The following is a 41,087-nucleotide window of genomic DNA, read 5'->3' on the forward strand; positions in this document are numbered from 1 at the left end:
CCGCCCACGTTCGGTACATGCAGGATTTCGCCGCCAAGTTGGAGGGCACCGGTGAGTTCGTGGACGGTCAGGCGCTGTCTCCGGAGGGGACGTGGGTTCGTTCCGATGGGGAGGGGCGTCCGCCGGTGACCGATGGCCCGTTCGCGGAGACGAAGGATCTGATCGCGGGGTGGATGGTGATCGACGTCGAGTCCTATGAGCGGGCGGTGGAGTTGGCCGGTGAGTTGTCGGCGGCTCCGGGTGCCGGTGGTGAGCCGATCCATGAGTGGCTGGAGGTGCGTCCGTTCCTGTCGGAGGCGCCTACGGTGACCGAGTGAACGAGTCTGTGCTGCGGGACTTGGTGCCCGCGGTGATCGGCATCCTCGTCCGTCGCGGTGTTGATTTCGCGGCGGCCGAGGATGCCGTGCAGGATGCGCTGGTCGAGGCGGTGCGGGTGTGGCCGGGTGAGCCGCCGCGGGATCCGCGGGGCTGGCTGGTCACGGTGGCGTGGCGCAAGTTTCTCGATGCGGTGCGTGCGGATGTGTCGCGGCGGCGGCGTGAGGAGCGTGTCGAGGGTGAGCCCGAGCCGGGTCCGGCTGTGGTTTCCGATGACACGCTGGCGCTGTATTTCCTGTGTGCGCATCCGTCGTTGACGCCGGCGTCGGCGGTGGCGTTGACGTTGCGGGCGGTGGGTGGTCTGACGACGCGGCAGATCGCGCAGGCTTATCTGGTGCCGGAGGCGACGATGGCGCAGCGGATCAGCCGGGCCAAGCGGACGGTGTCGGGGGTGCGGCTGGATCGGGCCGGTGATGTCGGCACGGTGCTGCGGGTGCTGTATCTGGTGTTCAACGAGGGCTATTCCGGTGATGTGGATCTGGCGGCGGAGGCGATTCGGCTGACCCGGCAGTTGGCGGCGGGGGTGCGGGAGCCGGAGGTGGGGGGTCTGCTGGCGCTGATGCTGTTGCACCATGCGCGGCGGGCGGCGCGGATCGGGCCGGACGGTCGTCTGGTGCCGCTGGCGGAGCAGGATCGCCGCCGGTGGGACACCGCTTTGATCGCCGAGGGGGTGGTGGTGTTGCAGGCGGCGTTGTCGCGGGATCGGCTGGGTGAGTTCCAGGCGCAGGCGGCGATCGCGGCGTTGCACGCCGATGCGCGTAGTACCGGGGAGACCGATTGGGTGCAGATCGTCGAGTGGTACGACGAGGTGGTGCGGCTCACCGGCAGTCCGGTGGCCGAGTTGAACCGGGCGGTGGCGGTCGGTGAGGCGGACGGGCCGCGGGCGGGGCTGGCCGCGCTGGCGCGGTTGGATGCGGGGTTGCCGCGGTATGCGGCGGTGGCGGCGTATCTGCATGAGCGTGACGGTGATCTGGTGGCGGCGGCGCGGCTTTATGCGGAGGCGGCGCGGGTGGCGTCGAATCTGTTGGAGCGGGAGCATTTGACGCGGCAGGCGGCGCGGCTGCATGCGCGCTGATATTCCGGCGACATCGCATGGATGGGTGGGCATACTTGCGCGGTGACTGAGGACCTTTCGCGGCCGGCGACGCCGGAGCAGCAGCCGGATGAGCCTGGGCAGCAGCAGCCGGCGGCCGGGGCGCTGGAGCGGGAGCAGGCGATGCCGCACACGGCGGTGTCGTTGGCCGCCGATCTGCGGGCGCTGGGGCTGGCGGCGGGTGACACGGTGCTGGTGCATGCGGCGTTGCGGTCGCTCGGTTTCGTGGCCGGGAGCGCGCACGCGGTGGTGCTGGCGCTGCTGGACGTGCTGGGTCCGGAGGGCACGCTGGTGGTGCCGACGCACACGTCGTACAACTCCGATCCGGCCGGGTGGAGCAATCCGCCGGTGCCGGAGTCCTGGTGGCCGGTGATCCGGCGGGAGAACCCGGGGTTCGACCCGGTGTTGTCGTTGAGCCGGTGGATGGGTGTGCTGGCGGAGACGGTGCGGACGTGGCCGGGCGCGATGCGCAGTTCGCATCCGCAGGTGTCGTTCGCGGCGCTGGGTGCGCGGGCGGCGGAGATCGTGGGGACGCATCCGGTCGAGGACGAGCTGGGTGATGGTTCGCCGTTGGGTGCGGTGTACCGGCTGGGTGGCAAGGTGCTGTTGCTCGGGTGTGGGCATGCCAACAACACGTCGCTGCATCTGTCGGAGTGCCGGCAGGAGCAGCCGAAGATGGACGCCAACGGTGCGGCGGTGCGTGATGTCGACGGTGTGGTGCGGTGGGTGACGTGGACGGCGCCGGCCACGGATTCCGGTGATTTCGCGGAGCTCGGTGCGGCGTTCGACGTGGTGGGGCCGGTGGCGATGGGGAAGGTCGGTAATGCGACGGCCCGGTTGATGCCGCAGCGGGATCTGGTGGATTTCGGTGTCGGGTGGATCCGGGAGCACCGGCGCTGAGCGAGGTGTTGCGACGACGACCAGGGCCGGGCCGCTGAGAAAGGCGGCCCGGCCCTGGTCGTGTGTGGCTCAGGCGAGGTTGATCTGGACCTCGACGTTGCCGCGGGTGGCGTTGGAGTAGGGGCAGAGCTGGTGGGCGGCGTCGAGGACGGCCTTGGCGGTGGTCTCGTCGAGGCCGGGCAGTTCGGCTTCGATGGTGACGCTGAGGCCGAAGCCGCCGGTGGGCAGGGGGCCGATGCCGACGTCGACGGTGATGGCGGTGTCGACGAGGGTGACCTTCTGGTGGCTGGCGACGCGCTTGAGGGCGCTGTGGAAGCAGGCGGCGTAGCCGGCGGCGAACAGCTGTTCGGGGTTGGTGAGGGCGCCGCCGGGGCCGCCCATCTCCTTGGGGATGGCCAGGTCGAAGTCGAGGACGCCGTCGCTGGAACGGACGTGGCCGCTGCGGCCCTCGCCGGTGGCGGTGGCGGATGCGGTGTAGAGGGTGCTCATGGTTGTCCTTCGCGGGGGGTGTCGGCTGTGCCGCGGGCGCGGTGCAGCAGGGTGTGCAGTTGGGTGAGTTCGTCGGTGGTGAGGCCGGTGGCGCAGGCGAGGGCGTGGCTGAGGTCGCCGATGTCGGTCTGCAGGCGGGTGCCGGTCTCGGTGGGGTGGATCCAGACGGTGCGTTCGTCGTGGGTGCCGCGCTGGCGGCGCAGGTGTCCCTGGGTCTCGAGGCGTTTCAGCAGAGGGCTGAGGGTGCCGCTGTCGAGGCGCAGGGCGCGGCCGAGGTCACGGATGGTGGTGGGGCCGTCGTGCCAGAGGACGCGCATGACGAGGTATTGCGGGTAGGTCAGGCCGTGGGGGTCGAGGTGGGGCCGGTAGAGCGCGGTCATCGCGCGGCTGGCCGCATAGAGCTGGAAGCAGATCATCCGGTCCAGGGCGGTGCTCTCACGCATGCCAGAACAGTAGCGCCCAATCTAGTTGTGCACAACTGATCGGTGCCGGGAGTCACCACCGTGTGTGATCATGCGGCCATGGCGTTCATCCGCTTCCTCAAGCTCTCCCCCGCCGCGCTGGCCGCCCTCGTCGCCGGAGATCTCGACACCGCGAGCGCCGCGGCCGGGCACCCGCTGAGCCCGTTCCTGGTCGACGAGAAGTGGCTGTGGGAGATACGGCTCGCCGACATCGCGGTCAACCCGCAAGCCGGGGACTGGATCGCGCGAGCGGTCATCGCCGAACCCGAAGGGGTGGTCGTCGGTCACGGCGGCTTCCACGGGCCACCGGACGCCGACGGGGTGGTCGAGGTCGCCTACACGGTGGCGCCGGAGCACCGGCTGCGCGGGTACGCCACGGCGATGCTGGCCGAACTGCTGCGGCGCGCCGACGCCGACCCCCGCGTCAGCGCGGTGCGGGCCAGCATCCGGCCGGACAACATCGGCTCGAAGAAGGTGATCGCGGGCTTCGGATTCCGCAAGATCGGTGAGCAGTGGGACGCGACCGACGGGCTGGAGGACGTCTACCTGCGCCCGGCCACCGGCGAACCACCGGCGGCCGGCTGACGAACCAGGCCGGCGGGGCCGCCGCGACAGCCCCGCCGGCGCCGCGTGTCACGCGGCGGCGGCCCACCGCTGGCCGTGCACGTCGGTGGCCGACAGCCGGCTGCTCATGGTGCTGCGCGCGGCGATCTGCGCCGTGTAGGCGGCCCGGCGGCGTGCCACACAACCGTCCTTGGCGGCCGGGCCGTTCTGCTGCTCCATGTGGGTGTTGAGACCGTCACGCAGCAGTGCCAGGGCCTCGGTGCGCAACTGCGACACCCGCGACTCGGTCACGTTCAGCTCGGCGGCGACCTCCGACAACGGCCGCTCCTGCAGGAACGACGCCTCGACGACGAACCGCAGCCGCTCCGGCAGCACGGTGACCGCGTCGTGCAGGTAACCCAGGCGCTCCCGATGCAGCAGCATCTCCTCCGGGTTCATCGAGTTCTCGGTGACCATGTCCTCGGCCGAGCCGGCGGTGAACCCCTGCAACGACAGCACCGCGGCGCGCTGCACGTCGTCGTCGACGCTGGACAGCTCGTTGACCGCGACACCGAGCAGCTCGGCCAGCTCCTCGGCGGTCGGGGTGCGGCCCAGCTGGCGGGTCAGCTCCTCGCGGGCCACGTCGGCACGCCGAGCCCGGGCCCGCACCGAGCGGCTGGCCCAGTCCATGCTGCGCAGCTCGTCGAGCAGGGCGCCGCGGACCCGGACGGCGGCGAACCGGCCGAACGGGATGCCGCGCTGCGGATCATAGGCCTGCGCGGCCGTCACCAGCGCGGCATAGCCGGCCGAGGCGAGATCGTCGCGGTGCACATGCGGGGGCACCCGGAACAGCATCTCGCGGACCATGTGACCGACCAGCGCCATGTTGTCGCGGATGAGCTGCTCCTGCTCCCCGGTTACGACCCGGTCGGCCGCGCCCGGGCCGGTGGCGTCGGCGGGCGGGGCGGCAGCGTCGCGGGTGACGGACTGAAGCTGGGCGGTAGCGGTCATTTCGATTCCCCCTGTGTCGGCTGACCGGCGTTCAGGAGGAACTTTTCGCGGCTACGGGTGCAACAGGCAGGCACTCTCGGTTGCCGCTTGGTTGCACTGCTTTTTTCTTCTCAAGTCGGCGTCACACCGCTCGCCCACCACCGGCCGCGGACGGGCCACCACCCGCGGCCGGCGCGGTCTCAGCCGTGGAGCCTGCGGCCGCGTTTACCCAGCGGCACCTCCGACAGGTCCACGGTCTGCGAGGTGATCCGCTTGAAGCCGTACCCGCGCTCGGTCATCCAGGCCGCCGCCTTCGCCTCGGCCCGCTCGGTCACCCGCGGCACCTCACGCTCGTCATCGACGCGCTCCCCGAACCGGAAGCAGAAGAACGGCCGCGCCGCCAGGTCGTAGGTGAGGTGACCCTCGGCGGTGTAGTCGACCGCGAGGATGTCGCGGTGCTGGTCACCGGCGGCGATCAGCTCCGCCTTCTGGGCGTCGGACAGGTTGTCGAAGGACCCGCGGACGGTGACGCGGATCGTGCGGCTGGCGCTCATCGCGTCAGTATCGTGAACTACCCCGCGGCGCTGCCAACGAATTCCGCCGCCCCGCGCAGCCGCACCCGCAGCAGCCTCGCCGCCCGGTCGGTGACCAGCCGCAGATCGGCCGGCCGCGACAGGCCCAGCGCCGCCAGGCTGGCCGCCGGAACGGCCGCCGGGTCCAGGCCGTCCCGGCGGGCCACCAGCACCCCCAGGTCGTAGCGGCTGACCGCGTCGGCGCCGGCCACGTTCAGCACCCCGGCATAGTCGTTGCCGGCCAGTTCCAGCAGAGCGTCGGCCAGGTCGTCGACGTGCACCGGCTTACGGATCTCGTCGGTGAACAGGCCACCCGCCACCCGCCCGGCGATCAGATCATGGGTCAGCCGCTCGTGAGCGCCGCCGCCGTCGCCCAGGATCAGCGACGTGCGCACGACGGCCGCGGCCGGGACGATCGCCCGGACCGCGGTCTCGGCCGCCGCCTTCGCCGCCCCGTAGGCGTAGACCGGGTCGGGCCGGGCGTCCTCGTCGTACACGCCGAGCCGGCCGCTGAAGATCGCGTCGCTGGAGACGTGCACCAGCCGGACCCCGGCCGCGGCCAGCGCCACATGGGCGGCGCCGTCAGCGGTCGACGGCCAGTCGTCCCGGTCACGGCCGGCGGCCGCGTGGATGACCGCGTCCGGCGCCACCTCGGCGATCACCCGGCGCACCTGCGCCGGGTCCCGGATGTCCAGCCGCACGGTCGCGGTCGCCGCCGGCGCGGACACCCAGGTGCCGACCGCGTCCCAGCCCGCGGCCGCCGCGCGGCGCATGACACGGCGGCCCAGGCAGCCGTTTCCTCCGGTGACCAGCAGGCGTCTCACGCGACGACCCTAGTACGCAGCGGCAGGTCCCGGGCGGCCGCCCACAGCAGCACCCAGCCGACCGCGACCGCGCCGGCCGTGAGCGCGACCAGCGTGACGGCGCCGTCCGGGCCGAACCAGCATGTACCAGCTGGCCAGGAAGATCATCGGGTAGTCGCCGGCCTCGAACACCCGGTGGTCCTGCAGGGCGCGGGCCCAGCCGGCGGCCCGGTAGAGGACCGCCTCCGCGGCGTAGACGCCGGTGAGCAGCGCCGCCAGGACGCCGGCGGTGACGACCTGGAAGACCGGGTGCTGAATCAGGAACTCGCGGCGGGTACGGCCGTGCACGACCATCCTGGCCAGCACCCCGGTCGCGCTGTAGCCGTAACCGACGGCGAGCCAGTGCAGCACCTGCCCGGCGACGTCGACCGCGCTGATCGTGGCCGGCCCCCGGGTCACGGCGGCCGCCAGGATCACACCGACCAGCACGTACACGGCGCCGAGGAACATCACCAGGAAGACGGTGTGCGCACAGAACAGGTAGCGGGCGATCGGCCAGCGGCTCACGGGGCACCTCCGGTCAGATGGATGAACAGGTCCTGCACGGCGACCGGGCCGAGTTCCAGGCCGTACGCGCGGGCCAGGCCCCGCCGCTCGTCGCCGAGACCGCCGTAGAGGGTGACCTCCTTGGTCGGGCCCAGCCGCCGCTCGCCGAGCACGGTCAGCCCGTACACGAAGTCGTCGACCACCGACGCTGGGCCGGTCACCGACACCCCGCGCGAACGCAGGTCGTCGAGGTCCTCCCGCACCAGCAGCCGGCCCTCGTGCAGGATCAGCACCTGCTCGAACAGCGGGCTCTGCTCCTCGATCAGATGCGTGGACAGGATGAACGTGCGCGGATGCGCCAGGTAGTCGCGCAGCAGCTCATGGTGAAACAGCTACCGGGCGGCCGCGTCCATGCCCAGGTGCGCCTCGTCGAACATGGTCAGCGGCGCCCGCGACGCCAGGCCGACGACGATGCCGAACGCCGAGCGCTGGCCACGCGAGAGCCGCCCCAGCCGGCGCCGGCCGGACAGCCGAAACGGCCGAGCAGGTCGGTGGCGTACGCCCGGTCGAAAGGTGGGCCGCAGCATCGCGGCCATGCCGAGGATCTCGGCCAGCTGATCGGTGGGATCACCGAGGCCGCCGTCGTCCCGGATCAGGCAGATCCGGGTGGTGGACCGGGCGTTCTCGAACACCGGCTCACCGTCGAAGGTGACCGTGCCGCCGGACGGTTTCCGGAAACCGGCGAGCGTGGACAGCAGGGTGGTCTTGCCGGCGCCGTTGCGGCCCAACAAGCCGTAGACCCGACCGGCCGGCAGATCGAGGTCGAGGGGATGCAGGGCCGTCGTCTCACCGAAACGGACCTGCAGGGCGGTGGTAGTGATCATCGGCCGTCTCCCGGGATGAGCGCGGATATGCGGGCCACGATGTCGGCGACCGGAATACCCAGGGTGCGGGCCTCGGCCGCCATCGGTTCGAGCACCTCGGCGAAGAACCGCTCACGCCGTTGCCGGCGCAGCCGCTCCTGCGCGCCGGCGCTGACGAACATGCCGACCCCGCGCCGCTTGTAGATGACGTTCTCGTCGACGAGCTGCTGGAACGCCTTGGCGGCGGTGGCCGGATTGATGCGGAAGTAGGCGGCGTACTGATTGGTGGACATCACCTGCTCGTCGGCACCCAGCGCCCCGCGGAGCACGTCGTCCTTGATCTGGTCGGCGATCTGCCGGTAGATCGGACTGCGCTCGTCGAACATCGCCCGCCTCCACACGTCGAGACATCCAGGTTCCGGGGTTCGTTACTCCAGTAACTAACCATAGAACATCGATGCCCGGAACGCAGAGCGGCGCGGCGAGGAAGCCGGCCGGCACCGTGTTAGCGTCGAGCCGGACGCCTCCTGACGGCCGGCCCGACGGAGCCTTCATGACCCGCTGGAACACCCGCCCCGAAACCCCCGCCGACATCACGGCCGTGCACGCGATCATCGCCGCCGCCTTCCCGACCGAAGCCGAAGCCGACCTCGTCGACGCGTTACGCGCCGACCCGGCGGCCTGGATCGACGGCCTGTCCATGCTCGCCACCGGCACCGACGGCACACCCGCCGGGCACGCGCTGCTCACCCGCTGCCACGTCGGCGGGCAGCCGGCCCTCGCGCTGGCGCCCTGCGCGGTCCTGCCGGCGGCGCAGCGCACCGGCGCCGGGTCGGCGGCGATCCGGGCCGTCCTCGACGCGGCCCGCGACCGGGGCGAGAACCTGGTGGTGGTGCTCGGCCACGCCGGCTACTACCCGCGGTTCGGGTTCACCCGGGCCTCCGGATTCGGTATCAGCGCGCCCTTCCCGGCCCCGGACGAGGCGCTGATGGCGCTGGCCCTGGACCGGACCCGCCCGGTGCCGGCCGGCACCATCGCCTACGCCGCGGCGTTCGGCGTGTGACCCCCCAGCTCCGCTGATCCCGGTGACGGCGAGCCCGCGCCCCGCAAGCCGCGGCAGGTCCGGCCCGCCGGCGCGGACCTGCCGCCCCCCCCCCCCCCCGCGGGGGGGGGGGGGCCCGCCGCGCGGCCCCCCCCCCCCCCCCCCCGGCGGGGATCGGTAGCCCTACCGGCGGCTCAGGGCTTGACGATGTGGTGGATCGTGTCGAGCGCCTTGAGCCGGTCAGCGCCCGTACCGAGCAGGAAGTCCGGGATGATCAGCTCGTCGACGCCGACCTCGCGGTAGGCGTCGACCGTGCGGGCCACCTCGTCGGCCGAGCCGCCGTAGAACGGCGCCGTCACCCCGTCCGGCGGGCCGCCGTCGACCGACACCAGCGCCTGCGCGGTCCGGCCGATGGCCTTCGGGTCCCGGCCCACCTCGGCGCAGAACCCGTCGAGGACCCGCGACTTGTGGCCGATGACGTCGGGCAGCCCCCAGGTGTTCCACAGATCGGCGTACTCGGCGACGACCCGCAGCATCCGCTTCTCCCCCTTGGCCCCGATCATGATCGGGAGCGGGTCCTGCACCGGCTTCGGCTCGCAGACGGCGTCGGTGAGCCGGTAGTACTCGCCGTCGAACGTGGTCGTCGGGGTCCGCAGCAGCCCGTGCAGCACCTGCAGCGCCTCGACGAACCGGTCCAGCAGCCGCTTCACCGGCAGCAGCTCGATGCCGTACTGCCGATGCTCGTTGACCTGCCAGCCGGCGCCGACCCCGAGCACGAACCGGCCGCCGGTGATCTGGTCGACGGTCGCGGCCATGTTCGCCACCACCGCCGGATGACGGTAGGTGTTGCCGTAGACGAGCGTGCCGACTCGCACCCGCGGCAGCACCGCGCCGAGCGCGGCGACCAGCGAACCGGCCTCCAGCACCGGATGATCGGGGCGCACGTCCGGCGGGGTGTTCGGCATGAAGTGATCGGCGATCCACACGCCGTCCCAGCCGGTGTCGGCCGCGTGCCGGGCCACCTCCACCACGTCAGCGTAGGGCTGGGCCGCGCCCGGCCAGATCGAGAGTCGCATGGGCGCCACCTTGCCAGACCGCCCGCAGGGCCGTGCGCCGCGTTGACCTAGGATGCCCGCCATGCGGGTGGACGGGGAGACGGGGATCGTTCCCCTGCGGGCGATGACCGCGGGAGAGGTCCTGGACGCGGCGGTGGCGCTGCTGCGCCAGCGTGCCCTGCCGCTGCTCACCCTGTCGCTGGTGCTGGCCGCCGCCGAACAGCTGCTGCTGGGCCGGCTGCGCGACGCCGCCGGGCTGCGGCCGCCGTTCTACTACTGGGGCGTCGGCCCGGAAAACGTCTCCTGGGTGCCGGTGCTGGCCACCGGCTTCGCCACCGAGGCGTTCATCATCGCCGTCCTCGGCGGCTACGCGGGCGCCGCCGCCGGCCCCGCCCTGCTCGGCCGGCACGTCCGGCACCGCGAGCTGTGGCAGCGCTCCCGGCCCGCGGCGACGCTGCTGATCGCGCTGACGATGGCCGCGCTGACGTTCGGCGCCGCCATCGCCGGATTCGTCGGCGTCATCTTCGTCTACGGGCTGGCCGGCCTCGCCACCGTGATCCTGACCATCGACCGCACCGCCAACCCGTTCACCGCGCTGGGCCGCTCCGTCGGCCGGTCCGCCCGCCACGGCATGCGCGGCCTCCTCGTGCGGCTGATGGGCTACCTGACCTGGCTGGCGATCCGGCTCGCCCTGGGCAGCGGCTGGGTGTTCGCCGCCGAGAGGCTGACCCCGGTCTCCGGCACCGAGTGGTGGCTGTACTGGGCGGTGCCGATCGCCTGGGGACTGGCCAACGCCGTCGCCTACGCGGCCCTGGCCTGCATGGACGCGGTCCTGCTACTGGACATCCGGATCCGCACCGAAGGCCTGGACATCTCGGTGGGCCGGGCCCGCAGCCTGGGCCGGGACACCGAGGCCGTGCTGGTGGCTCGCTGATGAGAGGCTACGACGAGTTCCTCGGCGTGATCTTCGCGACCTTCCCGGCCGGCAAGGTGCTGCTGATCCTGCTCGCTCTCACCGCCCTGGTGGCCGCCGGCTGGTACTGGTTCCCGGCCTGGGTGCCGGACCGGCTGCCCCGCATCCGCCTGCCGAAACGGCGACGCCGCCAGCGCAAACCCCAACACGGCCAGAAACCCACCCGCCGCGCCCGCCCCCGGCGCGGCGAACCGAGCCGGGAACCGGCAGCGGCGGCCGGGTCGCTGGCCGACCGGCTCGCCGCCGAGGGCCGCTACGCCGAAGCGATCCGCGAACGCCTCCGCGACACCGTCACCGCCCTCACCCGCGCCGGCCTGATCACCCCCGAACCCGGCACCACCGCCGCCGAGCTGACCGCCGAGGCCGCCACCGGCCGGCCGGTCGTCGGACCCGCCCTGACCGGCGCCACCAGCCTGTTCTCCGAGGTCTGGTACGGCTACCGGCCCGCCGGCCCACCCGAGGACGAGCGGATGCGCCACCTCGCCGCCGAGGTGCGCACCGCGCTCGACGAGGGAGCCGCCCGATGAAACGCTGGATGCGCGCCGCCATCCCGTTCGCCGTCCTGACCACCCTGGTCAGCGGCACCCTGATCGTCCACGCGATCGAACAACCCGACCCCGACGACCCGGAATACCTCGCCCCCGACCAGGTGCGCGAGATCAGCGGCGGCACCCTCGCCGAACGGCTGCGCGCCCGCGGCGTCACCGTCGAACGGGCCACCAGCACCGAGGCCGCCGTCCAGGCCGCCACCGCCGCCGACGCCGCCGTCACCCTGTTCGTGACCACGCCCGACCTCGCCGACCTCACCGCGGTCCGCCGCCTGCCGGCCGGCAGCACGATCGTCGCGGTCGACCCGTCCCCGTCGGCGCTGCGCCGCAGCGGCTGGCCGGCCGAGGTGAGCCGCACCCACTGGACCACAGCGGTCACCGCACCCTTCTGTGGCGAGAAGCTCGCGAACGAGGCCGGGCCGGCCGCCGTCCGCAAGACCGAGTACCGCACCCCCGCCGCCGGCACCACCTGCTACCAGGGCGCCCTGGTGACCTTCCCGGTCAACCGGCACTCCGTCACCCTGGTCGGCTCACCCGACCCGTTCCGCGACGACCGGATCACCGAACACGGCAACGCCACCCTCGCCGTCGGCCTGCTCGCCCAGCACGAGCGGCTCGTCTGGCTCGACGTGCACACCCCCGACCGGCCGCCGCGCACCACCCCGCCGACCACCCCGCCGACCTGGACCCCCCCGCCGGGCTACGACGAGACCCCGCAACCGTGGCAGACCGGCGGCATCCCCGGCGACGGTGACGGCCGCGGCGAACCGGGCGACGGCGACCCGGGAGCACCGGCGACCCCGGCGACACCACCACCCGGCGACGGCGAGGACGAGGGCCTCGGGTCCGGGCCGATGGACCCCCCGCTGCTGCAGTCCCTGCCACCGGCGCTGTGGGCCACCCTGCTGCTGATCGTGCTGGTCATGCTCGCCCTGGCCGCCGCGGCCGCCCGCCGCCTCGGCGCCCCGGTCGCCGAACCCCTGCCGTCGCGGGTCCCGGCCAACGAGACGATGCTCGGCCACGCCCGCCTCTACCAGCGCGCTCGGGCCCGCGCCGCCTCCCACGACATCCTGCGGACGGCCGCCCGGCGCCGGCTGGCCGCCCACCTCGGCCTGCCCGCCGACGCCGACAGCGAAGCGATCGCCGCCCAGGCCGGGCTGCCCGTCCGATACGTGCGCGACATCCTCGACCGCCACCCGCCCGAGAGCAACAGCGACCTCGTCGAGGCCGCGACCCTGCTGCACCGCCTGGTCCGGGACGTCACCGAACCACACCGCCACGAAGGAGAGCAGTCGTGACAACCGATTCCCACCAGGCCCGCGAGGCGCTGAGCCGGCTGCGCGCCGAGGTCGGCAAGGCCGTCGTCGGTCAGGACGCGGTCGTCGGCGGGGTGCTGGTCGCACTGCTCTGCGGCGGCCACGTGCTGCTCGAAGGCGTCCCCGGCGTCGCCAAGACCCTGCTGGTGCGGACCCTGGCCGCCGCCCTCGACCTGGACACCAAACGCGTCCAGTTCACTCCCGACCTGATGCCCGGCGACGTCACCGGCTCCCTGATCTACGACGCGCACAGCGCCGCCTTCAACTTCCGCGCCGGCCCCGTCTTCACCAACCTGCTGCTCGCCGACGAGATCAACCGAACCCCGCCGAAGACCCAGGCCGCCCTGCTGGAGGCGATGGAGGAACGGCAGGTCACCGTCGACGGCGCCGCCCGCCCGCTGCCGCAGCCGTTCCTGGTCGCCGCCACCCAGAACCCGATCGAGTACGAAGGCACCTACCCGCTGCCCGAAGCCCAGCTGGACCGGTTCCTGCTCAAGCTGTCGGTGCCGCTGCCGCAGCGCGACGAGGAACTCAACATCCTGCGCGCCCACCACCACGGCTTCGACCCGCGCGACCTGAAAGCCGCCGGCGTCCACCCGGTCGCCGGGCCCGCCGACCTGATCGCCGGCCGGTACGCCGTCCAGCGCGTCGCCGTCGCCGACCCCGTGCTGGCCTACATCGTCGACCTGTGCCGGGCCACCCGGACCGCGCCCGCGTTCGAACTCGGCGCCTCACCGCGCGGCGCCACCGCGCTGCTGGCGGTGTCGAAGGCCAACGCGTGGCTGCACGGCCGCGACTACGTCGTCCCCGACGACGTGAAGGCGTTCACCGTGCCCACCCTGCGCCACCGGGTCCGGCTGCGCGCCGACGCCGAACTCGACGGCGCCACCGTCGAAGGCGTCCTCGCCGCGGTCCTGGCCGCCGTGCCGGCGCCCCGCTGATGATCACCCGGCGCTTCGCGCTACTGCTCGCCGCCGGACTGCCGCTGGTGCTGCTGCTGCCGGACCCGTGGCTCGCGGTCGCGGCGGTGACCGCGACAGCCGTGCTGCTGGCCCTGCTCGACGTGGCGATCGCCGGACCACTGACCGGACTGCGGCTGCACCGCGACGGCGACCGCACGGTGTGGCTCGGCACCACCGCCCGCGTGGTGCTGACCGTCACCAACACCGGCGACCGCGCCGTGCGCCTTCACCTACGCGACAGCTGGGTGCCGTCGGCCGGCGCCGGCCCGCTGTCCCACACCGCCGTGCTGCACCCGGACAGCGAACAGCCGTTCACCACCACCCTCACCCCGACGCGGCACGGCGACCGCCCCGCCGTCCGGGTCACCCTGCGCTCGATGGGACCGCTCGGACTGGCCTACCGGCAGCGCCGCCACCGGTGGAACACCGCGAAGACACCGGCCTGGACCCTGCGGGTGCTGCCCCGGTTCCCGTCCCGGCGGATCCTGCCGGAGAAACTGGCCCGGCTGCGCATCGTCGACGGCTCGGTGGTCACCCGCGGGCGCGGCCACGGCACCGAGTTCGACGCGCTGCGCGAATACGTGATCGGCGACGACGTCCGCTCGATCGACTGGCGGGCCAGCGCCCGCGCCCACGACGTGGTGGTCCGCACCTGGCGCCCGGAACGCGACCGGCGCGTGTTCTGCATCCTCGACACCGGGCGCACCTCGGCCGTACGCATCGGCGACGCGCCCCGGCTCGACGCCTCCATCGACGCGGCCCTGCTGCTGTCGGTGCTGGCCACCCGCGCCGACGACCGGGTGGACCTGCTGGCGCTGGACGCGGCCGTGCGGACCCGGGTGGAAGGCGGCGGCCAGCGCTCCAAACTGGGCCGCCTCATCGACGGCATGGCGTCGCTGCAGCCGCACCTCGCCGAGACCGACTTCACCCTGCTCGGCCAGGAGATGCTGCGCCGCGACCGCAAACGCGCCCTGCTGGTCGTCTTCACCGCGCTGGACACCGCACCGATGATCGCCGGGCTGCTGCCGCTGCTGCCGAAACTCACCGCCCGGCACAAGGTGATCGTCGCCGGCGTCCGCGACCCGCTGGTCAGCCGCCTGGCCCACCTGCCCGACGACGCGACCGCCGCCGACGTGCACCGGGCCGCGGCCGCGCACCGGGTGCTCGCCGAACGCGACCGGGTCCGTGACGTGCTGGCCCACGCCGGCGCGACCGTGGTCGACGCCGACGCCGACGCGTTCGCCGGCAAGGTCGCCGACGTCTACCTGCTGCTCAAAGCCTCCGGGCGGCTCTGAACCTCCTCGCCGCGCAGCGCCACCGCCCGGCCCCACACCAGCGCGTACACCAGGAACAGCCCCCACAGCCCGGCGCCGATGCCGATCCGCACCGCCGGCGGCAGTGCCGACGGCGTCACCCAGGCCTCCAGCAGCCCGGCGACCAGCAGCACGAACACCAGCCCCACCGCGACGGTCATGCCCTCGCGCGCCCAGTGCACCAGCGACGTGCGGCGGCTCATCAGCGGGCCCGGCGCGATCCACGACCAGCCGATCCGCAGGCCCACCCCGCCGCCGACGAAGATGGCGGTCAGCTCCAGGAAACCGTGCGGGGCGATGTAGGTGAGGTAGACGTCGCCGGCGCCGGCGTCGAACATCGCCGCACCCATCATCCCGATCTTGAGCAGGTTGTCGCCGAGCAGGTAGAACACCGGCACGATCAGCACCCCGGAGGCCAGGCACTGGGCGGTCAGCATCGCGTTGTTGACCCACACCGACGCGAAGAACGTCTCCGCCCGGTACTCGCTGTAGTAGCCGACGAAGTTGTCCACCAGGATCTGCTCGTCCGGATGCCGCCCGAACCAGTCGGTCAGCACTTGCGGGTGCTGCTGCACGTACGCGATCAGGCCCCACGCCGCGCCGACCAGCACCACCATCACGGTGATCCACCACCAGCGGGTCCGGTACAACGCCGCCGGCAGCCGGGCCGCGAAGAACCCGGCGACCGGCCGCCACGACATCCGGTCGCTGCGGTTGATCGCCGCCCGCCCGGCCAGCACCAGCCGCGACAGGTCGGCCAGCACCACCGCGTCCGGGGTCCGGCTGCGCACGATCGACAGATGGGTGGCCGCCCGCTGATACAGCAGGACCATTTCGTCCACTTCTGCCGGGTCTAGCCGGCGCTGGGTGACCAGCACCTCCAGCCGCCGCCACTCGCCGCCGTGCTCGGCAACGTACGCATCGAGATCCACCCTCGCAGCCTAGAGGTCGCATCGTGTTGACTGTGCGGGTGCTCACCACCGCCGAAGCCGTCGAGATCGACGTGCGCCCCGCCCGCCTGGGGTCCCGCGCCATCGCCCTGATGTTCGACATCATGATGCAGGCGGTCGTCTTCGGCCTGCTGGCGGCGGTGTTCATCATCGTCTGGACGTTTCTGCCCTATCCGTACATCCTCCCCAACACCGCCTTCCTGATCGGCATCGCGATCGTCGCGGTCGGCTACCCCACCGTGATCGAGACCGTCACCAACGGCCGCAGCCTCGGCAAAGCCGTCATGGGCCTGCGCGTCATCCGCGAGGACGGCGGCCCGATCCGCGCCCGCCACGCCTTCACCCGCGCCCTCATCGGCCTCGCCGTCGAATGGCCCGGCGTGCTCATGCCCCTGGTCACCTGGGCCGGCAGCCTCACCACCATGCTCGCCTCCCGGCGTGGCCGGCGCCTCGGCGACCTCGCCGCCGGCACCCTGGTCGTCCACGAACGCCGCCCCGTCCCGTGGAACCTGGTCCCCGGCATGCCCGCCGGGCTGTCCGACTGGGCCCTCAACGCCGACCTGTCCGCCGTCGACGACGACCTCGCCGAAGCCATCCGCCAGTTCGCGGCCCGCTCCCACCAGTTCGCCGAGCCGTACCGGTCGGTCCTCGGCCAGAGCCTGCACGCCGAAGTCAAAGCGAGAGTCTCCCCGCCGCCACCGGCCGGCACCGCCCCCTGGTTCTTCCTCGTCGCCGTGCTCGCCGAACGCCGCCGCCGCTCGGCGACGCAACTCGCCGCCACCCGGATCGTCACCCAGCGCGTCCTTCCCGGCTTCGGCACGATTCCCGCGGCTTCACGCCGCTGATTTCTCCTCTCGTACGACCCGCGCGCCCCCGCCGCACGCAAGAGGCGCCACCCCACCGCCCCGCCGATGCCGGGCACCGTCACTCGTCCAGGCGACTTCGGGCGTGTCCGGGCCCCGGAGGGCTGGTTAAGCTGGGCCGGTGACCGACGATGCCGACCAGTCGCAGCCCCCGCCGCGTCCCAGTCAGCAACTGGCAGCCCTCCTCGGCCTCCCCGAGCCGGAGCCGTTCACCGAGGAAGAGGAACGCGCCTTCGAGCGGTGGATGGACGAGGGCGACGCTCAACAGGAAGCGATCATCGCTCGCCGCCGCCAGCAGCGGGCCGCGTGAGCCGCAACCGCAGACCCCGGATCCTCGACGCCTCCGCCCTGGTGGAACTGTTCTCCGGCCATTCGACACTGATGCGGCTGCTCGATCTCGCCAACGGCGGCCACGCCCTGCTGGCCGTGCCGACCCTGGCCATCGCCGAGGCCCAGGCGGTGCTCGACGCGCCCCCGTCACACTGGAACCGCATCCTCGCTCTCCCCGGCATCCGGGCGATGGACCTGGCCCAGCACATCGCCGTCGAGATCGGCGGGATCGCCGCCCCCCGCCTGCAGAACCATCCGGTCCACACCGCGCTGATCGGCCCGCTGATGACCGCACAGGTCCTCTACGAGGCGAAGACCATGAACGCCGCGATCATCACCAGCGTGCCCGAGGCGTACGGCGGGCACGAGGTCGCCATCCAGCCGATCTAGCCCGCCGCCGTGGCGGCCCGCGCTTCCGCGGCCCGAACGACCACGGCCCGGGCCGCCACCGGTTGCGGTGGCGGCCCGGGGCGGGGGGGTGGGGCGGGGGTTAAATGGGAGCGGGGGGGGCCGCGGGGGGCCGGGCCGGGGCCCGGGCCGCCGGCTTGCTGTCCGGCGCGGTGTCCGCGGTCACCGCCGCCGACTTCCCCGGCGCGGTGGGTGTCACGGGCGCGTCCGCGGACTGGTCGGCGGTGTGCCCCGTCGCGGCCTTGCTGCCCGGCTCGGCCTCGCCGTGGGACTTCTTGCGGTGCACCGTCACGCTCATGATCGCCACGATCACCGCGCCGACGATCAGGCCGATGATCGCGCTGGCCACCGTGTTGACGATCCAGCCCACCACACCACCGAGCGGGCCGGTCGCGTTGCGCGCCGCCACCTCCATGTGGTGGACGAAATCGTACAGCGGGTGGAACCCGAGTTCGTTGGTGCCGGCCAGCAGGATGTGCCCGCCGACCCACAGCATCGCCGCGGTGCCGATCACGCTCAGGGCGGTCAGCACCTTCGGCATCGCCTTGACCAGGCCACGGCCGAACTTGGCCGCCGCCTTGCTGGGCTTCTCGGCCAGCCGCAGGCCGACGTCGTCCATCTTCACGATCAGGCCGACGGCCCCGTAGACCAGCACCGTCATGATGACCGCGACGACGGCCAGGATGATCAGCCGGTTCCAGAACGCCTCCTCGGCCACCTCGTTCAGCGAGATCACCATGATCTCGGCCGACAGGATCAGGTCGGTACGGATGGCCCCGGCGATCAGGGTCTTCTCGTCCGGCCGCAACTCCTCCTCGGCGTGCGCGTCGTGGTGGGCGACCCTCTCCCAGACCTTCTCCGCACCCTCGTAACACAGATAGGCGCCACCGAGCATCAGCAGCGGTGTCAGCAGCACCGGCAGGAACTGACTGAGCACCAGGATTACCGGCAGGATGATCAGGAACTTGTTCCGCAACGACCCCAGGGCGATGCGTTTGACGATCGGGATCTCCCGCTCGGCAGCCAGGCCCCGCACGTACTGCGGCGTCACGGCGGCATCGTCGATGACTACGCCGGCCGCCTTGGCCCCGGCCTTGGCGGCGGCTACCCCGACGTCATCGACGGACGCGGCTGCCGCACGCGCCAGCACCGCAATGTCGTCCAGTAGGGCTGCAAGTCCAGCGCTCAAGGAACGTCCTCTCCTTCGGTGATGCGTTTGTGCAGACTCATTCTCGTCCAGGCCCGCTCTGCGTGCATGACCCCCCTCCTTACCCTGTTGGAGGCCCGCCGAAAGGGTGTGGGAGAACATGAATCCCGGCAGCCATCGGCCGGCCCCGGAAACCGCTGAGAGCCCTCTCCTCGAACCGCCGGTACCGGGTATACGTCTTCACCCGCCATCCGCCCCGGCACGCCGGCACCGATCCGGCTTCGCCGCCCGGATCCCCATCAGCGAGCGTGCCGGTCAGCCGAGCAGGCCGACCTTGAAGGCCAGATCGGTCGCCTGCCGGCGCAGTGCGGGCGGCCCGGCGAGGACGGCGGTGACCATGTGACGGGCGTACTGGTTGTACCGGATGGTCTCCGGTGCGCTGTCGTACGCCCGGTTCAGCAGGCCCAAGGTGGCCTCGTGCTCGTGCTCGTGCTTGAGGTGGTGGCCGCGGGCTACCTCGATCAGGTGCCGGGCGCGGCGGGGCCGGGAGGGGATGGCCTCGGCTTGGGCGGTCGTGGCCATGCGCACGGCGCCGTCGCCCTTGCGCAGTTCGACCTCCAGGGTGACCGCATGAGCGATCATCACCGGCTTGGAGAAGCTGGTGGCCCGCTGGTAGTAGGTGTCGGCGAGGGCGCGCACCACCCGGTCGGCTTCGTCCCACGAGCGCCAGGCGGCTCCAGAGCGGCCGGCGCGGGCGGCGGTGAACGCCGCCGCGGCGTGCAGCGCCCCGTACATGCCAGCTGGGCGTCGCGGATCAGGTCGGGCAGCAGGCCACCGATGACGGTGCGATGGTCCGGAGACAGGTGCCGGGCCCGCCACGCCACGTCGAGACGGGCGGCGATGTGCTCGAGCGGCTGCGGTGCCCGGCCCGTGGGGCTCGACCACTGGTTGAGCACTTCCCGGACTGCGGGCAGGGCGGCGTGCGCGGTCCCCGGCATCAGGACGACCTGCTCGCCTTCGGTGATCAAGGCTGTCACCGGAACCTTCAACGCCCGCGCGACCTGCCCGAGCGTGGTGAGCCGAGGCGGCAGAATGCGGCCGTTCTCGACGCTCTTGACCTAGTCAGGGGATTTGCCGACCAGCCCGGCGAGCACCACACGGGTCATTCCCGCGCGGGTGCGCAGCAACTTGATCCGCTGCCCGGTCGTCAAAGTGAGCAGGTTCGGCCACCTCGCTATCTGGCCCCTCGCCGAGCTCGGTCCGCGGATGGGCAGCAAGCCGGTCGACCTCGCTCAACTGCGGCCCGAGTTCGCGCACGTGCCGCGCAACCAACTGCCGCCCTACCAGGTACGACGCGGTTGGTAGGCGCCGCCGCAGCGCCGGGGCTTGCGTCTTCTCGCCGCCCTGCCGGGTCAGCTCTCCGGCGCGGCGGCGAGGAACTGGTCGTACTTCTCCAGCGACGGCGGGCCCGGGCGCCGGTCCGGAGGCAGCCGGGCCAGGGTGGCGTCGAGCACCGCCTGGCCGTCACCGGCTGGGTCCTGAACCAGCAGCCCGGAGATGATCTTGTTCGAAAAGCATTCGATTGATGAACAAGATCAACCGAGCCGCCGCCTAGATCAACTTTGATCCCTGGTCGCACGTTTCGTTAGCAACGCCCCCTCAATGCTCCCCGGTGGAGAGTGACGTAGCCGCCAGTACGCGCCACCCAGCAGGGCGAGCACTATCGCACTGATGGCAATGTCGTTGAGCAATGCCTCCCTTGCTGACACCAGGCGTGAATGGGGGTCGTAGTTCGGAACGAAGTACGCGAAGACGGCCGCCGAGACCAGCGCGGCGGCCCATGCGGTCAGGACGTGCCGCTGATTCCAGCCGGCGCGACGGGACCACAGAACGATCACCGCGGCGGCAGCTGTGGTGACCGCGACCTGCAGGCCGACCGCGGCCCAGCCGTGGGGGTCTGCGACGAAGCGGGCACCGAACACCAGTATCCCGGCCCACAGGGGATGCGGGCTGCGTCGGGCTACCGGCCGAGGCCGGCGCCGCCACCGGGGCAGCAGCGCGGCGCCGATCAGGGCCAGCACCGTCAGCGCCGCGAATGCCAGCTGCAGCGGGCTGGCCAGGAACCCTTTGCGGCCGTTCTCTTCATCGAAGAAGATTATCGAGCAGCCCAGGACGAACAGGACAACCATCACGATGAGGCCCGGGCGGCCCAGCCACGGCTGGTGACGCCGGGCCGGAGCCAGATACGACTCGACGATCACGATCGGGGCGCAGATGCTCAACGCGATGTGATTGCCGACGTAGGTCAGTGCGCTCCCGGCGCTGAACCCCAGCAGCGGCACGGTGGTGGCCCGGGCGGCCCCCACCTCATCGGCGTAGGCGGTGTTTTCGGTGAAGCCGAGGTTGAACAGCGCCTGATCAACTAGCCCGGCCTGAAAGATGCCGAATGCGGCCGCTAGCAAGACGATCGCCCGCCAGCCTCCGCCGAGCCGGACGGCGACCTCACGGATGAGTACCGCGGCTGCCCCGTACAGCGGGGCCAGGACCACGACGACAGACACGAACCCAGCGGCGGAGAAGCCACCCCAGGAACACTCGCCCGCCCACGGCGCCACAACCATAAGCGCCAGAACCGGGGCCCACCGGCGCCATCGCGGCAGGGCGGGGCCTGGAGGCGGGCCCGTCACGGGGAACTTCGTCGCGCCAGTAGCCATGGCACGACGGTAGGACCGCCACGCCCGACGGCGAATCGAACTTTGGTCTACCAGGCATTAACCAGAGTCGACCGCCGTCACCACCAACGACTCCGACGCCCCCCGGTGAGCCGTTGCGCGTGCCGAAGTCACACTCGCGCAGCCGCCAGTCATAGAGGATCGGGATGCCGGTGTCACCGAACGCGATCTCTGCCGTCTCCGCCGCGCGACGCAGGTCCGAGGTGAACACCGCGTCGATACCGCTGTCACGCCGGCGTCGGCCCATGTCGGCGGCGTTCGCTCGGCCCTGCTCGCACCGGCGCCCGGGAAGCCAACCCGTGGCGATGCCACGCTCGTTGTCCTCGCTCAGCGCATGGGTCTCGAACACGATCTCGATCGGCATCACGCGACGCTACCGGGGAGTTAGCCAAGGTACGGCGGAAACCGGCAATAGGTTGAGCGGTTCCTGTGTTTGCGCTGGTGAGGGCCGTGGGCCCGTGTGATCGATCCGGATCGTCGGCATAGTTGATCTTTTGGTATGTTCCTCGATCCGTATGGGTTGATCTTTACGGGTCTGGGGTTGTGGCGTGGCGTCGATCGAGCGGACCGCGTATCCGCGGTTCAAGCGCTTCCTGTCGGCCCGGGAGTTGCACGTGTTCTACACGCCGCAGCCGGAGGAGATCGCGTGGGCGAGTGGGCAGGTGCGCTCGGACAGTCATCTGCTGGCGTTCGTGGTGCAGCTGAAGTGTTTCAGCCGGATGGGGTACTTCCCGCGCCTGGATGATGTCCCGGAGGCGGTGATGGCCCACATCCGCCGGGATCTGGGCTTGGGTGAGGACGTCGTCGCGGTGTACGACTCGGATCGGACCCGGGGCCACCATCGGATGTTGATCCGGCGGCGTAGCGAGGTCGTGTCGGACATGCCCGCGGCCCGGGCGGTGGCCGCTGCGGCGATCCGGGAGGCGGCGGGGCGTAAGAACGATCCGGCCGATTTGATCAACGTGGCGTTGGAGAAGCTGGTCGAGGGTTCGTTCGAGCTGCCGGGGTACTCGACGTTGGACGAGATGGCCGCGCAGATCCGTGAGGAGGTCAACTCGGCGATCTTCGCACTGGTCGCCGGCCGGATCGGCCCGGCGGGTGTGGCCGCGCTGGACCGGATGCTGGTCGCCGGCGGTGCGGGGAGCAAGAGCGACTACAACCGGTTGAAGCGGACCGCGCCGCGGCCGTCGTGGACGAACTACCGCCTGCAGATCGAGCATCTGCGCTGGGTGGACAGTCTCGGCGACTCCCGGTCCTGGTGGGAGGGGATCGCGCGATCGAAGATCGCCGACTTCGCGGGTGAGGGGGAGGCCGGCGACGCCGCGGTGCTGGGGGACTACGGGGACGCGAAACGTATCGCGATTCTGGCGGCGATGGTCTACGCCGCGCAGCAGCGGGCCCGCGACGACACGGCGGAGATGTTCTGCCGGCGGGTCGCGACGTTGACGAAACGGGCCCGGCTGGAGCTGGAGGAGCTGAAGAAGCAGCAGCAGAAGGTCACCGAGGCGCTGATCGTCAACTACCGGCAGGTCCTGGAACATCTGGACCCGCTGGGCCCGGCCGCGGCGCAGCACGCCGCGGCGCTGGAGATGGCCCGTAAGACCGTCGAGGCCGTGGGTGGTTTCCCGGAAGAACTCGGCCGGATCGACGCGGTCCGGGCGACGCACGGCGACAACCATGTGCCGCTGGTGGCCCGGCACTTCCGCAAGGACCGGTCGTCGATGCTGGCGACGGTCGGCGTCCTGGATCTGGAGGCGACCAGCGCGGACCGCAGCGTGTTACAGCTGCTGGACTACATGCGCGAGCACACGATGCTGACCCGCGACCACATTCCCGACCGCATTGCGGTGTTCGACGAGACCGGCCGGCCGGTGACCGATCCGGAGACGGGTGAGCAGCGGGTCCACGTTTTCGACACGTCGTTCGCCTCGGAGAACTGGAACAAGTCGGTCCGGGACCGGGCCCGGCCGGGGATGTTCGTGCGCCGGCACCTGGAGGCGTGCGTGCTGACCTATCTGGCGGAGGAGTTGCGCACCGGGGACATCGCGGTGACCGGTGCGCAGGCGTACGCGAACTGGGCCGACCAGCTGCTCACTCCGGCGGAGGTGGCCGTCATGCTGCCCGGCTTCTGCGCCGAGGTCGGCATCCCGGCCAGCGCAGCCGGGTTCCGCGCGGACCTGCACGAGCGCCTCGATACGCAGTGCCGGGCGACCGACGCCGCGTATCCGGACCTGGCCGACTTCACGATCGATGAGTTCGGCCGGCCGTCGCTCAAGCAGTTCCGGGCGGCGCCGCCCACGCCGTCGGCGCAGGCTTTGGCCCTGGCGGTGCGGGATCGGATGCCGGAGCGCACGCTGATGGGGATCCTGGCCCGGACCGGGCACTGGCTGGAGTGGTGGCGCCGGTTCTCCCCGGTGTCCGGCTCGGACCCGAAGCTGAAGGACCCGTTCGTGCGCTACATCCTGACCACGTTCACCTACGGTACGAACCTGGGGCCGGCGCAGGCCGCCCGGCACATCGCCGGCGTCACCGCACATGAGCTGGCCACCACGTCGGCGCGGCACGTCACGATCGGCAAGCTGAACAAGGCGATCGCCGACGTCGTCGACGCGTTCACCGAGCTGGACCTGATCAAGGTGTGGGGTGACGGGTCGGTGGTCGCGGCGGACGGCACCCAGGTCGACACGTTCATCGACAACCTCCTGGCGGAGACGTCGATCCGGTATGGCGGAACCGGGGGTATCGCGTACCACTACGTGTCGGACACCTACATCGCGTTGTTCTCCAAGTTCATCCCGGTCGGGGTGTGGGAGGCCGTGCACATCATCCAGGGCCTGCTCGACCAGCAGTCGACGGTGAAGCCGGGCACGATCCACGCCGACACCCAGGGCCAGGCCCTGCCGGTCTATGCCCTCGCCCATCTGTGCGGGTTCGAGCTGATGCCGCGGGTGCGTAACTGGAAGGACCTGAACTTCTACCGGGTGTCCGCGGCCACCCGGTTCCGGCACATCGAGGCGCTGTTCGGCGAGCCCGGCCGCAACGTCATCGACTGGGACCTGATCGAACGCCACTACGACGACCTGATGCGCGTCGTGCTGTCGGTGGCCGCGGGGAAGATCTCGAGCGTGACGTTGCTGCGCCGGCTGTCGACCTACTCACGGCGCAACAACTTCTACAAGGCGTTCCGCGAGGTCGGCCGGGTCATCCGTACCATCCAGCTACTTCGCTACTTGTCGGACCCGCAGCTACGCCGGCGGACCACCGCGGCGACGAACAAGGTCGAGTCCTACAACAACTTCTCCGCCTGGTGCCGGTTCGGCAACGAGGGCCGGGTCCGCGACAACGACCCCGCCGAGCAGGAGAAACACATCAAGTTCTCCACCCTGCTGACCAACGCGGTCATCTTCCACACCACCCTGGACATGATGAGCGTGCTGCGGCAACTCGCCGTCGAGGGCTGGGAGATCAGCCCGGAGGACCTGGCGGTGCTGTCGCCGTACCAGACGATGCGGATCAACCGGTTCGGCGTCTACGCCACCGACGAAATCACCGTGACCCCGGAGCAGTACGACGCGCACCTGCCCGACATCGACCTCACCCTCGAACCCGTGGGCTGACCACGGTGCGGTGGTGTGCCTATCGGCCGGTGAGGTGGGCAGCCAGTTCGGCGCGGTCGTCGATGAGTTTGTAGATGGTCGGACGCGACACCGTGAAGTGCCGGGCGATGCCGGTGACGTTCCAGACCGGCCGGTCGTCGGGGCCGCGCTCGTCGAGCATCTGGTAGACCTGCTTGATCTGGCGCATGGACAGCTTGTGCGGGCGCCCGCCGTTGCGGCCGCGGTTGGTGGTGGCGGCCAGGCCCTCCCGGGTGCCCTCCACGATCAGTTCCCGGTTGAACTCGTCGAACGCCCCGAGCAGGTGGAACATGAGCCGGCCGGTGGAGGTGGAGGTGTCGATGTCCTGCTGGGTGACCTTCAGGTCCACGCCGCGCTCGCGCAGGTCACCGGTGAGACTGATCAGGTGTTTGAGGCTGCGGAACAGCCGCGACAGCCGGGTGATCACGAGGGTGTCGCCGCGGCGGAGCCGGGCCAGGGCCTTGTCCAATTCCGGGCGGCTGGCGGTCTTGCCCGACACTCCTTCGTCGATGTAGATCTCCTCGCAGCCGGCCTCGGCCAGTAGCTGACGTTGGCCGACGGAGTTCTGCTCGCGGGTCGAGACCCGGGCGTAGCCGATCCTCATCGGCCGAGTGTAAAGCAATCACGGTTCTGCAAGCCGTGTTTGCTGACAAGACATTTGTTGACACGTGTTTCCTTACACTCCACCTGGACGTTCGCAAGGTCTGGTCTTGAGCCGGGTGTAACGAAAACACGTTCGAGATTCTTTGACACTCAGGGCTGGCGCCCCTACCCGGAGACGGCGCGGACCCTGCCAGCACCGGCATGTCCAGATCGTGAGCACCACATCCAGTCGGGCTCGACAGGTGTGCCGTGGGACTGGGGTGGGTACTGTGGGAAGTCTTCACTGCTGGTCTTCTTCGTGCGTGTCGTTCGTGATCCGCCGGTCCTTGGTGACGTGCCGGGTCACGTGGGTGCCCGGGGATCGGCTGGCGTATTCGATGACCGGTTCGTCGACGGACCCGTCGTGGCTGGCGGAGTTCCAGCAGCTACTGATCGACACCGAGGATCTGCAGGACTTCCTGACCGAGGTCACGGTCCGCGTTGGCCGGGCGATGCCCGGTGTCTCCTGTGGTCTCACGGTGCGCGGTGACGGTATTCAGCAGACCGTGGCCGGCAGCGACGACTACGCCCGCGGCATCGACGCCATTCAGTACGCCCATCAGGAAGGTCCTTGCCTGGCCGCGAGTGACACCGGTGAGATCCATACCATCGGCGATCTGAACGAGGAGGCCCGCTGGCCGCGGTTCACACCCGTGGCCGGGGCCCGAGGTTTGGGTAGCGTGTTGTCGTTGCCGGTGGGGGTGGGCGAGACGATCGGGGCGCTGAACCTGTACGCCCGCGTCCCGCGTTTCTTCGACGCCGGCCGGCGTGAGCAGGCAGTCGCTTTCGCTGGCACGGTGACCGGCGCGATCACCCTCGCGGTACGCATGGCCCGCGAGCAACGGCTCAACCGTGACCTGCACCGAACCCTGCAGACGCGGTCGGTCATCAATCAGGCGATCGGGGTGCTGATGGCCCAGCACCGGTGTAACGCCGAGCAGGCCTTCGCCATGCTGAGCCGGGCGTCGCAGCAGCGTAACGTCAAGGTGCGGGTCATCGCCGCGCGGATCGTCACCTCGGTCAGCGGCGGACCTCCGACCGATGCCCCGTTCGGGCCGCAGGCCTGACGCTTGCCGGGTGCGTCAGCAATCGTGGTCGCGGGAATTCGGCGGCCGCTGTTCGCGGTGTTCCAGGTTGTGCTCGCGCTGATTGGCGAGGTCCTCGCGGATGTCTTCCCAGTCCTGGTGCGCAGCGACCCGGTCCTGGCGTTCGGCGAGAAGATGGTCGCGTTCGTCGGCGAGCAGCTCCCGGTCGTCGGCGAGCGCCTCCCGCTCGTCGAGCTGCTGTTCGCGCCCGCTGGGCGTGGCCGGGCCGGGCGGCTGGAGCGCGGCTGATGGCTGATCGGTGCCCAGGTCGGCGTCGGCGCCGAGGAGCAGGCCGGTGGTGTCGGTCAGGTCCGTCAGACACCGCAGCGACGCGCCGGGCCCGCGCAGGGTGAAGGTGACGCCGTGGCCGGTGCACGTGTGCCGGGTCCGCAGCAGCGCGCGCAGGCCGGCGACGTCGACGAAGTCGAGCTCGGCGACATCGATCACGACGTGCCGGATGGCCGGGGTCAACGCCACGGTGATCGGATCGCCCGCAGCCACCGTCTCGAAAGCCAGATCACCGGCCACGGTGATGATCAGCACGCTGCCGGCATGGTGGGCAGCCACGGTGAGCACCCGCGGTCGCGGCCCGCGTCGCTGATCATCAGGACTGCTCATGATTCGTTACGACCTCCGTCCACGGCCAGGGTGGCCCACACAACTTTGCCCTCCACGCACGGCAGCGCACCCCACGCGGTGGCCGCGCGGCGAACCAGGCGCAGCCCGGCGCCGCGCTGCTCGACCGGGCTGCCCGGCCGGTCCAGGTCGTGCTCGATCAGCTGCGGCAGGCGCGCGGTGAAGTCCTGCACCGCCAGATGCAGCACCGGGCCCCGCAGCGAAACCACGGCCACGACGTCGGTACCGGCGTGCTCGACCGCGTTGGCCGTCAGCTCCGACATGACCAGCCGGGCCGCAGTGACAAGGTGGGCCATGTCCCAGACATGGCAGGCATCCTCCGCCAGGCTCCGCGCGGTGACCGCCGCACCCGGCTCACTCGGCAGGCGCAACTGCCGGCGCTGCGTCCACGGCACCCGCCCCAACCGAGCGCGCGCCTCACGGACACTGCCGGCGGTCTGGATCTCTGCGCCGTCCAGCCGTGGGCGCACCGGCTCCGCGACCCCACACAGGATCAGCTCGCTGGCCGGGCACCGGGCGGCGGTGTAGCGGGCCGCGGTGTGCCAGGTCGCCACCGACTCTGCCGCCGGGTCGCTCAGCCCGGACAAGTCCACCAGCACCGCCCGTGGGCACTCCGCCAGACACGCCCGCACGCTGTGCGCCGCCACCGTGCGCAGCCCCGGGTCCCAACTCCCGCGCACGAACACCTCGGTGACCGCGGCATCGAAATCATGCCGGACCCGCAACCGATCCGACTCCCGCACCAGAAAGCTGTTATCCATGCCGCACCCCCGCCCACCGTGCGGCCGACGCCACCACCCAGGGCAACGCCCATGACGGCCCAGACATCGCCCAGACGCCTGCCGCGCCTCGACAGCCAGGGCCGATCATCCCCGGCCGACACCGCCGAGACAACAGCACCACAGCAACATGTTCGTTCATCGACCTCACCTCGAACACACGAGTCCCGTGCCCACGAGCGCCACGCCGATCCGCATCATTGAGTTGTGACCGCGTTCATCCCCTGCGCGGCGCATCTATGACTGGGGACACCGACCATCGCCGGCGAGCCCAGCTTCTTGAGCACCGCCACATTCGCCCTCAACGATAGTCCCCGCAGTGACGTCGTCACCATCCCGACGACCCCGCCACAAGCCATGTCACCACATCGGCGGATGGCCCCGCCCACGGTAGACCCCGGATCTTGAGACCCCGGCCAGAAGCGCCGTCGAGGCGGCTCCGGCCTATTGCCGGTTTCCGCCGTACCTTGGTTACACCCCTACCGGCAACGCTCCAAGCGCACGTTGGTGACACGGTGGTCGTTTCACCAGGATCGAGGGCCGGTTCCTGGTGTGCGGTGGCCGTACCGGCGGCCGATTAATCGCTGTCGGGTTTTGGATCATGATGGTAGAAAGCTGCGGTGGAAACGAATTTGGAGTTCTCCGATCTGCTCCGGCTGATCGACGAACGATCGGCCGCCTTCCGCGCCGCGGTCGCCTCCGCTCCGAGCCTCGACGTGCCGGTCCCGACCTGTCCGGGGTGGACCCTGTTCGATCTCGTGCAGCACATCGATGTCGGGCGCCGCTTCTGGGCCGCCATCGTCACCGCGGGTCCCGCCGACGCTCCCCCGGCCAAGCCGGTGTCGGCCGCGCCCCGCGAGCGCGAGGCCCTGCTGGAGTGGCTGGCGGCAGCGACGCGGGAACTGCTCGACGCCCTGCGGGAGGCCGGCCCGGACCGGGGCTGCTGGACCTGGTGGGGTGGGTCGCAGTCGCCGCAGACCAGCGGCGCCGTCGCCCGCCACCAGCTCCAGGAGGTCGCGGTGCACACCTACGACGCCCAGCTCGCCGTGGGCGACCCGCAACCGCTGCCGAGCGAGGTGGCTCTCGACGGTGTCGACGAGTTCCTGTCCACCTGCTGCGCGGGGCCGTACTCCTGGCCGTACGATCCCGCCGTCGTCGAGTACCACGCGACCGAAGGCCGGTCCTGGCGGCTCTCGCTGTCGGCCGACGGCGTGCGCGCCGTCGACATCGCCGCCGCCGCTGACGACGCTGAGGCCGCCGCGTCCCTGAAGGCCACGGCCGGTGAGCTGGTTCTCGCCCTCTACGGCCGGGTTGCGCTGGACTCCCTGAAACTCGACGGCGACGGACGTGTCTTCGACCTGCTCCTGGCCTGGGATCCGGACGAGTAGGACGTGCCGGCGCGGCTCCCCCGCCCGCCCGGGAGCGAGGGAGCCGGGACTTTGGGGTTGCACGCCGTCGCCGAGGCTACTTCCCGGCCGTGCCGGGTTTCCGGACGACGCCCGCGTAGGTCTGCGAGGGCTCATCGCCACCCTCCCTGAGCCTGTCGATGCGTGATGAGACGTACTGCCACTTCGCCCAGAACGTCGCGAGTCGCTCGCGCCCGGCGTCGTTGAGCGCGTGGAACTTGCGGGGCGGGCCCACCTCGGACGGCCGTTTCGTCACCTGGACGGGCCGGGAACGGTGACGCCGCCGGCGGCTCCCGGACCGCCCAGTCCGTCGCCGTCACGGTTAGCGGACCGCGGATCCCGGACCGCCGGCCACGGCGCCATGACCGGTCAGGCGAAGACGTCCAGGAGCGTACTGATCCGCAACCGCAGCGCCGGCGAGTGCGCGCCGGCGACAACCACGCCGACCAGATCACCGTCGACCGCCAGGCGGATGTCGAGCGATTCAAAGACCCCGACCATGGCGTACGAATACCACCCGTCTTCGTCTTCGCGGGTCTCCATCGCCCGTGCCACCACGTCACGGGCGCTGTCGGCCGGGCGGTGCAGGGCGTACTCGGACAGCAGATCGAGGAAGCCGCCCAGGTGCGACAGCCGGATCCGCCCGTCGATCTCCGTCGCCTCCTTCTCCGGCCCTGTCTGCTCGTCGTCGTCATGGCCCGGCTCCAGGCCACCACTCACGGCGTGCTTGTCGTCGTACCCGACACGTGTGGCCGCCCACAGATCGAGGTTGCGGACCGCGCGCGCGGGATCGTAGGCGGCGGTCGGCAACTGCGGGACCCGCTTGCGGCCTGTCTGGTCGAGGCGGTACGGGACGTCGAACGCGGCCCGCCACTGCTCGACGGCCGGCGCGAAACGCTCCTGCGTCGCGGGGCCGCTGAGGTCGAGGTGCCGGCCGATGTCCGCCCAGGAGGTGCCGCGTTCCCGTTCGTAGATCACCGCGCTGGTGACCAGCCGATCCGCGTGACCGGCCAGCGCGGCCGCCTCACTGACCCGGCCGCCGGCGCCGCAGAACGCGTCGTAGCGGGTGACCGCCAGACTTCCCGCGGCATCGGACAGGCCACTGGCCTGGTGGGAGAGCACCAGCCGGGCGAGGGCGCGGCGAGAGTACGGGGAGCGGTCATCGTCGTACGGCGTCCTGGCGGTCACCGACCGAGCGTCGCACACCGACGCAGCCGACCCGCGAAGGCAGGACCAGACAGCATGGTCACCCGAACACCGGCCCGCCAGATCCCCCGCGGGTCTGTCTCTTCACCGCGGCACGCAGCGCCGCGGTGAAGAGGTCTGGTGCTTCCAGCCATGGAAAATGCCCCGCGTTCGGGATGATGACGACCTCACAGTCGAGGCGTGCTCCGAGACGTCGCAGGGCATCGGCAGGGCGGCTGTCACCGGCGCCGCCGATCATCAGCGCGCCGGGCGGTAGGCACTCGCGAAGCTCGTCCACCCGTGATTCCAGGGGGTCGGCCTTCGTCGCGGCGTTGAGCCGGCTGTTCATCGCGTAGTTGACGGGCCGCAGCGCGCGGGCCGACGCCCGCGCCCAGTCCCATGCCCGATCCCGGTCGGCGTGGTCGGTGAACCACGACAGCGTGAGGTACTCGATCTCCTCAGCGTCGGTGCGTGCTCTCGTCGCATCGAGCTCATCGAGTCGGGCCTGCTGCTGGTCGGTGCGCCGGGCTCGCTGTGCTGCCCGGTCGGCTTCCCGCCACGGCTCCAGGAAGGGCCCGGCGATCTGAATCAGTCCGGCCACGCGCTCGGGGTGGGCCAGCAAGAAGTAGGAGGCCAGATCGGTCCCGAACGAATGCCCCACCAGAACGACCCGGTCGTGTCCCCACGCGTCCAGCAACAGCGCCAGGTCGTGGACGTGGCGGGCGATCGTGTGTTCCCCCTCCCAGCGGGACCCGCCGGTGCCGCGCTGGTCGTAGCGATGGATCAGGCAGAGGTCGGTGATGGTGTCGGCGACCGGAGCCAGATAGTCGGGTACTCCCGGACCGCCGTGCACCATGACCACGGGAAACGTCTGCGGGCTCGCCGAGCCTGTGGTCCAGGTGCGCAGCCGCGCACCGTCGTCCGACTCGGTCACGCCCACGGTCACGAAAGTGAACGTAACGTGGTCGCCCCGAAAAGGCCTGTCCGTAGTTTCCCGACCGCGCCGCAGACGTCGGGCTTCGCCCGATCGCCGCAATTTCCGCATCAACGACGCCCGCGGACGGGTCTGCCTCAGGTGAGCGCGGCCACCACGTCGAGGACGCGGGCGATGCGCGTACGTACGACGGCGTTGCCCGGTGTGGCGGCGAGGAGATCACGTAAGCCGTCGACGAGCGGCGCCTGATCGGTGATGCCGAGCATCGCGGCCATCCCAGCTGCGGCGGAATGCTCACCGCGGGCGATGAACTTCGCGGTCAGCGGCAGCATCGCCAGGGCGAATGTTGCCGGGTCGGTAGCGGTTCCCGGGCCACGGCCGTGATGATCCAGCGATTCGAAGAGCGTGCGGCAGCCGGTGTTGCCGTGCCCGGACAGCAGCCGTGCGTCTCGGGGTGCGGGCAGGGAGGCAGGCCAGCTGTACCAGTCGACCCACAGAGGTAACGGGCCGATGTCGTACATCGCTCCGACGTATCGGCCGCCGGCCGGGCCGTTGCGTGGCACCTCCAACGTCAGGATGGCGTCGCCCAGCGGCAGGTCGCCGGCAACCACGAGCAAGTCGACGTCGCTCCACGAGTCACCCTCGCCCCGGCCCAGTGAACCGGCGAGCCAGACCGCTTCCGCACGCAGACCGGCCACGGTCTGCCCCAGCCATCCCTCGCGGGCCGGCGGCATCGCCGCGACCAGGTCTTGAGCCTCCTGCCGCCGCATGCGCGGAGCCTAGATCGCGACGTCCGGCCGTGTCACGGCGATTTCCGGAGGCAGGGGTACGGCCGTGGGGGACCACCGGCAGTGGATCCGGCGCTGAGCCTCTGCCCCCTGTTGATGTTCATGGATGTGCCCTACGTTGACGGTCGTGCCGACCAGATTCTTGACAGACGAGCAGGTCACGACGTCCGGCCGGTTCGCCTCTACGAGCGAAGTCGTGCGTCCCACGGCGCACGGTTCGGTAGCGTGATCGCCTGCAATCGCTCGGACACTGAGGATCATTGGTGAGGCAGGACAAGAAGTGGAGTACGGCCCGATCAGTCGCGGGAACGCCCGGTGACTTTGCTGTTGTGTCTCATCTCGTCGTCTCCGGGACCCAGGCAGAGATAGGTCTCGGCCTTGCTCGTGCGTACGGGTCTGCGCCGCGCCGGATCATGCCGACGCTGGGACGTGCCCGGCAACGGTGGTTCGAGGCCAACTGGCCGGAACACCACGAGCGGTGCCAGGGCATGGCCGCCGCGTTCGGTGTCACCGCCGGTGATCCTTCGCTGTGTGTCGACGAACCCAACGGCTTTCCGCTACCAGGTGGGTGCTCAGCCGTGTGGTCTCCGCCGAGCGCCACCGCCTCGGCCAGGGTCGTGCGCAACTTCGATATCCACGCGTCCGTCATCGACACGGCCCCTACGAGCCGCACTGGCCAGCGACTCCCCGCCCTGGCGCGGCCCCATGTGGTCGAGATGCGCCCGGACAGAGGCCTGTCGTCAGTGGCGATAACGGGGAACAACCTGAGCGGCTGTCTGGAAGGCATCAACATCACCTGCTCTCGCAGCAGCTCGCTCATGGCGACGCCAATGCCACACGACTGCACGCGGCGCTTGACTCGGTGAGGGCCGAGACCATGGACGCCTCCGGATCCAGCACGCCTACCGCCGTCACCTTGTGGCGTACCGAGTACGACCCAGCAAGATCGATGATGACCGTTCGCCTCCTACTGGGTACAGAAGACGGCGGACGCTACAGCACGCCGCTGTCCATAGGTTTGCGATAGCGAACCGCCGGCGAAATCGTCATGGATGGCCCGCCAGGCCAGGCGTTCCCACGTCAAGGGCGGACGCGCCGGAGCCAGGGGCGATGGTCGATGAGGCCGGGCGGCTGCTCGGCAAGCCAGGTGTCCAGCTCCGGGTGCCCGTTCACCGTGGCGGCCACGACGACGACCTCGCCCCGGCCGTTGACGTGGTCGCCGACGAGCAGCAGCCGCCACCGGTCGAAGCGGTCGTTGAGGGTGTCGGTGGCGAACCGGTACTGCTCGGCGGTCCACCGGCTGGCGTGGACGTGCAGATGGCCGCCGTAGACCGGGCGGAGGTGCCGTTCGACCCGAGCGGGCGCGGTGGCGGCGACGACAAGCACCCGGCCACGGCGGCGGGTGCGCAGCACCTTCCGGCTGACGATGACCCCGCTGCCGATCAGATCCTGTTCGACGGCCGTGCGGGGCTCCGGGTTCGGTGGCTCGTCGGGTGGCGGCGGCACGTCGGCCTCGAGCACGGTGCTCGGAGCGGGCGTCCAGAAGTCGGTGAGGACGGACAGTGTGGCGTACCGCTCGACGTGTGCCGTGCCGTCCGGCGTGAGCACGGCGGTCAGGTCGACCCACGCCTGCACATGGGCGGCGTCGCTCCGCGCGCCGGGCAGCGTCGCCACGTCGGTGGCGTCGATGCCGGCGAGCGGGAGGCTGTGCCCGGATCGGGGCGCTATCGCACCGGTCGCGGAGGTGGTGAGCTGGTCGTGCCGCTCGCGGGGCTCGACGGTGACCAACCCGGCCGGGCCGGCGAGGAGCCGGCCGCTGACCGTGATGCGGCTGGTCCCACTCTCGATGGTCATGACGGCGACCTCGATTCTCGGTTGCTCGCGGCCGGTTGGACCCGCATGCTGGTGGTGAGTGCGGTGCGCAGCCAGGCTAGCGCCCGGCGGGCGGCGTCCTCGGCGGTCGGCTTCGCCCAGGCCGGGCCCGCGGCGTCGAAGAACGCCGGTCCCACCTTGCCGTACTGCGCCATCTCGTACGGCACGCCGACCACGGCCAGGGCGATGAGTGCGCGTGGGGGTCACGACCATTTGGCCGGTGACGGCTTGCAGGGCCAGCACCGCCACGTTACGGCCGCGGGAGAAGCCGAGCGCTCACCGAGGGCGTGATCCGTAGCGCGCTCAGCAGCCAGTCCAGCTGCGGCACGAGGGCGCCCGTGTAGATCAGAGAACTCGCGGGTTGTTTGTCAATCCCCGTCACCGTAGCTTTCGGAAGAACGTCCGGACGTCGTCGACCAGCAGGTCGGGCTCCTCCATGGCGAGGAAGTGCCCGCCCTTGTCGAGTTCGGTCCAGTGCACGATGTGGTGGTCACGCTCGGCCCACGGCCGGATCGTGTCGTCGTGACTGGACACGAGGACGCCGGTGGGCACGGTCCCGCGCTGGCCAGCGATCCCGTCCTGCTCGCCGGCCAGCGCGCTCGCGCAGATCTCCTCGTAGTAGATCTGCGCGGCGGAGGCGGCGGTGCCGGTCAGCCAGTAGATCGACACGTCGGTGAGGATGCGGTCGCGGTCGATGCTGTCCTCCGGCAGTCCCTCCTCCGGATGGGTGTGCTCCTTGAACTTCTCCACGATCCAGGCGAGTTGGCCGACCGGGGAGTCGGTCAGGGCGTACCCGATGGTCTGTGGGCGTTTGCTGTTGCAGTGGAAGTAGCCGTCGTTGGCGTTCTGCATGCGCTGCCAGCGTCGGTGGTCGGCCTCGCTGAGGCCGTCCATCTCCCCGTCGGCCCCGGCCGGGAGGGTGACCATCGCGGTGACGTGGACACCGATGACCCGCTCCGGGTCCAGTCTGCCCACTCGGGGGCCGATCCACGCGCCCCAGTCGTAGCCCTGTACGCCGTACCGGTCGTACCCGAGCCGGGCCATCAGCGCCGCGAGGATCCCGGCCATCCGGGCCGGGTTCATCCCCGGCCCGGCCAGTGGGGTGGAGAACCCGAATCCCGGCAGCGACGGGATCACCAGATGGAAGGCGTCGGCGGGGTCGCCGCCGTGGCTACGGGGATCGGACAGCGGCCCGATGACGTCGAGGAAGTCCACCACTGCACCGGGCCAGCCGTGCAACAGGATCAGCGGTGTGGCCCCCGGTTCGGACGAGGGCACGTGCAGGAAGTGCAGGTTCTGCCCGTCGATGGTGGTCAGGTGCTGCGGGTACTGGTTGAGGGCCGCCTCCTGGGCCCGCCAGTCGTAGCCGGTGCGCCAGTAGTCAGCGACCTCCTTCAGGTACCCGACGGGAACTCCGCGGCTCCAACCGACCCCGGGCAGCTCTTGCGGCCACCGGGTGTTGGCCAGCCGGGTCTTCAGGTCGTCGAGCTGCGCCTGCGGGATCTCGATACGGAACGGGCGGAGGCTTGGATGGCTGTTCGTCATGCAGGGCACGCTAGGGCTCGATCAGGACACTTCCTGACCTGATGGCCGTCGTGGCCGCCGCCTGCACCTCCTCCCTCATCGCCGACGGCCTGGGCAGGGTGGCGCGCGCGTAGAGGGTGTGAGCCTCGGGACCGAACACGGCGCCGACCGGCGGCGGCGCGCACCCGGAGACAAGGGTGTGCATCTCCAGCTGACCGCACTGGAGATGCTGAGGGTGTCCGAGTCGGTACTTGAGCCCAGACCGAAGCGGCGACACGGGCCTAGGTGAAAGGCCTAGAGAGACAATCGATGGCGGTCGACCAACATATCCGGCCACTCGTGGGCTCTCTCCGCGACACCGGTCAACCTGGCATCCTCGCCACGCAGGCTGTCTGCTGCGGTATCCCGTGAGGACCGGTAATTGCCCCACGCGTAGAAACGACCGGCCGTAGCCGCGCTCAGCCGCGCATGGAAAGCGCTGTTCTGTCCTTGGTGCATGTGCCCTCCCCCGATGGCAGGTGACCGATGCCGGGGTTCTGCCCCGACAAGGCCACCGGTGGTGCTCATTGCGCTGCCAGCAGAAAGCGCGCCTCCCCTTCCAGCAATTCCCACAAGCAGCGACGTCGATCTTCATCATTGAGACCCGACGTTCGGCTCGCAGCCCCTTTAGCCTCAGATCAGCGGTACAGCACCGAATCATGTGGAGTTGACCTGCTACGACGTCATCGGTGTGACGGTCAGCACGGCACCGTCGCGCAGCGGGTCCGGCCGACGGGCGTATTGCCCGTGAGGCAGGCCGCAACCGTACGTACGCCTACCCGTGTGGGCTTATCTCCCTGACTACCACGGCCGCCAGCAACCCGCGCATCTCAGGATCGGGAGGCGTGCGAGCAATCCTCGGGACGCTGGAGCGCGTGGACTTGTTCAGGTGGCGGTTCTCTGCGCCTCGGCAAGTCGGCGGGCGATGTGCCGGCGCGTCTTGATGTTGAGTTTTCGCAGGATGTTGCTGATCCGGTTCTTTACCGTCTCTTCGCCAACGCCCGTCCTCGCGGCGATGTCCGCGTTGGTGAGCTGTTCGGCGGCCAGTTGCGCCGTCTCCAGTTCCTTCGCGGTCAGGCCGAACAGGCCCGCCCCCGCGGTTGCCTGCATGCTGACATGCGAGGACGTCGACGGCACGGCCGGGACCGCGCTGGTTTGCATGCTGACACCCGTGGAGGCGGACCAGCGTGGTGTCGATTCGCCAAGGGCTACGGGGATGGCGTCGAGGTATCCCCGCACGCCGGCCTCGTACGGCCCGGCGAACTCCGCAGCCGTCAGGTGGCGCAGGATGTGGGCCCTGGCCTCTACCCGGCCGGCATCCAATGGTGGGAGTCCGTTGAGGTCGACGCCCATCGCGGTCCGCAACGCACTAGCGGCGCCCAGCAACCATGCCGCGAGTCCGGCGGCGGCTCGAGGGTTGTCGTTGGTATCGAGCATCAGGGCGACGATCTCGGCGTACAACTGGACAGACCAGGTGATCCCCCACCGGTCGTGCAACTCGGCTTCCAGCCGCAGGCACGGCAGCATGAACTCGCAGGCCTGCTCGTACTCCCCAGCACGGCGGGCCGCCAGCGCGCTGCTCCACAGCGCCCAGGCGATCGACCACGGGCCCTGAGACTCTTCTGCTTCCCGCAGGTAGTCCGCCGCGGTCGCCATGGCAGCCTCCGGCACGTCGGCGAACGCCTGGCTCATGGTCAACATCATCTTCACCATGTGCCGACCGCCCGCCGTCGCGTCGTTCGCGGGGGTGGTCAGGAGCACGCCGCTAAGCAGCCCGATGGCCTCTCGGCTACCGTCTCGCAAAGCCTTGATCGCGCCCAAGGGGTATAGCAGGTCCGCCGGGACGGGGAGTCCCCTCCGGATCATCTGGTTTTTCGCGAACTCGGCCATCGTGTGGGCTTCGTCGGCGCGGCCTTGCGTGACGACCACCCATCCCAGCGCGGCGGCCACGGTGGCCAGCATCTCGGCCTCTCGATCGGTCTCCTGGTCCGGGCCGAAGGCGGCGATCACGCGACGCAGGACCTGTGCCACCATTTCGAGCACGCCGTGGAAGTGCGGGGTGCGCGTTCTCACCAGGTCGAAGGCGATCTTCCCGGCGGCGATGACGTTGCCGTCGTCGAGGCAGTGGTCGATCGCGGCGAGGATGTCGTCGAGCTGCCGGCGAACGTCTCGCAGGATGTCGATCTCGTGGGGGCCGTACCAGCCGTCGGCGGCCTGCGCGGTGAAGTCCGCGAAATGTTCTCGGTGCAGGGCGCGGACCTCAGCGACGCCGTCCGAGCCCAGCCGGCGGAGACCGAATTCGCGGAGGCTGTCCATCATCCGCCACTGCGTGACACCAGCGCTGGAGTCGGGACGGATGATCGACTTGTCGACCAACTCGGCGATCAGCGCTCTGAGCGGCATGGCGCTGTGACCGGTGACAGCGGCGGCGGCAGCCAGATCGAAGCCATGCCGAAACACCGCTAGACGCTGCCATGCCTGCTGCCCGTTCTTCGAGCAATGTTCGTAGCTGAACGCGACGACCCTTTCCAGGCCGGAGTGTTCCGAAGCCTTACTGGAGGGCTGCGAAGCATCGCCGGCCTCCAGGTCGGGCCGGGCCAGCACACCGAAGAGGTCCTTCTCCAGCTCTTTGATCAACTCCTCGACGGACAGGACCCGAGGCACCCACTGGGCAGCCAGGTGGACTGCAAGGGGAAGACCTTCCAACATCTTGCACAGTTGGGTGACCGCGGCCTTGTTACCCAGCGCGCCGGCGCCGGCATCGGATTGCTTCACCAAGGCGGTGAAGAGGGCCACCGTGTCGTCTTGTCCCAATGGCGGCACCGGTAGAACATGTTCGGCATCGTGTCGGAACCTTTGCCGCGACGTCGCGATGATCCGCAGCTCGGGGTTCCCCGCCAGAAGGTTGTCCAGGACCGGCCGGAGCTCGGTGATGATGTCGTCGCAGCGGTCGAACACCAGCAGGAACTGCTTAGGTTTCCTGCCGTTGACCTCGGGAAGACCGTCGAGGTAGGCGCGCACCACGTCCGGGGTGATCTTGCCGTTGTAGCGAAGGCCTACGGCATCGGCCAACAGCGAGTAGAGGTGCCCGGCGAATACCTTTGATTCGCTGGTCAGCGCTCCGAGGTTGATGATCCACGCCGCCCGGCCCTCGCTCTGCGCATGGTCTGCGCTGCGGGCGTCGGGGATCCGCTGCCAGGAGTGCGCGATCTGGGTGGCGAGGCTCGTCTTTCCGATACCGCCGGCGCCGTGCAAAGTCAGCCAGCGGACATTGTCCTGGAGCATCTGCAGGGCGGTGGCCACCAACTCGTCACGGCCGATAAAGGTCCCGAGACCAGAAAGAATCTCATGATCCAGCGTGGTCACCGGCGCAGCGTACCCGGTTCGGGGGTATCCGCGACACCGTCGACCCCCGTTGCGGGGGTACGAGGGAAGGCTGCTTACCCGTTTCGGGGGTAGCGACAAGCGATCAAATACCCGGCGCGGGTGATGCGCATGCCCTTCGATGTCCGGAAGAATCCTGATCTAGGCAGCGCGCCGGTACGGAAACGTTCCGGTGGCGCTGCCGCACGCCGAGGCCAGCAACGGGGGTGTGGCCCCGGCGGAGTTCCGCTGCGGGGTGCAGGTCGCCAGCCGACCTGCCCCGCAGGATCGATCACAGGAAGGTCTCATGACCAGCACACAGTGGCGGCGGCCCCAGGAGGCCCGAGTCCGCGATTTCTACGCTCCCATCGCAGCCGGCGGAATGGGAATGGGAGCCGCGTATCGCAATGTCATGGTCGACGACGCGGACCGCAACGATCCCTTCAACGGGCACATGTGGTGGTACGGCAAGCCCGAGGTCGAGCAGAAGGGCGGGAGCCGGTACGAGGCGAAGAAGCAGGTGCTCCGCGACTTCGCCGAGACGGCCAAGTTGGGCGAGGGGATGCGAGTCCTGGAATTCGGTTCCGGGGTAGGCGGCGCGGCGGTGTGGCTCGCCGAGCAGTACGGCGCCACCGTGGTGGGAGTCTCGAACACCGACGACCTCCAGCAGCAGGCCCGGCAGTTGGCGGCCCGTCGCGAGCGCAGCGGACACCTGAAGCCCCGCCTGGCGTCCTTCGCCACCATCGGCGATACCGACTACCAGCACTTCTCCCTGTTCTCCCCCGAGAGTTTTGACGTCTTCCTGTTCATGGAGTCGCCGTGCCACCTGCCCGCTGACAATCTGCCGAAGTTGTTCGCTGCAGCGGCGCGGGTCGTCAAGCCGGGCGGGTGGCTGCTCGGGCAGGACTGGTTGCAGCGGCCGTGGGGACCTGCGGAGCACGAGCGCAGCCCCATGGAGATCGACGCCCTCGTCCAGGATGTCTGCGAGGCCTTCCACCTTGGGCATCTGGGCACCCTCGACGGCTACAGCGCACACATAGCCGCAGCCGGATTCAAGGTGGACCAGGACCAGTCCCGCGACATGTTCCTCTCTCATCCCGCCTACAGCAGCACGGAATCTCCGGAGAGCTGGACGAGCTATGACGGCCCGGAGGGCAAACTGCTCAATGACCAGCACCGGGCGATGCACGCGGCGCGCGCCGCCGGGGTTTTCACCGTCGGGACATTCGCCGCCACCCGGCTCGGCTGACAGGTCCGACCGCACGCCAGCGATCTGCTGAAGCAGGCGCCTTGTGGCGCTCTCGGCTCCTGCGGGGGCCGCCCGTTACCTTTTATAGTGATCGTGCCGGATGCTCTTCCCCCGTGGAGCATCCGGCATCTTCAGCATCCCGGTCCCACCAAACCGAGGTACTGCCAGCGGATCTAACGCACCCCGGTTCCAAACAAGCGGGAACTTCCCATCGGCATCCCGATGGCCGGACGCAGCAGGAAGTCTTCGGCGCGCTCCGCCGTCTGATCGATCAGCTGGCGCCTCTGCAAGGGCCGGTGACCGCGTGGATCACCTCTGGGTGTGCTTCGGCAACGAGCCGGGGCCTGAGTCGGCCGGGGAGGCCGTCGACGGCGGTGCTTGAACCTCCTCAGATCGTCGTCGGACAGGGATCCGAGCGTGCTGGGATCGCAAGCAGGTTTCTCGCTGTGCGCCAGCAACTCGTCGGGAAATGTCCCGGCCGGTGGCGCGCAGCACGGGGTTGGTGCCACGTTCACACCGTTGCCGAGGTGCTCCCGCGTTCGGTCACTGAGAGGCCGGTCATGAACTGTTTAGGTTGATCTATGCGTTGGGTCCGTTTGGAGATCGTTCTGCGGGTTCGCGATAGATAGTGATCACTCGATCGAATGAAAGATGAACATCGGTCACGTCAGGCGGG

The 41,087-nt window shown here is 70.4% G+C and carries 43 protein-coding genes and 1 pseudogene (1 of these 44 only partly in view); 18 read left to right on the top strand and 26 right to left on the bottom strand.

The annotated features are described in order from the left end of the window. The 3 genes in view from QLQ12_RS41520 to QLQ12_RS41530 are tightly spaced (at most 42 nt apart) and all read left to right on the top strand, a layout consistent with a single transcriptional unit that may run on beyond the window. Window positions 1–317, top strand: partial view of a YciI family protein gene (locus QLQ12_RS41520; protein ID WP_282766596.1) — the 3' portion only. 91 nt of this gene lie to the left of the window's left edge; only the last 317 of its 408 coding nucleotides appear in the window; its start codon lies off the left edge, out of view; its stop codon occupies window positions 315–317. Then, window positions 314–1,450, top strand: a complete 1,137-nt coding sequence (locus QLQ12_RS41525) for an RNA polymerase sigma factor (protein ID WP_282766546.1) — start codon at window positions 314–316, stop codon at window positions 1,448–1,450. Before QLQ12_RS41520 ends, QLQ12_RS41525 begins: the two co-directional genes overlap by 4 nt. A 42-nt stretch (window positions 1,451–1,492) precedes the next feature. Next, complete coding sequence (locus QLQ12_RS41530; protein ID WP_282766547.1) at window positions 1,493–2,368, top strand: aminoglycoside N(3)-acetyltransferase; 876 nt, start codon at window positions 1,493–1,495, stop codon at window positions 2,366–2,368. 69 nt (window positions 2,369–2,437) lie between these two features. On the opposite strand, the gene QLQ12_RS41535 is transcribed toward QLQ12_RS41530, so the two are convergent. Both QLQ12_RS41535 and QLQ12_RS41540 read right to left on the bottom strand, forming a co-directional pair. Further along, complete coding sequence (locus QLQ12_RS41535) at window positions 2,438–2,857, bottom strand: organic hydroperoxide resistance protein (RefSeq protein WP_282766548.1); 420 nt, start codon at window positions 2,855–2,857, stop codon at window positions 2,438–2,440. Then, window positions 2,854–3,300, bottom strand: coding sequence for a MarR family winged helix-turn-helix transcriptional regulator (locus QLQ12_RS41540; protein ID WP_282766549.1), 447 nt, complete (start codon window positions 3,298–3,300; stop codon window positions 2,854–2,856). The genes QLQ12_RS41535 and QLQ12_RS41540 overlap by 4 nt, the downstream gene beginning before the upstream one ends. Before the next feature lie 78 nt (window positions 3,301–3,378). Between QLQ12_RS41540 and QLQ12_RS41545 the strand changes: the two genes are divergently transcribed. Continuing rightward, entirely contained in the window at window positions 3,379–3,903 is a 525-nt protein-coding gene (locus QLQ12_RS41545; protein WP_282766550.1) for a GNAT family N-acetyltransferase, read from the top strand. A 48-nt stretch (window positions 3,904–3,951) separates the two neighbouring features. On the opposite strand, the gene QLQ12_RS41550 is transcribed toward QLQ12_RS41545, so the two are convergent. The 7 genes from QLQ12_RS41550 to QLQ12_RS41580 form a co-directional block, all read right to left on the bottom strand. Next, window positions 3,952–4,872: a sigma-70 family RNA polymerase sigma factor gene (locus tag QLQ12_RS41550; RefSeq protein WP_282766551.1), complete on the bottom strand. Its 921-nt coding sequence runs from the start codon at window positions 4,870–4,872 to the stop codon at window positions 3,952–3,954. A gap of 179 nt (window positions 4,873–5,051) precedes the next feature. Next, window positions 5,052–5,405 carry a DUF6204 family protein gene (locus tag QLQ12_RS41555; RefSeq protein ID WP_282766552.1) on the bottom strand — a complete coding sequence of 118 codons (354 nt, stop codon included), beginning with the start codon at window positions 5,403–5,405 and terminating at the stop codon, window positions 5,052–5,054. A gap of 17 nt (window positions 5,406–5,422) precedes the next feature. Then, complete coding sequence (locus tag QLQ12_RS41560) at window positions 5,423–6,247, bottom strand: sugar nucleotide-binding protein (RefSeq protein WP_282766553.1); 825 nt, start codon at window positions 6,245–6,247, stop codon at window positions 5,423–5,425. A 9-nt stretch (window positions 6,248–6,256) separates the two neighbouring features. Continuing rightward, complete coding sequence (locus QLQ12_RS41565; protein ID WP_282766554.1) at window positions 6,257–6,793, bottom strand: hypothetical protein; 537 nt, start codon at window positions 6,791–6,793, stop codon at window positions 6,257–6,259. Then, complete coding sequence (locus tag QLQ12_RS41570) at window positions 6,790–7,065, bottom strand: hypothetical protein (protein ID WP_282766555.1); 276 nt, start codon at window positions 7,063–7,065, stop codon at window positions 6,790–6,792. Before QLQ12_RS41570 ends, QLQ12_RS41565 begins: the two co-directional genes overlap by 4 nt. A gap of 99 nt (window positions 7,066–7,164) precedes the next feature. Continuing rightward, the gene (locus tag QLQ12_RS41575; RefSeq protein WP_282766556.1) at window positions 7,165–7,656 is read right to left on the bottom strand and encodes an ATP-binding cassette domain-containing protein; all 492 of its coding nucleotides are present in this window, start codon (window positions 7,654–7,656) and stop codon (window positions 7,165–7,167) included. After that, a complete protein-coding gene (locus QLQ12_RS41580; protein WP_282766557.1) occupies window positions 7,653–8,021 on the bottom strand; it encodes a GntR family transcriptional regulator in 369 nt (122 codons plus the stop codon). Before QLQ12_RS41580 ends, QLQ12_RS41575 begins: the two co-directional genes overlap by 4 nt. Window positions 8,022–8,188: 167 nt before the next feature. On the opposite strand from QLQ12_RS41580, the gene QLQ12_RS41585 reads away from it, so the two are divergent. Further along, on the top strand, window positions 8,189–8,698 hold the full coding sequence (locus QLQ12_RS41585; RefSeq protein WP_282766558.1) for a GNAT family N-acetyltransferase: 510 nt from the start codon (window positions 8,189–8,191) through the stop codon (window positions 8,696–8,698). Between the two features lie 173 nt (window positions 8,699–8,871). On the opposite strand, the gene QLQ12_RS41590 is transcribed toward QLQ12_RS41585, so the two are convergent. Further along, the gene (locus QLQ12_RS41590) at window positions 8,872–9,753 is read right to left on the bottom strand and encodes an LLM class flavin-dependent oxidoreductase (RefSeq protein ID WP_282766559.1); all 882 of its coding nucleotides are present in this window, start codon (window positions 9,751–9,753) and stop codon (window positions 8,872–8,874) included. A 61-nt stretch (window positions 9,754–9,814) separates the two neighbouring features. Here QLQ12_RS41590 and QLQ12_RS41595 point away from each other — a divergent pair, with 61 nt between their 5' ends. From QLQ12_RS41595 to QLQ12_RS41615, 5 genes are read left to right on the top strand one after another with little or no spacing between them, the layout of a single operon-like run. Further along, complete coding sequence (locus tag QLQ12_RS41595; RefSeq protein ID WP_282766560.1) at window positions 9,815–10,666, top strand: hypothetical protein; 852 nt, start codon at window positions 9,815–9,817, stop codon at window positions 10,664–10,666. Beyond that, window positions 10,666–11,232 (top strand): DUF4129 domain-containing protein, encoded by a 567-nt coding sequence (locus QLQ12_RS41600; protein ID WP_282766561.1) that lies wholly within the window; start codon window positions 10,666–10,668, stop codon window positions 11,230–11,232. Before QLQ12_RS41595 ends, QLQ12_RS41600 begins: the two co-directional genes overlap by 1 nt. Continuing rightward, window positions 11,229–12,551, top strand: a complete 1,323-nt coding sequence (locus QLQ12_RS41605; protein WP_282766563.1) for a DUF4350 domain-containing protein — start codon at window positions 11,229–11,231, stop codon at window positions 12,549–12,551. Before QLQ12_RS41600 ends, QLQ12_RS41605 begins: the two co-directional genes overlap by 4 nt. Then, window positions 12,548–13,510 (top strand): AAA family ATPase, encoded by a 963-nt coding sequence (locus tag QLQ12_RS41610; protein ID WP_282766564.1) that lies wholly within the window; start codon window positions 12,548–12,550, stop codon window positions 13,508–13,510. The genes QLQ12_RS41605 and QLQ12_RS41610 overlap by 4 nt, the downstream gene beginning before the upstream one ends. Next, window positions 13,510–14,826 carry a DUF58 domain-containing protein gene (locus QLQ12_RS41615; RefSeq protein WP_282766565.1) on the top strand — a complete coding sequence of 439 codons (1,317 nt, stop codon included), beginning with the start codon at window positions 13,510–13,512 and terminating at the stop codon, window positions 14,824–14,826. Before QLQ12_RS41610 ends, QLQ12_RS41615 begins: the two co-directional genes overlap by 1 nt. Here the strand turns inward: QLQ12_RS41615 and QLQ12_RS41620 are convergent. Then, window positions 14,793–15,776 carry a stage II sporulation protein M gene (locus QLQ12_RS41620; protein WP_282766566.1) on the bottom strand — a complete coding sequence of 328 codons (984 nt, stop codon included), beginning with the start codon at window positions 15,774–15,776 and terminating at the stop codon, window positions 14,793–14,795. The genes QLQ12_RS41615 and QLQ12_RS41620 overlap by 34 nt on opposite strands. Window positions 15,777–15,799: 23 nt before the next feature. On the opposite strand from QLQ12_RS41620, the gene QLQ12_RS41625 reads away from it, so the two are divergent. The 3 genes from QLQ12_RS41625 (at window position 15,800) to QLQ12_RS41635 (ending at window position 17,377) form a co-directional block, all read left to right on the top strand. Further along, on the top strand, window positions 15,800–16,639 hold the full coding sequence (locus QLQ12_RS41625; RefSeq protein ID WP_282766567.1) for an RDD family protein: 840 nt from the start codon (window positions 15,800–15,802) through the stop codon (window positions 16,637–16,639). Between the two features lie 139 nt (window positions 16,640–16,778). Next, window positions 16,779–16,967, top strand: coding sequence for a hypothetical protein (locus QLQ12_RS41630; RefSeq protein ID WP_282766569.1), 189 nt, complete (start codon window positions 16,779–16,781; stop codon window positions 16,965–16,967). Next, window positions 16,964–17,377 (top strand): hypothetical protein, encoded by a 414-nt coding sequence (locus QLQ12_RS41635; protein WP_282766570.1) that lies wholly within the window; start codon window positions 16,964–16,966, stop codon window positions 17,375–17,377. Before QLQ12_RS41630 ends, QLQ12_RS41635 begins: the two co-directional genes overlap by 4 nt. A gap of 100 nt (window positions 17,378–17,477) precedes the next feature. Here the strand turns inward: QLQ12_RS41635 and QLQ12_RS41640 are convergent, their stop codons facing one another. Together QLQ12_RS41640 and QLQ12_RS41645 are read right to left on the bottom strand one after the other, a co-directional pair. After that, window positions 17,478–18,584, bottom strand: a complete 1,107-nt coding sequence (locus QLQ12_RS41640; protein ID WP_282766571.1) for a DUF808 domain-containing protein — start codon at window positions 18,582–18,584, stop codon at window positions 17,478–17,480. 273 nt (window positions 18,585–18,857) lie between these two features. Beyond that, window positions 18,858–19,636, bottom strand: a pseudogene (locus tag QLQ12_RS41645) (hypothetical protein). An 82-nt stretch (window positions 19,637–19,718) separates the two neighbouring features. On the opposite strand from QLQ12_RS41645, the gene QLQ12_RS41650 reads away from it, so the two are divergent. Further along, on the top strand, window positions 19,719–19,907 hold the full coding sequence (locus QLQ12_RS41650) for a hypothetical protein (RefSeq protein ID WP_282766572.1): 189 nt from the start codon (window positions 19,719–19,721) through the stop codon (window positions 19,905–19,907). Between the two features lie 251 nt (window positions 19,908–20,158). Here the strand turns inward: QLQ12_RS41650 and QLQ12_RS41655 are convergent, their stop codons facing one another. Then, window positions 20,159–21,103, bottom strand: a complete 945-nt coding sequence (locus QLQ12_RS41655) for a hypothetical protein (RefSeq protein WP_282766574.1) — start codon at window positions 21,101–21,103, stop codon at window positions 20,159–20,161. Next, window positions 21,045–21,638, bottom strand: coding sequence for a histidine phosphatase family protein (locus QLQ12_RS41660; protein ID WP_282766576.1), 594 nt, complete (start codon window positions 21,636–21,638; stop codon window positions 21,045–21,047). Before QLQ12_RS41660 ends, QLQ12_RS41655 begins: the two co-directional genes overlap by 59 nt. Before the next feature lie 184 nt (window positions 21,639–21,822). Between QLQ12_RS41660 and QLQ12_RS41665 the strand changes: the two genes are divergently transcribed. Further along, complete coding sequence (locus QLQ12_RS41665) at window positions 21,823–24,891, top strand: Tn3 family transposase (protein ID WP_282766577.1); 3,069 nt, start codon at window positions 21,823–21,825, stop codon at window positions 24,889–24,891. Window positions 24,892–24,910: 19 nt separating this feature from the next. Here QLQ12_RS41665 and QLQ12_RS41670 read toward each other — a convergent pair whose 3' ends face one another. Beyond that, window positions 24,911–25,513 (bottom strand): recombinase family protein, encoded by a 603-nt coding sequence (locus tag QLQ12_RS41670; protein WP_282766578.1) that lies wholly within the window; start codon window positions 25,511–25,513, stop codon window positions 24,911–24,913. Between the two features lie 301 nt (window positions 25,514–25,814). Between QLQ12_RS41670 and QLQ12_RS41675 the strand changes: the two genes are divergently transcribed. Then, entirely contained in the window at window positions 25,815–26,618 is an 804-nt protein-coding gene (locus tag QLQ12_RS41675) for a GAF and ANTAR domain-containing protein (protein ID WP_282766579.1), read from the top strand. 15 nt (window positions 26,619–26,633) lie between these two features. On the opposite strand, the gene QLQ12_RS41680 is transcribed toward QLQ12_RS41675, so the two are convergent. After that, the gene (locus QLQ12_RS41680; protein ID WP_282766580.1) at window positions 26,634–27,203 is read right to left on the bottom strand and encodes an STAS domain-containing protein; all 570 of its coding nucleotides are present in this window, start codon (window positions 27,201–27,203) and stop codon (window positions 26,634–26,636) included. 47 nt (window positions 27,204–27,250) lie between these two features. Beyond that, complete coding sequence (locus tag QLQ12_RS41685; RefSeq protein ID WP_282766581.1) at window positions 27,251–28,033, bottom strand: ATP-binding protein; 783 nt, start codon at window positions 28,031–28,033, stop codon at window positions 27,251–27,253. A 638-nt stretch (window positions 28,034–28,671) separates the two neighbouring features. On the opposite strand from QLQ12_RS41685, the gene QLQ12_RS41690 reads away from it, so the two are divergent. Continuing rightward, a complete protein-coding gene (locus QLQ12_RS41690; protein ID WP_282766582.1) occupies window positions 28,672–29,439 on the top strand; it encodes a maleylpyruvate isomerase N-terminal domain-containing protein in 768 nt (255 codons plus the stop codon). A gap of 76 nt (window positions 29,440–29,515) precedes the next feature. Here QLQ12_RS41690 and QLQ12_RS41695 read toward each other — a convergent pair whose 3' ends face one another. The 8 genes from QLQ12_RS41695 to QLQ12_RS41730 form a co-directional block, all read right to left on the bottom strand. Beyond that, complete coding sequence (locus QLQ12_RS41695) at window positions 29,516–29,713, bottom strand: hypothetical protein (RefSeq protein ID WP_282766584.1); 198 nt, start codon at window positions 29,711–29,713, stop codon at window positions 29,516–29,518. A gap of 113 nt (window positions 29,714–29,826) precedes the next feature. After that, a complete protein-coding gene (locus tag QLQ12_RS41700) occupies window positions 29,827–30,645 on the bottom strand; it encodes a hypothetical protein (protein ID WP_282766585.1) in 819 nt (272 codons plus the stop codon). 58 nt (window positions 30,646–30,703) lie between these two features. Further along, the gene (locus tag QLQ12_RS41705) at window positions 30,704–31,588 is read right to left on the bottom strand and encodes an alpha/beta fold hydrolase (protein WP_282766586.1); all 885 of its coding nucleotides are present in this window, start codon (window positions 31,586–31,588) and stop codon (window positions 30,704–30,706) included. 125 nt (window positions 31,589–31,713) lie between these two features. Then, the gene (locus QLQ12_RS41710; RefSeq protein WP_282766587.1) at window positions 31,714–32,346 is read right to left on the bottom strand and encodes a nucleotidyltransferase domain-containing protein; all 633 of its coding nucleotides are present in this window, start codon (window positions 32,344–32,346) and stop codon (window positions 31,714–31,716) included. 1,098 nt (window positions 32,347–33,444) lie between these two features. After that, window positions 33,445–34,218, bottom strand: coding sequence for a hypothetical protein (locus QLQ12_RS41715; RefSeq protein WP_282766588.1), 774 nt, complete (start codon window positions 34,216–34,218; stop codon window positions 33,445–33,447). Beyond that, window positions 34,215–34,412, bottom strand: coding sequence for a hypothetical protein (locus tag QLQ12_RS41720; RefSeq protein WP_282766589.1), 198 nt, complete (start codon window positions 34,410–34,412; stop codon window positions 34,215–34,217). The genes QLQ12_RS41715 and QLQ12_RS41720 overlap by 4 nt, the downstream gene beginning before the upstream one ends. Before the next feature lie 202 nt (window positions 34,413–34,614). Then, window positions 34,615–35,781 carry an epoxide hydrolase family protein gene (locus QLQ12_RS41725; RefSeq protein ID WP_282766590.1) on the bottom strand — a complete coding sequence of 389 codons (1,167 nt, stop codon included), beginning with the start codon at window positions 35,779–35,781 and terminating at the stop codon, window positions 34,615–34,617. A gap of 903 nt (window positions 35,782–36,684) precedes the next feature. Further along, a complete protein-coding gene (locus QLQ12_RS41730) occupies window positions 36,685–39,165 on the bottom strand; it encodes a helix-turn-helix transcriptional regulator (RefSeq protein WP_282766591.1) in 2,481 nt (826 codons plus the stop codon). Window positions 39,166–39,574: 409 nt separating this feature from the next. Between QLQ12_RS41730 and QLQ12_RS41735 the strand changes: the two genes are divergently transcribed. Continuing rightward, window positions 39,575–40,411 carry an SAM-dependent methyltransferase gene (locus QLQ12_RS41735; RefSeq protein ID WP_282766592.1) on the top strand — a complete coding sequence of 279 codons (837 nt, stop codon included), beginning with the start codon at window positions 39,575–39,577 and terminating at the stop codon, window positions 40,409–40,411. Window positions 40,412–41,087: the final 676 nt, after the last annotated feature.

Source organism: Actinoplanes sandaracinus (assembly GCF_030009775.1).
GTDB classification, from domain to species: domain Bacteria; phylum Actinomycetota; class Actinomycetes; order Mycobacteriales; family Micromonosporaceae; genus Actinoplanes; species Actinoplanes sandaracinus.

What these genes read in the sequence shown, in the direction of transcription:
- QLQ12_RS41660 (WP_282766576.1), bottom strand. Translation starts at nt 21,638, where the DNA reads ATGCCGATCGAGATCGTGTTCGAGACCCATGCGCTGAGCGAGGACAAC.
- QLQ12_RS41535 (WP_282766548.1), bottom strand. Translation starts at nt 2,857, where the DNA reads ATGAGCACCCTCTACACCGCATCCGCCACCGCCACCGGCGAGGGCCGC.
- QLQ12_RS41585 (WP_282766558.1), top strand. Translation starts at nt 8,189, where the DNA reads ATGACCCGCTGGAACACCCGCCCCGAAACCCCCGCCGACATCACGGCC.
- QLQ12_RS41715 (WP_282766588.1), bottom strand. Translation starts at nt 34,218, where the DNA reads ATGACCATCGAGAGTGGGACCAGCCGCATCACGGTCAGCGGCCGGCTC.
- QLQ12_RS41555 (WP_282766552.1), bottom strand. Translation starts at nt 5,405, where the DNA reads ATGAGCGCCAGCCGCACGATCCGCGTCACCGTCCGCGGGTCCTTCGAC.
- QLQ12_RS41580 (WP_282766557.1), bottom strand. Translation starts at nt 8,021, where the DNA reads ATGTTCGACGAGCGCAGTCCGATCTACCGGCAGATCGCCGACCAGATC.
- QLQ12_RS41550 (WP_282766551.1), bottom strand. Translation starts at nt 4,872, where the DNA reads ATGACCGCTACCGCCCAGCTTCAGTCCGTCACCCGCGACGCTGCCGCC.
- QLQ12_RS41540 (WP_282766549.1), bottom strand. Translation starts at nt 3,300, where the DNA reads ATGCGTGAGAGCACCGCCCTGGACCGGATGATCTGCTTCCAGCTCTAT.
- QLQ12_RS41595 (WP_282766560.1), top strand. Translation starts at nt 9,815, where the DNA reads ATGCGGGTGGACGGGGAGACGGGGATCGTTCCCCTGCGGGCGATGACC.
- QLQ12_RS41600 (WP_282766561.1), top strand. Translation starts at nt 10,666, where the DNA reads ATGAGAGGCTACGACGAGTTCCTCGGCGTGATCTTCGCGACCTTCCCG.
- QLQ12_RS41575 (WP_282766556.1), bottom strand. Translation starts at nt 7,656, where the DNA reads ATGATCACTACCACCGCCCTGCAGGTCCGTTTCGGTGAGACGACGGCC.
- QLQ12_RS41590 (WP_282766559.1), bottom strand. Translation starts at nt 9,753, where the DNA reads ATGCGACTCTCGATCTGGCCGGGCGCGGCCCAGCCCTACGCTGACGTG.
- QLQ12_RS41685 (WP_282766581.1), bottom strand. Translation starts at nt 28,033, where the DNA reads ATGGATAACAGCTTTCTGGTGCGGGAGTCGGATCGGTTGCGGGTCCGG.
- QLQ12_RS41605 (WP_282766563.1), top strand. Translation starts at nt 11,229, where the DNA reads ATGAAACGCTGGATGCGCGCCGCCATCCCGTTCGCCGTCCTGACCACC.
- QLQ12_RS41725 (WP_282766590.1), bottom strand. Translation starts at nt 35,781, where the DNA reads ATGACGAACAGCCATCCAAGCCTCCGCCCGTTCCGTATCGAGATCCCG.
- QLQ12_RS41710 (WP_282766587.1), bottom strand. Translation starts at nt 32,346, where the DNA reads ATGCGGCGGCAGGAGGCTCAAGACCTGGTCGCGGCGATGCCGCCGGCC.
- QLQ12_RS41545 (WP_282766550.1), top strand. Translation starts at nt 3,379, where the DNA reads ATGGCGTTCATCCGCTTCCTCAAGCTCTCCCCCGCCGCGCTGGCCGCC.
- QLQ12_RS41735 (WP_282766592.1), top strand. Translation starts at nt 39,575, where the DNA reads ATGGTCGACGACGCGGACCGCAACGATCCCTTCAACGGGCACATGTGG.
- QLQ12_RS41670 (WP_282766578.1), bottom strand. Translation starts at nt 25,513, where the DNA reads ATGAGGATCGGCTACGCCCGGGTCTCGACCCGCGAGCAGAACTCCGTC.
- QLQ12_RS41615 (WP_282766565.1), top strand. Translation starts at nt 13,510, where the DNA reads ATGATCACCCGGCGCTTCGCGCTACTGCTCGCCGCCGGACTGCCGCTG.